We start from the raw sequence: 56169 nt of genomic DNA, 5'->3' as shown, positions 1-56169 counted from the left end.
AAGGGGCTGATCGAGGCGGTCGTCGGCGGCGAGCAACGCTGGCAAAACACGCTCCTGGTCGACAGGAAGACCAAGCTTGCCATCCTGCCGACGGTGATCCGCGGGCGGTTTCCGCACAGTGGCGAACTCATCTCGGGGCCGGGCATGCGCGAACTGATCGAGTCGGCGCGGCAATCCTTCGACTATATCGTCGTCGACCTGCCGCCGCTGGGGCCGGTCGTCGACGCCAAGGCGTTCGCGCCGCTGGCCGACGGGTTCGTGCTGGTGGCCGAGTGGGGCTCCACGCCGCGCGCGCTGGTACGCTCGGCCTTGCAGGCCGAACCGCGGATCGCCGCCAAGGTGCTCGGCCTCGTCCTCAACAAGACCGACGTCAAGCAACTGCCGCGCTACGGCCTGTTCGGCAGCGCCGAACAGTATCTGGATCGCTATTCCTCCTATTATGTCGAGCCGACCCAGACGACCGGCCAGCGAGCCGGCAGGAAGGAGCCGGCATAATGGCGCGGTCAGTTCGTCAGGTAGCGGCCCTTGTTTTGCCAGATGCGCAGCGCCGTCAGCCGGCCGCTGAAGAACGCGCCGGTGTCGATGTCGACCCGCATGCCTTCGCGCCTCGCTTCATCGACCGGCGTGTGGCCATGCACGACGTAGCGCGAAAGCAGGTGCGCGGCCTTGTAGAAATCCTCGCGGATGAACACCAGGTCCCGGTCGGACTGCCGTTCGAGCGGCAGGTCCGGGCGAATGCCGGCATGCACGAACAGGAAGCCGGGCGTTTCGACCATGATCGGCAGGGAGCGCAGGAAGGCGAGGTGCGCGGCGGGGATCGCTGCCCGGATGACGTCGTCGATGCGGCGGTCGGCGCGGTAGATGTCGCGCAGGTGTTCGGGGTCGATGCCGTAGGAAAGCAGCGTCTGCCGCCCGCCCATGGCCAGCCATCCGGCACGGCCGATACGCCCTTCCAGATAGTCGAGCATGACCATCTCGTGGTTGCCGGTGAGGCAGATCCGCTCGAAGCCGGGCGGCGGCGGCGCCAGCAGATGGTCGAGCACCTGGGCGGAAGCAGGGCCGCGATCGACATAGTCGCCGACCATGACGATGAGTTTTGCGCCGGGCAGTTCCTCGGCGTCGCGGACGATTGCGCGTTCGAGCGCCAGCAGTTCATCGAGACAGCCATGGACGTCGCCGATCGCGTAGACGGCGGTGTCCTTGATGTCGAGGCGCAGGCGCGGGCGCTTTTTCCCCGTGCCGCGCCGGGCCATGCCCAGCAGATCGGTCCACGCTTTCAATGGCAGGCCCTTTTCGTCATCGCCATGGTCGAGGGGCATGCGGTGAGAGGCGGGCTGGAATGAAACCGATCGAGGAGACGACCGTGTCCATCCGCAGCTTCTTCGAGGTGCCGGCCGCGTCGCTGGACCCGGTCCGCAAGACGATGTCCGAGCGTATAAGGATCGCGCGCGGCCTTTGCATCTTCTTCATGACCTTCGTCCATATACCGCCCGGCATCGCGGACAACGTCTATGATCGCGACGCCGGCTTCTTCGATCTCGTTTACTTCGCCCTTTCGCGCATGGTGGGGCTGAGTTCGGTTTCGCTGCTCAGCGTCGTCTCCGGCTATTTCATCGTCTCGAGCCTTGCCAAGATCGGGACAGGCTCCCTTTTCCTGTCGAAATTGAAGACGCTGGTAGTGCCGCTGGCGGCCTGGAATCTCCTCATGCTGGCCTTGCTTACGGTTTATGGGCTGTTGCGCGGCAAGTGGCAGGACATGCCGGACTTCACCGTGCCGGGCATGGCCGACGCGCTGTTTGCGCTCACCCAATGGCCGCTTGACGTGCCTTTGTGGTTTCTTCGCGACCTTTTCGTCTGCTGCTTGTTTTCCCCGCTCCTCTTTGTCGCGCTGAAACGGGTTCCCATCGCTACGATCCTGCTGCTGTTCGCCTATACGCTGTTCGGCGAGGACCTTTATGTGCTGCAACGGCCGCAACTCATGCTGTTCTTCGCGCTCGGCATGTGGCTGCGCATTTCCCGCACGGCCGAGTCCTCCGTCGACGCCATGGCGCGTCGGCTCGTCCCCGGCCTGATCGTTATGGTTGGCCTGTACCTGGCGCTCAGGCTGGCGAACGTGCTGTTCGGGGAAATGGACGACACGCTCCGGCTGACGCTGGACACCCTGCTGCGCATCACCATGGCGGCGGGGTTCTGGCTGCTGACCGGCCTGATCCGCCGCTCGCGCCTGGCCGCCGGGTTTGTCTGGTTCGAGCCTTACGCCTTCTTCCTGTTCTGCAGCCACGCGATCCTGTTTCACTTCGCCGCCATCGTCTTCCGCCGCTTCTTCGGCGATTACGGCAGCGACCTGTTTGCGGTCACGTTCTTCGTGCTGCCCTGCCTCGCCGTGATCTGTGCCGTGATCGGGTTGCAGGTCATCAGCCGGTCGAGGACGTTGCTTTTCCTGTTCAACGCCGGCCACGGCATCGAGCCCTTGCGCAAGCCCGCCGGGCGCGATGCGCAAGCCGCCCGGACACGGGTGGGCTAGGCCATGGCGAGCGTCACCACACGGCTGATCAAGGGAAGCCTGTGGCTCACCCTTGCGCGCGCCATCGTCAACGCGCTGGCGGCACTCAGCACCTTCGTGCTGGCGTGGAACCTGACGCCGTCCGACTTCGGCGTGGTGGCGCTGGGCATGACCATCCTTGTGATCGTTTCCACCGTGACGGAACTTTCATTGGCGGAGGCGCTCATCCGCCACGAGGCGCCCACCGAATCGCATTTCAGCGCCGCCTGGACGCTCAACGCCACGCGGGGATTGCTGCTTGCCCTGTTGTTCGCCGCAGTCGCCTGGCCTGTCGCGCGCCTGTTCGACGAACCAAGGCTGGTCGGCATCATGCTGGCGCTCGGCCTTGGCGTGCTGATGAGCGGGCTCACCAATCCGCGCCGCATCATGCTCCAGCGCGACCTGGTCTTCTGGCAGGAATTCGTGCTCGCCGTGTCGCAGAAGCTCACCGGCTTCATCGCCGCCGTTGCGATCGCCGTCATCTATCACAGCTACTGGGCGCTGGTGGTCGGCACGTTGGTCTCGCAGGCCACCAACGTCGTCGTTTCCTACCTCGTGCTGCCGTTCCGGCCGAGAATCACCTTCCGCCACATGCGAGAGTTCTTCTCCTTCTCCGCCTGGCTGACGGCCGGCCAGATCGTCAACACGCTGAACTGGCGCTTCGACTATCTGCTGGTCGGCAAGATGCTCGGCGGCACGGCCTTGGGCTATTATTCGGTCGGCTCCAATCTCGCCATGATGCCGACGCGCGAGGCGACGATGCCGCTCACGCAGACGATCTATCCCGGCTTCGCCAGCATCCAGCACGATCCCGCGCGGCTTGCCGCGGCCTACCAGCGGGCGCAGGCGCTGCTCACCGCCGTGGCGCTGCCGGCCGGCATCGGCGTGGCCGTCATCGCCGATCCGCTGGTGCGGCTGGCGCTCGGCGAAAAATGGGCGCCGATCATCTTCATCATCCAGGCGTTGGCCTCGGTGTTCGCGCTGCAGACCCTGGGTTCGCTGGTGCAGCCGCTCGGCATGGCCAAGGGCGAAACGCGGCTCCTGTTCATGCGCGACACGCAGATGCTGCTTGTCCGCGTGCCGATCATGATCGCCGGCCTGATGCTTGCCGGCCTTCCGGGCGTCGTCATCGGCCGGGTGTTCACGGGGCTGTGCAGCGCCTTCGTCAATATGGTGCTGGTGCGGCGTCTCATCGGCGTCACGGTGCGCAAGCAGCTCGCGGCCAACCTGCGCGCGCTGGCGAGCGCCGCCGTGATGGCCGCCGGTGTCGCTGTCGCCTCCACTTATCTCGCCCACACCGCCGACAAGCCGATGCTGGCGCTGCAACTGGCGACGCTGGTGGCGCTCGGCGGCTTCCTCTACTGCGCCGCGTCCTTTCTTCTTTGGGAAGCGATGGGACGACCGCAAGGGCCGGAGACGGACGTCCAGACCATACTTGGAAAAATGCTCGCAAAGCTGCGGCCGGCCTGAGGATCGCTCGAACAATGGAGAGAAAAATGGCATTGGAATCCCGCTTGGCGCTGATCGCAAGATTGCAGGCCACTATCCACGGCTGCCTGAAAACCCATATTTCGTCGGACGAGCCGGTGGCCATCCTCGACTTTCCGGACATCCGCAATTGCGGCGATTCCGCCATCTGGCTGGGCGAGATGGCCTACCTCAAGGCCCACTACGGCAAGCGGCCGGCCTATGTGTCGCGCATGGACGACTTTTCCGCCGAAGACCTCGAACGGGCGATGCCGGCGGGGCCGATCTTCATTCATGGCGGCGGCAATTTCGGCGATATCTGGGGCGCGCACCAGGATTTTCGCGAGCGCGTGCTGGAACGGTTCCCGGATCGCGCCGTCATCCAGTTTCCGCAATCGATCCATTACCAATCCGCTCGGCGGATCGAGGAAAGTGCGCGCGCCATCGGGCGGCATCGAAATTTCACGCTTCTGGTGCGCGACGAGGAATCGAAGGCTTTCGCCGAAAAACATTTCGACTGCGCGGTCGATCTCTGCCCCGACATGGCGTTCGCGATCGGACCGGTCGCGCCTACGCCTGCCGAATTTCCGGTGCTGGCGATGCTGCGGGCCGACCGCGAGAAGGCGGGCGATGCCGATCTGTCGGCCTGGCCCGACCTGCCGGTCGAGGACTGGATCTCCGAATCGGCTGGCCGCGTGCGGGCTGCCAAGGCACTCGGTGCGGCATCGGCGCTGCTTGCGCTAAAACCGGCGGAACGGCGGCTGGCCAAGCTCGACGCGGCCGCGCATAACCGCTTCCGACGCGGCATCCGCCAGATCTCACGCGGACAGGCCATCGTCACCGACCGCCTGCATGTCCATATCTGCTCGCTGCTCATCGGCCGGCCGCACGCCGTGCTCGACAACAGCTACGGCAAGGTGCGGCGCTTCATGGCCGCGTTCTCCGGCGGAACCGACCTGTCCCATCTGGCCGCGTCGCTCGACGACGGCATTTCCTGGGCGCGTCAGCGGGCCGATGTGAAGGCGGCGGCATGATGACGGAGGATCGGATGAGCCTGCTGACCTTCATCATTCCTGTCCGCCACCAGGACAATGCGCGCGACTGGGGCCTGCTCAAGGAGAACCTCGCCCAGACCGTCGCCTCGATCTCGGGCCAGACGCATGACGACTGGCGCGGCATTATCGTGGCGAACGAGGGCGCCGACCTGCCGGACCTGCCTGCGCGTTTCGGCGTCGTGCGCGTCACCTTTCCGCCCAACGACCTGCATGAGATAGACAGGGCCGACGTCGAGGCCGTGTATGAGGCTTTCCGTGCCGACAAGGGCCGCCGCGTGCTCGCCGGCATGCTCGCCGCCCGCGACAGCCGTTTCTTCATGATCGTCGACGACGACGATTTCGTCAGCGCCCGCATCGCCGGTCATGTGGCGCAAAACCCCGATGCCAACGGCTGGACCATCGAGCGCGGCTATATCTGGGACGACGGCGGCAGGCTGCTGCTGGGCTATGACGGGTTCAACCATCTGTGCGGCACTTCGCTGATCGTGCGTCGCGACCTCTACGGCCTGCCGATGCGGTTCGAGGACGCCTCGCTCGACTGGATCAAGTCGATGCTCGGCAGCCATGTCCGCATCGCCGACATTCTTGCCGGGCGCGGCGCGCCGCTTCGCCCGCTGCCGTTTCGCGGCGCTGTCTATCGCGTCGCCCATCGCGGTTCGCATAGCAAGGCGCCCAGCCTGGTGAAAAAGTATTTTCTCAGCCGCGAGGCGCTGCGGCGGCCACGGCGCCTGCTGCGCCATCTGGCTCGCCTGCGGCTGGTCGGCGACGATGCCCGACGTGAGTTCTTCGGCACGCCGGCGAGGAGCCCGGTGCACTCGATCCGCGCAAAGCCCTGAACCGGCGTGCCGACGCGGGTGAGAAAAACGCTCCTGACAAAACCGGGTTGACCGCCAACCTTGATCGCCCAGATTGTGAAGGCGGGCGGGTCAGGCAGGAGAAACACCATGCCCAAAACCACCATCGCCCTATTGGCTCTCTTTGCCGCAGCGTTCGTAGGCATCGACCGCCCATTGGCCGAAGAGCCTACAGCCGCCCAGCGCATGTCGGAACCAGGCCCTTTGGAACAGATGCTCGCAAAGCAGACCGGCACGTGGGATGTCGTCGCGAGCCTTTGGACAGCACCAGGAGCCCAGCCGATCGTCGCTCGCGGGCTGGTTGCCGAACGCACCATGATCGGGCCGATCCTGCAGGAAATCATGAAGCCGGCGCCAGGCGGCACTACGCCCGATTTTACCCGGATCGACTATCTCAATTTCGACAGGGTCGAGGGCCGCTGGAAATATGTCTCCATGGATACCCGCTTTCCCGTCAGCATCATGCCTGCGCGCAGCTTCGGCCCTGCGATAGACGGCAAGATTGATGTCCAGTTCGAACCGCAGGGATTTGTCGGTTTCGGCCCTGAAGTCGAAGGGCGCTTCATGGTTTCCGACATGGCGATCTCCAGTTCCGACGTCGACCACATGCTGAAGGAACAGCACGTGATGATGGCCAACGGCACGGGGAAAAGCTGGCTGTTCGTCCGGTATGAATACACGCGCCGCCCTTGATTGTTGAAGGCCCGCCTTGCGCGTACCTGCAGCGACGCAAACGGTCAGCGAGATCTGCTCCCGCCGGGGATGGGGCCGAAGGTACTCGACGGGGGGCTGAACAGGCGCCGCATGTACGTGTCGAGTGTCGCGGATGTCGTAGCTACGAGGATTGAGGCACCGACCACGGCGGGCAAAAGAAGCGGATAGGGGATCAGGTCCACGACGCCGGCGCTGACCAGAACCATGACGATCAGCCCGTGCAGGAGATAGATCGACAGCGAACGCTCGCCGAACCAAGCGAGCACCGTCGAACGGCTTGGCACCAGGGCGCAAAAGCCCAGCACCGCGGCCAGGCTCAACGACAGCACCAGTAGCCTGCCAAGCCCCGGATAGGCCGGAAAGGGCGGCGCACTGTCGTAGTCACGGCTTCCCGTCAGCACCGAGCCGTCCAAACCGTTCAGCCACCATACCGTCACCATCAGCATGGAAAGCCCGAACAGGCAGGAAAAGGCGAGGCGGTAACGCCCGGCCAACGCCACCAATTGCGCGCCGTAGAGATGACCGAGCACGAAGAAAGGCAGGAAATAGATGGTGCGAGCCGCGCTCAGAGCATAGCCGACCGCATCGTCGTAACCGACGAAGATGGCGCCCAGAAGCGCCACCGACAGCCCAATGGGAGAGGCGAACAGCGGCAGCAGGATGCGCCAGCCAATCAAGCTGGCGATAAACCACAGCAGCCAGTAGGGCGTCAGCGGCGAATAGCTGTACCAGCCGGTGAGTTGGCCCGCGCCGAGATAAATGATCTGGAAGACCACCAGCGGGAAGAACAGCGTCCATGCGATGTTCTGGTAGTCGCGGCTTTTCAATGTCTCGCGCGCGAAGATGCCGGACAGGAAGACGAACAGGGGCATATGGAAGGCGTAGATGTCGGTATAGAGCGTCTGGAGCAAGGCTGACTGCCCGGACGGTCTTTCGATCAGATGGCCAAAGACCACGAGCAGGATACCTGCTCCCTTCAGCGCATCGATATGGCCGTTACGGCCACTTCCGGCTGTATTCATTCCATAACCGCTCCATGGGTCGACCTGTTCGAGGTAATGCACCGAACGGCAATGCACACCCCTGCGCCGGCCCGCGATCGGCCATCGGGCTGGCTGATCCAGCCGGCACCGGAGGCGGCAACCCTTGCTGCCCAAGCGTTGCGTCGCCATACCGTGCCCCGCGAACGGTGCGATCAAAAAGGATGAAAGCGTGGTCCCGAACGTGACCAACCGGGGGTTGACTCGCTTGCTGCGATCAAGCGGCATGGATGCAATGCCAGGTCCTAAAAGAACTTACTTTTTGGAGAAGACGCGATGGCTCAGAAGAAAGCGATCTTGTGTTTCGGCGATTCACTCACCTGGGGCTGGGTTCCGGTGATGGAGGGATCGCCGGCCTCTCGCTATCCGTATGAACAGCGCTGGACGGGTGTGATGGCGTCCCATCTCGGTGGCGCTTATGATGTCATCGAGGAGGGCGTCAGCGCACGTACCACGAGCGTTGACGATCCCGACGACCCTCGGCTGAATGGCAGCGCCTGTTTGCCGGCTTCGATCGCCAGCCACCTGCCGCTCGATCTGGTTATCCTTCTGCTGGGGACGAACGACATCAAGTCATTTTACAATCGAACGCTCCATGACATCACCTGTGGGATGGCCAGACTGGTCGAACAGGTGCTCACAAGCGGCATCGGTACACCCTATCCGGCTCCGAAGTGCCTTGTGGTTGCTCCCCCACTGCTGACGCCGACGCAGCAACCCTATTTCCAGCGCTTGTTCGGCAGCGGGTATGAAAAGTCGGCAGTGCTTGGCAAGCAGTACAGGGACATGGCAGAGTCTATGAACGTGGATTTCCTGAATGCCGGTGATTTCATCACCACCGATGGCTGCGACGGCATCCATTTTACCGTCCAGAACAATCTGGATCTCGGCAAGGCCATCGCCGACAAGGTCGCAGGCATCTTTGAGGGCCATCCGGCGCGGAAGGCCGGTACGCCCCTGTAGAATTGGTAAGAAGTGCAGCCGTTACACGCTGACCACCAGGGATGTTGGTTTTCGAGCGACGTCATTGTGGTGTTCTCGCCCAATCTCGCCTATCAAACACGGGGCATTTTCTCTCAGGATCATCATGGTAAATCCGACACGTCGACCGACAAATCCAATCACTGCTGCTGAAGCAGTCTTCAAGCCGATCAAAAAGCCGGTCCCACAGGCGCGCGAATCCCCGGCTGTCCCAAATGTGAGAGAGCTTGTCTCAATCCGGATCGATAGAGCTGTGCTGGATCATTTCCAGGAGGACGGCCCGGGCTGGCAGGATCGGATCAACGATGCTTTGCGGGATGCCGTGGCCAAGTGATCTTGCCTAAGGCAAGCGATCCTACGGCGTATTCGAGATTGGTGCGCGGCTTATGGCGCCTGGCTTAAGGCAGCCTTAAGGTTGACCGGATTTGTGCGCTGAACTCCAGCCTTGCCCAGGTAACGCACCGAGAGTTTTTTGCCTTCGTGAAGAAAACAGCCCGCTCGGCCGAGCCGCATAATCGGCATGGAAATAACTTCTTAACCAAGATGCTATTCATCCTCATGGTGCGGGCGGGGTGATCGCCGGGTCCCCGATAAACGCCAGAACACCGGCAACCTGAGCAAGGTGTAAACTTGTTTGAGAGCGAACAAAACGCGCAAAGCCGCTTCCATGGCTGGACACTATTTCCGGCCATCCTGGTTGCGCTTCTATGCCTGGGCGTTACCAGTGCGGCCGCGGAAACGCGCGCCCTGAAGATCCATCACCTGCATACGGGCGAGAAGGCCGAGATCGTTTTCAAGCGCAATGGGCGCTACGATCAGGCGGGCCTGAAGAAGATCAATGTCATCCTGCGCGATTGGCGTCGCAACGAGCCGATCAGGATGGACCCGCGCCTGATCGACCTGGTCTGGCAGGCCTATCGCGCCAGCGGTTCGAGAGGCTACATCAAGGTGGTCAGCGGCTACCGCGCGCCTGCGACGAACGCGATGCTGCGCAGCCGCTCGAAGGGTGTCGCCAAGACGAGCCAGCACATGGTGGGCAAGGCGATGGACTTTTTCCTGCCCGACGTGCCGCTGAAGAAGTTGCGCGACATCGGCTTGAAGATGCAGGCCGGCGGGGTCGGCTACTACCCGAGGTCCGGTTCGCCTTTCATCCATCTCGATGTCGGCAATGTGCGCCATTGGCCGGGTATGAGCCGCAAGGAACTGGCCGGTCTGTTCCCCAACGGCAAGACGCTGCATGTGCCCAGCGACGGCAAGCCGCTGCCGGGCTACAATCAGGCGCTTGTCGCCTACAATTCAAGACAGGCGAGCGGTGCTCCCGCCATCGCGCTGGCAAGCGTCGGCGGTAATCAGGGCAAAAAGCGCGGTCTGCTGGCGGCGCTGTTTGGCGGTGGCGGCGAAGACGAGGCGGATGATGTCGCCGATGTCGCCAGCGCTGCGCCCGTGCTGAGCAAGACGGTCAAGGCGGCCCCTGCGCCGAAGGTGGTGGAGCCGACGCTTCAGCCGGGCATCGCCATCGTTTCGCCGGACAAGGCGCAGCGCACTGAAATCCCTGCGATGGTGGAACAGGCGCCCGAGACTAAGCCGGAAGCGCCCGAAACCATCGTTGCCGCGCTGACCGGGCACTCCGTTCCGCTGCCGGAATTCGCGCCGCGCCGGACTGCCGAGGCGACAGCCGCGACACCTGCGCCGACCCCTCAAAACATGCCGTTCGGCATTGCCGAGCCTTCGCCGGCCCCGGTTGAAATGGCGCTTGCCGGTCCGGTCCCGACCGTCGTGCCGTTCGACCAGGCGGATGCAGCGCCGGCTCCTGCCGCATTGGACAGGGTGGCCATCAACATTCCGCTGCCGACGAAGCGACCCGACTATCGGGCAACCTCGGTCGGTGCACCGGAAGCGCTCAAATCTCCCGATGCGGTCGGTGCGTTGCTGGCGATGAACCAATCCGACGATGAACTGGCCGGCGACGAACTGGACCGCCTGTCCGGCCATCTGGTTTCAGCGCCCGCTTCAGTGCCGGTGCCGACTTCGGCCGATCGCATCAAGACCAGCCCGAAGACGGGTCGTGTCGAGCAGCGGGGCCAACAGCTTGCCGCTGCGCCGATCGTCGTGCCGGCACCGCAGTTGCAGGCGAGCTATTGGCCGCTTGAGGTCGATCGCGGCGTGACCGGCGCTATCGCGTCGGCCTATGCACCGCGCTTGTCCGCCAACTTCATTCGCACCGCACCGCTTCAGGCCTATGTCGAAGGCTTCACCCCGGACCGCACAGCGGTCGACCACAAGCGTTTCACCGGCACGGCGGTCAATTTCCTGCCCATTGCCCGATTCAATTAAAGCCAGTCGCGCGCGGAGCTGAACGCGCGCAACTGGTAGAAGTGGGCTTACCCGGCGCGAGCCCCGGCAATCGCTTCCGTCAGCGCCTTTTCGTCCATGACGCCGTGGAACAGCTTGGTGCCGACGATGAAGGAAGGCGTGCCGCCAAAGCCGAAGGCGTTGGCCTGGTCCATGTTGCGCGCCAGAATTCCGTCGATGCGGGTCTGGTCCTTCTTGAACGCCGCCTGCATGGCGGTCGGATCGAAGCCCGCGCCCTTCAGCGCTGCGTCTATCTGCTTGTCGGTCAGCCGTGCCTTGGTCGCCACCAGGGCATCCATGGCTTTTTCATAATCGCCGCCGGTTTGCGCCAGGACGAGGCTTGCGGCGTGGACCGAAGGCGCGCCGAAGATCGGCCAATCCTTCATCACCAGCCGCACGTTGCCGTCCTTCTTGACCACCTTCATCAGGTCGGCATGGCCCCGCTTGCAGTAAGGGCACTGGTAGTCGAAATATTCGACGATGGTGACATCGCCCTTCGGATTGCCGAGCGCGGGAATTTCCGCATCGAACAGCACTTCTTCCACGGATGGATAGTTCTGCGCATTGGCGAAGGCGGCGGGCAGCGCAAGGGCTGCTGCGCCGGCGGCGGATGCGGTCAATAGCTGGCGTCGGTTCAGCATGTCAGACTTCTCCCTTTCCGGATTGCTCGGGACTAAGCACCACCACGCGCGAACCCTTCGGCACGCGCTTGTGCAGGTCGACGATGTCCTGGTTGAGCAGGCGGATGCAGCCCGACGACACCGACTTGCCGATCGACCATGGCTCGTTGGTGCCGTGGATGCGGTAGAGCGTGTCCTGGCCGTTCTTGAAGAGATAGAGGGCGCGGGCGCCGAGCGGGTTCTTCAGTCCGCCCTCCATGCCGCCGGCCAGTTTTTCGTACCGCTTGGGATCGCGCTTGATCATGTTGGGCGTCGGCGTCCAGCGCGGCCACGATGCCTTGCGCAATATGTCGGCGTCGCCTTCATATTCGAGACCGGACTTGGCGACGCCGACGCCGTAGCGCATCGCCTTGCCGCCCTCCATCACCAGGTAGAGGTAGCGCGCATGCGGATCGACGACGATGGTGCCAACCGGCTCTCGCGTCGAATAGTCGACGACCTGCCGCAGATTGCTCTTCTTCATCTTGGACACGTCAATGGCCGGAATGAGCGTGCCGTTGTCGTCGATGGCGCCATACATGCTGACATAGCCGGGGTCGGGCGCCAGCGCCGCCTTCAGCTTGGCGGTACTGACCGGAGACGTTGTCGAACACGCCGTCATCAGAAGCGGGGCTGCCGCCACCAGGAGGATGCGCGCCAGAAGGGCGCGGCGATTGGGGTGGGTTTCAAGGGTTGGCAAGCGTGTCTCCTGAATGGCCGCTGTTCAAGCGGGTTATGTTGGATTGAAGGATTTCGCGGGATATTTCGCCGTGATGGGCGTGTTTCAGAACCCCGTCGGCACCGATGAAAAGGGTCATCGGCAGGCCGATGGCGCCGTAGTGACGGGACAGTTCGGAAAACGGGTCGAGGATTGCCGCTGGCAGGTCGAGTTTTTGCGCGGCGAGATAACCGGCTACCCGGCCGCGTCCTTCGCCCTGGTTGGCGAAGAAGAATGCGGCACTGGTCGTCGTTGCCGCAACATCGGCCATCATTGGCATTTCACGGCGGCAGGGCGGGCACCAGCTAGCCCACAGGTTGACCACCATCGGCTTGCCGGAGCTGCTTTCCAGCGAGACCGGCGCGCCCGTCAAGGACTGGTAGGTGCCGGCGGGAAGCGGCAGGGCACTTGTACCGCCCGTCAATTGCCACGTGACGTTCCAGACGACCAGCGACAGGGCCAGCGGCAGCAGCGCCCACAGGCGCTGGCGCGCGTCGGTCAGGACCAGCACTAGCGTCAGCGCGACAGCGCCGGCACCCGCAGGCCAGAAGAACCCGCCCTGCCAGAAGACCAAGATGCGCCACGGCTCCTGGATAAAACTTTGCCAATGGAGGGCGACATGGCCAAGGCGCGCCGCCACGATGCCGCCGATCACCACCCACCACGACCAGCGATGGAAGGCGGGATCGACCCGGCGCGCCAATATGCCGGTGACGATGGAAAACAGGAAGATCGCGAGCACGACCGCGAAACGGTCGGCGGCCAGAACCAGCGGGCCTATCGACACGGCACCCATCAGATATCGCCCGTGATGGCGGCCGAGCGCGTCAGGTTTTGGACTGTCACGTCGCCGATAAGGCGGGTTCCGGCCGCCTCGCGGCTGGCGCGGTCGAAGAAGACCATCGTCGGCGGACCGGCTACATCGAGTTCTTGCATCAGTTCGGCGTTCTGCTTGGTCAGGTAGGAAAGATCGGCCTTGATCAGGGTGAAATCGCCGAGGCCCGCGCGCACCGTGGTGTCGGTCAGTACCGAGCGCTCGATGCTGCGGCAGGTGACGCACCAGTCCGCCGTGAAATAGACCAGCGTCGGCTTGGTGCCCTTTGAATTATCGAGCTTCCCCTGCAGGTCACGCGTCGAGTTGGTATCGGAGAATACGAGTGCGCTACCGGCTGCGGTCGACCCGCCGGTGAAGGCCGCTAGCGGTTTGAGCGGATTGGTGCCGCCCGAAGCCGCGCCGACCATCAGGATGACGCCGTAGATCAGGCTGGTCGCACCAAGCGCGCGGGCCGTGACACGTGCGCCTGCCCATTCGGCGCTGAAGAAGAAGCTGGCGACGCCGATCAACAAGGCTGCCCACAGCGCAAGGTCGAGCCCGGCCGGCATCAGCGGTGTTGCCATCCAGATGGCCGAACCCAGGAACCCGAAACCGAACAAGCGCTTGGCGTTCTCCATCCAGGCGCCGGCACGCGGCAATGCGCCGCCGCCCATGGTGGCAAGCACGATCAGCGGAATGCCCTTGCCGATGCCGAGCGCAAACAGCGCAGCAGCACCCAGTGCGACATTGGCGCTTTGGCCGATATAGAGCAGCGCACCGGCCAAGGGCGCGGTGACGCAGGGGCCGACGATGAGCGCGGAAGAGAAGCCGAGTACGGCAGCTGAGCGCTTCGAGCCACCGCCGCCGCCCGTCCGGGCGACGATGGCGTTGGTCCATGCGCTTGGCAATTGCAGCTCGAACAGGCCGAACATCGACAGGGCAAGCACGGCGAAGATGACGGCGACGACGCCGGCGGTGATGGGCGATTGCAGCGCCATCTGCAGGTTCTGGCCCGACCATCCGGCAACCGCGCCTAGAAGGGCGAAGGCGATAGCCAGAAACACCACATAGATGGCTGAGAGCAGGAAGCCGCGTCGTGGCGTCAGCCGGTCGCCCTCGCGCGCCAAAGTGGCCGCGAGGATCGGATACATCGGAAACACGCAAGGCGTGAAGGCCAGCGCCAGCCCGAACAGCAGGAACGAGGCGATCACCAAGGTTGCGCCGCCACGCTCCAGCAGCGACGGCACCAGACCCTGCTCCTGCGCGATATTGAATGCAGGCGGGGTCGAGGAAGATTCATCATTTTCCGTTGGTGCCGGCGGCGGTGCGGCAGCGTCTTCGACGGCCCATTGCAGCATTGGCGCGCCGCCATCGGCATAGGGGTCGCTCACCGCTAGCGTCGCGGCATCGATGATGCGCGTTTCCGGCCGGTAGCAGATGCCGTCCACCTGGCAGCCCTGATAGACGAGTTCGACCGTGCCCGCATTCTGCGCCACCACGGAGGCTGCCGCGCGGCCGTAATAGACTTCCATCGGCCCGAAATTGGGATCGTCCTGCTGCGTGCCGGTCGGTGTTTCGACCTTCACATCCTGGCCGTTTGCACCCTTTGCCTTGATATGGTCCCGGTAGAGGTAGTACCCATCGGCGATAGTCCAGTCGAGCTGGACTGTTCCGTCCGGCGCGCCGGACACCTGCAACCGGAAGGCTTCGTTTGCGGGAAGCGGCTCGGCCAGTGCGGCGGTGCAACATCCAACAAATACCAGAATTGCAAGTAAAGCTCTCATACCTGTCCTTGGTGCCCATTTTGGGTCGGGGCGGCGCGCGTCGAGGGGCGCTTGCCGGCCGGGGCGATCTCCCTGCATCAGCTTAAGGCAGCCTTAAGCCTCGGCTGTAGATTGGCGCGAAAAGGCGGCGAAGGCGGACAATGCGTATCCTTGTAGTCGAAGACGATCCGATGTTGCTGGACGGGCTGACCGTTGGCCTGGGGCTGGCAGGTTTCACCATCGATCCGGTTTCAAGCTGCGCCGACGCGTCCGCCGCCATCGCCGCTCAACGCTACGACGCCATCGTGCTCGACCTGATGCTGCCGGACGGTTCGGGGCTGGATGTGCTGGCATCGCTGCGCGGCAAGAAGGACTTGACGCCGGTGCTACTGCTGACGGCGCGCGACCAAATTCCCGACCGCATCGCCGGCCTGGACGCCGGGGCCGACGACTATGTCGGCAAGCCGTTCGATCTCGATGAACTGGCGGCCCGGCTTCGGGCGGCGGTGCGCCGTGGCACGGGTCGCGCCACGGCCTCGCTGGAATGGCGTGGCGTCGTGCTCGACCCTGCCGACAAGACCGCCGTGAAAGGCGATGTTCCCGTCAAGCTGACGCGGCGCGAATTCGCGGTGCTGCAAGCGCTGATGGAGCGGCCAAGTGCGACCGTCTCCAAAGCCGCGCTCGAAGACACGCTTTATGGCTGGCAGGAGGAGGTGGAGAGCAACGCCGTCGAGGTGCACATCCACCATTTGCGCAACAAGCTGGGGTCCGACTTCATCAAGACGGTACGCGGCTTCGGCTACCGGTTGTCGGAGGGAGGTGCATGACTTCCATCCGAAGCCGGCTGATCACCATCCTGATAGGCACGACCGGGCTCGTCTGGCTGCTGGCCGCGATCTGGATTTACCAGGGCACCCGCTCGGAGGTTGAGCATGTGCTCGACGCGCGCCTGACGGAAGCCGCCCGCATGGTGAATTCGCTGCTGACCGACCAGCGCATCGAACTGGCGATGACGCAGGGCGAGGGCGGCGCCTCTACTGTGCCCGGCTTTGTCGAGCATCCCTATGAGCGCCAGCTTTCCTGCCAGATCTGGTCGCTCAACGGCCAGCTTGTCGGCCGCTCGGAGAATGCACCCGAGGGGAAGCTCAGTTCGGCCGGCGAAGGCTTTTCCGAGACCAACATCGATGGCGAAACCTGGCGCGTCTATACGGTCGAAAATGCCGGGCTTGGCGTCCGGGTCATGGTCGGCGACAGCGTTCGCATTCGTGACCGCCTCGTCGGCGATGTCGTCAAGGGGCTGGTGCTGCCGGGCGTTCTCATCTTGCCGATCCTCGCCGGCATGATCTGGCTCAGCGTCAGGCGCGGCCTCTCGCCGCTCAACATGATGGCGGATACGCTCTCGAAGCGCGCGGCCAACGATCTGCGCGAATTGCCCGCGACGGGCCTGCCGAAGGAGATCGCGCCCGCCGTCAATGCGCTCAACGGTCTATTCAAGCGGGTCGAGGAGGCGCGCGAGCGCGAGCGCAGTTTTACCGCCTTTGCCGCGCACGAATTGAAGACCCCGCTCGCCGGCCTGAAGACGCAGGCGCAGATCGCGCTGGGCAGCAGCGACCGCCAGGTTCACGCCAACGCCTTGCGCCAGATTTCCGCCGGCGTCGACCGGACCGCCCGGTTGGTCAAGCAGTTGCTCGACCTCACCTCGCTCGAGGCGAGCGACGCCGAACCCGTTCTCGTGCCGGTCGACGTGAAAGCGCTGGTCGACGCCGCCGTTGCGGAATTGAACTCTCTGCGATCCGTGAAGGTTGAGGTGGTAGGGGGAGACGATGAGAAGATGACGGCCGAGCCGCATTTCCTAACGCTGGCCGTACGCAACCTGCTGGAAAACGCCATCAACCATTCACCGGAAGGCGGCGTCGTTACCTGCCGCATCGTGCAGTCGGATGCAAAGTTGACGGTGTGCATCGAGGATGACGGCCCCGGCGTGCCGGAGGCGGAACTGTCGCGCGTAACGGAAAAATTCTTCCGTGGCCGCAACAAGTCATCCACCGGAAGCGGGCTGGGACTGGCCATCGCCGAGATCGCCATGGCGCGGATCGGCGGCGAGATGCGCTTTCGAAACCGCCAGCCGCACGGTTTTAGCGCCACGCTGATCATGCCGTTCGAGAAAGCCTCGACATGATCAGCCGCCGTATTTTCCTGGCGGGTGTTTTTGCCCTTACCGCACCCGCCACGGCGCAAGCTGCGCGCCCACCCAGCTTGCAAGAGATCCTGTTCGACCCGGCACTTCCCGTGCTTGGAAACCCTAATGGCGATGTCAGCATCGCCGAGTTCTTCGATTATATGTGCCCATCCTGCAAGGCGCTGCATCCGCATCTAAAGCGGCTGGTCGCGGAGGATGGCGGCATTCGCCTGGTCATGAAGGATTGGCCGATCAACGGCGATCTCGCCGAATACGCGTCGCGCATGACGCTGGCGTCGGTTCATATGGGCGTCTACGCCAAGACCCATGCGGCACTCATGGCGCTGGAGGGCGGTCTGTCGGCGAAGCGTATCGACGATGCGATGCGCGCTCAAGGCGTCGATGTCGGCAAGGTCCGCGACATGCTGGACATCCACCTTGGCCCGATCGACGCCTTGCTTGCGCGCAACCGGGCACATGCAAGGGCACTGAAATTGCCTGGAACGCCGGGCTTTATCGTGGGCAACAGGCTATTCCGACGGGTAATCAGCCTCGAAGAGCTGAAGACGGTAGTTGCGCAGGTTCGCGGCTCCAGTCGATCATGAGGCTGCCCGGTCTACGCCTTGTCGTGCCTTGATCGCAGGCCGTCGACAAAGACGTCCACGAGGCGGATGACGGTGTGTTGCCAGCCGGGCTGCTCTCGCGTGTAGCACATGCCGATCACCGCTCGCATCACGTCCTCCGGCACGATGTCGTCGCGGATCTGGCCGGCGGCGACGGCTGCCGCCATCAGGTCGCTCGCGGAGCGGACCAGCCGCGCAAGGGAATCGGCGTAAAGCTCGGTCGAACTGCCTGCGGCCGGCGCCAGCGCGGCCAGCATGCCCTTCTTGGTGGCAACCATGCCGATACTGGCGTGGAGCCAGTGGCGCAGCGCTTCCAGCGGCGTTTTCTCGGCGGCGAGCGTCACGGCGAGATCGACAAGCTGATCGACTTCGCGCTGGTAAACGGCCTGAAACAGCGCCTCGCGCGTCGGGAAATGGCGATAGAGCGTACCGATGCCGACCCCGGCCGTGCGTGCGACAGCCTCGAGGCTGGCATCCGCGCCGCCGGCGCTGAACACCTCACGCGCCGCGCCAAGCAGCCGTTCCCGGTTCCGCAGCGAATCCGCGCGCGGTTTTCGATTTGCCTTTTGCGGCTGCTGTCCCATCTTTCCTGCAATCCCCATTTTAATCTTGCAAAACGGAGGGACCCTCCGTATAAAGCATTTGGAAGACCGATGCGACCCTCCATCTCGCGGTGTGGCTCTCTGCCCTTCAAAGGGCACCCCGCCTGCCTCGCACAGCCGGCCCCATTGCGTCGATACATATCTGAGACATAGCCGATCGGAGCAACCATGACTCTGTCCATCAGCCTTACTGTCAATGGCGTGCACAAGCACGTCATGCTCGAAGATCCAAGGGTGACGCTACTCGACCTGCTGCGCGAACGGCTCGACCTGATCGGAACCAAGAAAGGCTGCGACCGCGGCCAATGCGGTGCCTGCACGGTGCTGGTCGACGGGCGGCGGATCAATGCGTGCCTTGCACTGGCCGTCAGCTTTGACGGCGCGGATGTACTGACCATCGAAGGGCTGGCCGTCGATGGCCGGCTCGATCCGGTCCAGGCCGCGTTCATCGCCCATGACGGTTTCCAGTGCGGATACTGCACGCCTGGCCAGATCATGAGCGCGGTGGGTCTTATCCGCGAGGGCGAGGCCGGCAACGACCCGGAGCGCATTCGTGAAGGCATGAGCGGCAATCTGTGCCGCTGCGGTGCCTATGCGGGAATCGTCGAGGCCGTGCTCGATGCGCATCTGTCCAGCGAAAAACAACGGAGCGTCGCATGAACCTGTTCGACTATATCAGGCCGGCCTCGGTGGCTGAGGCCATAGCTGCGGCCTCCGAACCCGGAGCCGCCTATCTCGGCGCCGGCACCAATCTGCTCGACCTGATGAAGATCGGCGTGCAGCGCCCCGGCCGCCTCGTCGATGTCACCCGGCTGCCGGGGCTTGACCGGATCGAGTGGCTTGCCGATGGCGGCCTGCGCATCGGCGCGATGGTGCGCAATTCCGACCTGGCCCGCGATCCGGCCTTCGCTACGGCATATCCCGTCGTGGCCGAGGCGCTGCTTTCGGGAGCCTCGCCGCAATTGCGCAACATGGCGACCGTCGGCGGTAATCTGATGCAGCGCACGCGCTGCGCCTATTTTCAGGACACCGCCAGCGCCTGCAACCGGCGCGAGCCTGGCTCCGGCTGCGATGCGCGCCACGGCGAAAACCGCACCCATGCCGTTCTTGGCTGGTCCGACGCCTGCATTGCCACGCACCCGTCCGATTTCTGCGTGCCGCTGGTCGCTCTCGATGCGGTGGTCGAGATCGAAGGGCGGTACGGGCTTCGCGAGGTGCCGCTGGAACAGTTCCACCCGCTTCCCGGCTCGACGCCGGAGCGCATCAGCGTGCTGGAGGCCGGCGAATTGATCGTCGCGCTGCGCCTGCCGCCGGAGGCTGCCGGTTTCCGCAGCCATGCCCGCTATCTGAAGCTGCGGGAACGCACGTCCTTTGCCTTCGCGCTGGTGTCCGCAGCCGCCGCCCTGCAGATCGAGGGCGGCACGATCCGAGCCGCCCGGCTTGCCCTGGGCGGTGTCGCCGCCAAGCCCTGGCGCGCCCGCAATGCCGAGGCGCTGCTTGAAGGGGCAGCACCGACGCCCGAGATTTTCGCCCAGGCGGCAGAAGCGGCACTCGCCGACGCGGTGCCTTCGGGCGACAACGCCTACAAAATCGAGCTTGCGAAACGGGTGGTGAAACGCGTCCTGCTGCTGGCGGCGACTGGCACGCCGGATCGTATGCCAGCCCTGCCCGCATCCGCCTTCAGTTCCGACACCGGAGCCCACGCCCATGCCTGATACCATTCCCTTTCCCGCCCCGCATGTCCGTCTTGGTTCGTCCAGCGGCCAGCCGCTGAACCGGCGTGACGGCATTCTCAAGGTCACGGGGGCGGCGACCTATGCGGCCGACAATCATCCCGTAGGCATGCTGTATGCGGTTGTCGCGACCAGCACCATTGCACGCGGCCGCGTTGCCTCGCTCGACGTGTCTGCGGCAAAGGCCCATCCAGACGTCGTCGAGGTCATCACGCCCGCCAACCGACCTCCGCTGGCGCTCGACCCGGACGCAAAGCAAGGCCTGTTCAGCTTCCGCATCGAAGTCTTGCAGAACGACCGCGTGCGCTACGCCAAGCAGCCCATCGCCGTTGTTATTGCCAACACGCTGGAGGCCGCCACCGAGGGCGCGCGCCTGCTGGCCCCGACCTATGAGGCGGAGCCGGCGCGGATGGGCTTCGATGACGGAGAACATTATGACCCGCCTGCGGTGGGAATTGGCGCTCCGCCCAGTTTCGATCTTGGCGACCTGGCCGCCGGGCTCGGCGCGGCTACCCACCAGACTGTTACGGAGTACGAGACCCCGACGCAGTACCACAACGCGATGGAGCCGCATTCCATCGTTGCCGAATGGGACGGCGACCGGCTGACCATCGACACGCCGAACCAGGCGATCGTCATGGCGCGGGGGGCATTCGCCGCGTATTTCGGCATTCCGGCCGAGAACGTGCTGTTGCGCAGTCCGTTTCTTGGCGGCGGCTTTGGATCGAAGGCGATCCTGGCCGGCCCGCAGGTGCTCTGCATCCTCGCGGCGCGGATGCTTGGCCGGCCGGTCAAGCTGGCTCTGTCGCGCGACCAGATGTTCGGACCGGTCGGCCATCGCGGCGCGACGCGCCAGACGCTTCGGCTCGGCACGGATGCCGAGGGTCGGCTGACGGCGCTGGAGCACAGCGCGATGGCGATGACCAGCAGTTTCGACGACTTTGTCGAATCCGCCGCCAACGCCTCGCACAATCTCTATGCTAGCCCCGCGATCTCGACCCGGCATTCGGCGGTCCGGGTCGATACCGGAACACCGGGGCCGATGCGGGCGCCCGGCGAAGCCTCCGGCTCGGCGGCGCTCGAATGCGCCATGGACGAGGCGGCGCTGGCCTGCGGGCTCGACCCGCTGGAGTTTCGCCTGCGCAACTATGCCGAGACCAACCCGGCGACGGGACGGCCATTTTCGGCCAAGGCGTTGCGCGCGTGCTATGCGCAAGGCGCCGAACGGTTCGGCTGGGCAGGGCGCCCCCTATTGCCGCGACAGATGCGCGACGAAGCCGGCCGCCTTGTCGGCTGGGGCATGGGCACCGCCCAGTTCCCCGCGCCGATGTTCCAGGCCGAGGCGCGCGCCACCTTGCGCAGCGACGGCACAGCACTGGTCGAAACCTCCGGCGCCGACATGGGGCAGGGCGCATGGACCGTGCTCGCCCAGATTGCCGCCGACGGGCTGGGTCTGGATATCGACAGGATAGAATTCCGGTCCGGCTCGTCGGATCTTCCCGATGGCGGGGTCGCGGGTGGCTCGGGCCATACCGCCACGGCCGGAAGCGCGCTTCACAATGCCGGGGGAGACGTCATCGCCAAACTGGCGGAGATTGCCACCAAGGACCCGGCCTCGCCCCTGTACGGAGCCGGCAACGCCGGGGTCGAGGCACGCGACGGGCGGCTCTACCATGGCGGCGACAAGGGCCGGAGCGAAAGCTATGCCGATATCCTCGCACGCGCAGGCATCGCCTCTCTCGAGGGGCGCGGCACGGGCGGTCGCGATCCAGCCGACGCGGAAGCGCGCGCGATGTTTTCGCATGGCGCGGTCTTCGCCGAGGTCAAGGTCGATCCCGACCTTGGCCAGACACGGGTCACGCGGCTTGTCGGTGCGTTCGCGGCCGGGCGGATCATCAACCCCAAGCTGGCGCGCAGCCAGCTATATGGCGGTATGATCTGGGGCCTGTCCTTCGCGCTGCATGAAGAAGCGCACCACGACCGCCGTACGGGCCGGCCGATGAATGCCGATCTGGCGGGCTATCATGTCCCCGTCCATGCCGACATTCCCGAACTTGAAGCGCTGCTCATCGACGAGGACGATCCTTACGTCAATGTGTTGGGCGTGAAGGGCGTGGGCGAGATCGGCATCACCGGGACCGTCGGCGCGATCGCCAACGCCATCTGGCACGCCACCGGGGTGAGAGCGCACCGCTTTCCCATCCGCATCGAGGACATCATTCGGTAAGGCAGAGGCGAGTGGCGGGCCGCGAAGGCATGTATCCGCGAACGAAAGCAAGGCGATAAAAGCAGGAATCGGGTGGCTGTCCTCCCGGCCCCGTCGCTAGATCCATGGCGTAACGGTCAGGAAACACGTCATGGAACTGGAAAACAAGTCGATCATCGTCACCGGAGCCAGCAGTGGCATCGGCGCGGCGGCTGCTTTGCTGTTTGCGGAAGAAGGGGCCAATGTGGTCCTCGGCGCGCGCCGGCCGGCCGAACTCGAAACCCTGGTGGGAACGATCAACCGCGGCAATGGCAGGGCCGTCTGTCTGGCCGGCGACGTGAAGGACGAAGCCTATGCCGACGCCCTTGTCGATCTCGCCACAAGGGAGTTCGGCGGGCTGGACGGCGCGTTCAACAATGCCGGCATCGTGGGAGAAATGGGTCCGGTTCCCGATATGGGGATCGGCAACTGGAACGATGTCATCTCGGTCAACCTGACGGCCGCTTTCCTGGCCGCCAGTGCGCAGATACCGGCCATGAGGAAGCAGGGAGGCGGCTCGATCGTCTTCACCTCGTCTTTCGTCGGCTTCAGCAATGGCGGCATGCCCGGAATGGCGGCCTATGCGGCATCCAAGGCCGGGTTGATCGGACTGGCGCAGTCGCTGGCATCCGACCACGCCGCCGAAGGCATTCGCGTCAACGCGCTGCTGCCCGGAGGCACGGTCACGCCGGCCGGAGGAGAAGGGAACCCGGGCGTCATGGAATTCATCGCCAACCTGCATCCGATGAAGCGGATGGCAAGCGCCAGGGAGATCGCGCAGGCAGCACTTTTCCTTCTGTCCGATAGGTCGAGCTTCATGACGGGAAGTCCGATGATCGTCGATGGCGGCATGTCGGTTCGGCTGACATAGCCGACCAGGCGGGCAGCTGTCCGGAGGCGGCAAGCCGGCTGACGCGTGATCTTGCAATTTGCGTGTCGTGAGCTGTCAGGAGAGACATTTCCGGAAGCTGTCGGCGGGTCGCAAAAATGATATATGCGTCGGCTCGCCGCTGCTTGGCGAGCGAGCAAAAACCTCGTCGCGACCGCCGGATGATGCCATGAACGACGCTGTTGCTCTCGCAGGGAAAGTGTTCGCCTTTCCCGATCGTTCCCCCGCCGCCATTTCGGCACGGGGCCTGGTGAAGACGTTCGGCAAACTGCGCGCGGTCGACGGCATCGACCTGGAAGTGCCGCGCGGCATGATCTTCGCCATCCTCGGGCCGAACGGCGCCGGCAAGACCACGCTGATGCGGATGCTGGCCACGCTTTCGCGTCCCGACGCCGGATCGGCCACCGTCATGGGGCACGACCTGGTGCAGGCCCCGCACGAGGTGCGCGCGGCCATCGCCATGACCGGGCAGTTCGCTTCGCTGGACGAGGATCTGACCGGCCGGGAAAATCTCATCCTGCTCGCCCGGCTTTGGGGTTTTCGCGGCCGTGCCGCCAAAGGCCGGGCCGATGATCTGCTGGCGGTTTTCGGCCTGTCCGATGCGGCGGCCAAGCAGGTGAAGGCCTATTCGGGCGGCATGCGGCGGCGGCTCGATATCGCCGCGTCGCTAGTCGTCACGCCGGGCGTGCTGTTTCTCGACGAGCCCACCACCGGCCTCGATCCGCAGGCGAGAAAGGATGTCTGGGGCATGATCCGGGAGCTTGCCGCTTCGGGCGTGACGATCCTGCTGACCACGCAATATCTGGAAGAGGCCGACCAGCTTGCGGCGCGCATCGCCGTCATCGACCATGGCCGCAAGATTGCCGAGGGCACCAGCCGCGAACTGAAAGCGGCCACCGGCTCCGGCTTCCTGCATGTGGCGCTTGCCGATCCAGCGCGGATCGAAGAGGCGGCGGCCATCCTCGAGCAGCGGCTGGCGCATACCGTTCAGCGCAGCACCGAGGGGGCGGAACTTTCCATTCTGGCGGGAACGGCGAAGGCGGCCAATGAGGCGGTCGCCGCCCTTGTCGCCGGCGGCATCGACCTGTCTGATTTTTCCATGGGCCAGCCGAGCCTGGACGAGGTTTTCTTCGCCTTGACGGGCAAGCCGGGCAAGGGCGAAAGCCAAGGCGGGGGCGAAAGCCAGGGGGAGGAGAGGGGATGAACGAGACCACTTCCCTGATGCGGCTTGAACGGGTGGCGCGGCCCCCGCGGCCATCGGCGCTTTCCAACGCGCTCGTCTTCGGCTGGCGCGCCGTATTGAAATTCAAGCATGTGCCGGAGCAACTCTTCGATCTCGTCATGACGCCGATCATGTTCACGCTGCTCTTCACCTTCGTCTTCGGCGGCGCGCTTGCCGGGTCGCCGGGCGAATATCTGCAGTTTTTCCTGCCCGGCATTCTCGTTCAGACCGTGGTGTTCAACGCCGTCTATTCGGGCATGGGCCTGTCGACCGATCTCGGAAAAGGACTGTTCGACCGGTTCCGGTCGCTGCCGATCTGGTCGCTTTCGCCGTTTGCGGGCCTGATGGTGGGCGATATCCTGCGCCATCTGATTGCCGCCTCCATCATCCTCACCATCGGCCTGATCCTCGGCTACCGGCCGGAGACCGGCATAGCAGGCGTGCTTGCCGCCTTCGTCATGCTGGTCGCCATCGGTTTCGGCATGGGCTGGGTGTTCATCGTGCTTGGGCTGTTGATCCGCACGCCGACCACGGTGATGACGTTCGGCTTCATGTTCCTGTTTCCGCTGGTGTTCGCCTCCAACATCATGGTCGACCCCGGCACCATGCCCGATTGGCTGCGCGCTTTCGTTGCGGTCAATCCGGTGTCGCTGATGACCACCGCGTTGCGCGGGCTTTTGGGCGGCACCGCGACTTTCGAGCAGGTCGCGCTGGCTCTGATCGCGCCGGTGGTGCTGACCGCGATCCTCGCGCCGACGACGCTTTGGCTGTATCTCAGAGGCGATAGGTGAACGGTGACGTCACCGGACCTGCTCCTCTTCCTCGCTGATGCGACACGGCTCGAACGGTAGATCTGCGAGCTGTGTCATCGACATTTCCCTGAGCGCCGGATGCGAGAGTGGGTCTCGTCGCCACTCTTCCGGGTCCCCATCGGACGATCCAGCCGCCGCCCACTCGCGCAGCGCGCGTGCCCAGCCTAAGATCATAACTCGTCGCTCGTGTTCCATCCGGACCTCCTTTCGGGGCGTGCGAGACACGGAAGGCAATTTGCTGTAGGCAGCATCATACAAAGGAATGAACTGGAGTTCAATACTTAATGGCCTATCGTCGAACACCCAAGATGCAGACCCGCATCGACACCGCGCGCGATCAGATCGTTGCGGCAGCGCGCCGTCTGGTCGCCAGGTCCGGCTATGGCGGAACCGGCATACCGGACATCGCAACGGAGGCGGGAATTTCGACGGGCAGCGTCTACAGGCATTTCCCGTCAAAAACGGTCCTCTTCGCGGAAGTCTATCAGCAGGCTTCCCGCCATGAGATCGAAGCTTTCAGCCAAGCCGCCGAAACGAAGGGGACGACGCCCGAGCGCCTGGCAAGAATGGTGGAAACCTTCGCCCGGCGCGCCTTGGCGGGTCGCAAGCTGGCATGGGCTTTGCTGGTCGAATCCGTCGGCCCGGAAATTGACGCCGAACGGCTCAGGTTTCGCGAACCTTACCGCGCCATCATCGAAGACGTGATCAACGAAGGCATCGAGGCCGGGGAATTCCTGCCACAGGATGCTCGCATCACGTCGATGTGCATCGTGGGCGCGATTATCGAAACGTTGCTCGGGCCTTTGAGCGAGGCCCCACAGGCAGGCCACGAGGACAACCTCGTCCAAAACCTGGCTCATACCTGTCTAAGGGCGGCCGGCCCGCTCAAAGCGCCCCCGGCCGGAGGCGCCGCACACGCAAATTGATTGATCGCGGCTGGGGCGCCGAACGGAGACCGGATGCTCGAAGGCCAGTGCCCTGCCGATCGCGCCCGCTCCGAAAGGGTTTTCGGAGCGGGGCATGAATTCACGCGAACAGACGTTCCGGCTTCGCGTCGCGTTCCCGGACATGGCTTGGAAGGCCGATGCGGCCGAGCGTTTCCAGGAAGGGTCGCGCTGGCAGGTCTTCGACATTCGCCATCTTCTTCACGTCCCACTCGCCGGTCGCGATCAGCATGGCGGCGGCGACGGCTGGTACCCCCGCCGTATAGGAGATGCCCTGGCTGCCCACCTCGTCGTATGCCTCCTTGTGGTCGGCGACGTTGTAGATGAAGATCTCCCGTTCCTTGCCGTCCTTCATGCCCTTGACGAGATCGCCAATGCAGGTCTTGCCGGTGTAGTCGGGCGCCAGCGACGAGGGGTCGGGCAGCAACGCCTTCACCACCTTCAGCGGCACGACTTCCAGGCCTTCCCCGGTCTTGATCGGCTGCTCGGAGAGCAGTCCGAGGTTGTTCAGCACCGTGAAGACGTTGATGTAGTGGTCGCCGAACCCCATCCAGAAGCGCACGTTGGGCACGCCGAGGCGCTGCGATAGCGAATGAACCTCGTCGTGGCCGGTCAGGTAGGCCTTCTGCTTGCCGACGACCGGCAGATCCCATTCGCGGCCAATTTCGAACATCTTGTTGGACGTCCATTCACTGTCCTGCCAGGACCAGACCTGCCCCGTGAACTCGCGGAAATTGATCTCCGGGTCGAAGTTGGTGGCGAAGTAGCGGCCGTGGCTCCCCGCATTGATGTCGATGATGTCGATGGAATCGATCCGATCGAAATACTCGTCCCTGGCGAGCCGCGCATAGGCGTTGACCACGCCTGGATCGAACCCCGCGCCGAGGATCGCGGTTACGCCCGCTTGCTCGCATTCTTCCCGACGCTTCCACTCGTAGTTGGCGTACCAGGGCGGAGCCTCGCATATCTTCAGCGGGTCCTCGTGGATGGCGGTGTCGATATAGGCGGCCCCGGTGTCTATGCAGGCCGAAAGAACAGACATGTTCAGGAATGGCGAACCGACATTGATGACGATGCGCGCGCCGGTCCGTTCGATCAGCGCCTTCGTTGCCTCAACGTCCATGGCGTCGAGCCGGTGCGGTACAATCCGGCCATCGCCCTTCAGCGCGTTCTTCTCATGGACGGAAGCGACGATCGCCTCGCATTTGGCCAGCGTGCGCGAGGCGATGTGGATGTCGCCGAGCAGGTCGTTGTTCTGCGCGCATTTGTGAGCGGCCACTTGCGCCACGCCGCCGGCGCCGATGATGAGGACATGCTTCTTCATTTCGGGGGAAATATTCCTTCTTTCAGCTATTCTCTGGGGCCTTCAGGAAAGGCTTGCTTCGTAGTCCGCATAGCCGAACTCGCGAACCGTCCTGACCGTTCCATCGAGTTCGCGGATCGCGATGGCGGGCATATGCACGCCGTTGAACCAGTTCTTCTTCACCATCGTGTAGCCGGCGGCGTCCTGGACCGAGATCCTGTCGCCGACCTTCAGAGGCTCCTCGAAGCGGAAGGTGCCGAACACGTCGCCGGCCAGGCACGACTTGCCGCACACCATGTACTCATGCGGTCCGGCATCGGGCTCGATCTTTGCCTGTTCGCGGTAGATCAGCAGGTCGAGCATGTGGGCCTCTATCGAGGAATCGACGATCGCGAGGTGCTTTCCATTGAACAGCGTGTCGAGCACGGTGGTCTCGAGCGTGGCGCAGCCGGTGATGGCCGCCTCGCCCGGCTCAAGATAGACCTGCACCCTGAAACGCTCGGAAAAGGCACGCAGACGCTGGCAAAGCGCATCGATCGGATAGTCTTCGCCCGTGAAATGGATGCCGCCGCCGAGGCTCACCCAGTCGGCATGGTGGAGGAGATCTCCAAAGGCTGCTTCCACCTGGTCCAGCATTCTGGAAAACAGGCCGAAATCGCCATTCTCGCAATTGTTGTGGATCATGAAGCCGTTGATGCGGTTCAGGACGGCCTCGATCCTGCCTGTCTCCCGCTCGCCTAGCCGGCTGAAGGGGCGCGCCGGGTCGGCCAGGTCGAAGCTCGACGAACTGATCCCGGGGTTGAGCCGCAGCCCGCAGGCAATTCCGCCCACGCGCGCGCTGAAGCGTTCGAGCTGGCCAATGGAATTGAAGATGATCTTGTCGGCATGCGTGACAGCCTCGTCGATCTCATGGTCCGCCCATGCCACGCTGTAGGCATGGGTTTCTCCGCCGAACCGGGTTCGCCCCAGCCTGACCTCGTTGAGGGAGGAGGAGGTGGTGCCGTCCATGTAGGGCCGCATGAAATCGAAGGCCGACCACGTGGCGAAGCATTTCAGGGCGAGCAGGGCCTTGGCGCCGGATTTCTCACGCAAATAGGCAATTCGCTCGAGATTGCGTAGGAGCTTGGCCTTGTCGATCAGGTAATAGGGCGTCTGCATCAGGTTCTTGGCATCCATTTTGCTGAGGGGTTCGGGTGACGGCCTAAGGGCTGCGCCTTGAATGGGAAATTCTCATGTCACGTTCCATCGATGCGGCACTGTCAGTTTCGCAGGAATCAACCGCAATCTTATGAAATGTCCCGGAGCAGGGTTACGTGCGGATCAGATGTTGAAGAGCCTGCTCCGGGAAGGGACGCGCCCTTCTCCGGCAAGCCTCGAAACCCTGATGAAAGTCTCCATGCACATGATGGTGTTTATAGAGACTGGTGTCGGTCTATTCAAGGCGACCCGCCGGAAGCGGCGCGCTATCGGACACATCCGCCTGCCACAACGGCGACGAGGCGAGCAATCGTTCGGTAATGCCGATTAGAATGATCTTCTATTCCAGTTGGATAATTTGGAACAGATTTTGCTAGAAGGGCGCAGATTTCGCTTTGAAGTTGCAAGAGTACGTAAATGACTGCCGCTGCCGCCATATCCGAGCTACGCCTTAAAAATTCGATCGCCCAGTACATGCCGGGTCTGGTGCTGGTCGGTGTCATCACCGCATCGGCCTATGGATTGAGGCACATTCCGTCCGTGTCGCAATTGAGCCCGATGATCTCGGCGATCTTCGTGGGAATGCTGTTTGCCAACGTGGTCGGCGTCAACACATCGGCGGCAGCCGGCATTTCGCTCTCGGGCAAGCGGCTGTTGCGCCTGGCGGTTGCCTTGCTGGGACTTCAGATCTCTTTTGCGCAACTCGCCGAGATCGGCGTCACGGGAATAGGCTTTGCCGCATTCGGATTGCTCTCTACATTCCTGTTCACGGTCTGGATGGGCCGGCTGCTGGGCGTCGACCGCGACCTGACCCAACTGCTGGCTGCGGGCACGTCCATCTGTGGTGCGTCGGCAATCGCCGCGGCAAATGCGGTGACGGGCGCCGATGATGAAGATGTGTCCTACGCCGTCGCCTGCATCACGCTGTTCGGCACCATCGCGATGTTCCTGTTTCCCTTCGTCGGCCTGCTCGCCGGGCTCTCGACGCAACAATACGGCCTGTGGATCGGCCTGTCCGTGCATGAGGTCGCGCAGGTCGTTGGCGCGGCATTCCAGGGCGGGGCCGAGGCCGGCGAAATCGCGGTCGTGACCAAGCTGGCGCGCGTCATGATGCTGGCGCCGCTGATCATCGGCCTGTCTTGCTTCCTCGCCCGTCCGTCGGGGCACGCCGAGGCCACGCGTGGCCGCACGCCGCTCGTGCCTTTCTTCGTGATCGGCTTCCTGATATTGGCGGCGCTCAACAGCTTCGGCCTTGCGCCGGAGATCGTTCGCGCGCCAATCGTTGCCTCCACTCCGGTCCTGCTGACGGCCGCCATGGCCGCGCTGGGGCTTGGAACCAACATATCCAAGCTGAAAAAGCATGGCTTGCCGCCTTTGTTGCTCGCAGCCATGGGATCGGTGTTTATTGCCGGCGTCAGCTTTTTTATGGTGACGTTTGTGCTGTAATGAGGATACGCCATAAGGCCTGCAAAGTCGTCCCAGGGAAACGCATTTCGTGACATTTGACCAGCTCAGGATTTTTCTGGCGGTGGCCGAGCGCGAGCATGTGACCCGGGCGGCGGAAGCCCTCAATCTCACCCAGTCCACCGTCAGCGGCGCGATTGCGGCACTCGAATCCCGGCACAATGTGAAGCTTTTTCACCGCGTCGGGCGGCGTATCGAATTGACGGGCGAGGGCAGGATATTCGCCAGCGAGGCGAAAGCGATACTTGCCACGGTCCGCTCGGCCGAAGCCACGCTGGCCGATCTCGGCGGCGCGCCGCATGGCACGCTTTCCATTTTCGCCAGCCAGACAATTGCCAGCTACTGGCTGCCGAAGCATCTGGTCCAGTTCCGCAAGGCCTATCCCAAAATAGACTTGCGCCTGGAAGCCGGCAACACGGCCCAGTGCGTGCGCGCCGTAAATGCCGGAATTGCCGATCTCGGCTTCATCGAAGGCGTCATCACGGAGCCGGGTGTGTCGGTCAGGTTGGTCGCGCGCGACCGCCTCGTCATAGTGGTCGGTAGCGACCACCCCTGGGCGAAAGACGGGCCGCCGTCGCCCCAGGAATTGGGTCAGCAACAATGGGTGCTGCGCGAGAGAGGTTCTGGCACGCGCTCCAGCTTCGAGGCAGCCATTCATGCGCATGGCCTGCGGCCGACGGAACTGCATGTCGCGATGGAACTGCCTTCGAATGAGGGCATTTGCACCGCTGTGGCGACAGGCCAGTACGCGGCGGCCGTTTCCGAGACCGTCGCGCAAGCGGGGGTGAGCGCAGGGCGGCTGGTGGTGGTGCCGTTCGAACTCCCGTCACGGGCGTTCAGTCTCATCGTGCAACGAGAGCGCCACCGGAGCCGTGCCAGCAAAGTGTTCCAGGACATGATAAATCTCGCCTCCCAAGGCGACGATTAAGGCCCTCCCGGCTTGCGGCCCGGCAACGCCCGGATACACAGTCTTAAAGCAGCTGTTCCTCATAGGCCGATGCCGTGCGCGATGCAGCCATTTTGCCGCTCGACATAGCGCGACGGCAACACATTTGCGCGGTCGGCGATCTCGAAGAAGGTCGCGCCGGGCCGGAACAGTTCGATATTGCTATGCACCTGCCTGTGGGCTGCCTCATAGAGGCGGCGCTGGTCGTCCGTGGGCTTGCGATCGCCGGCGATCCAACTGCGCGAAATGTCCGCCGAATAGCCATGCGGCCCGATCAAATCCGAATCGAAGGCGATCATGTCGCCATTCTCGATGACGCGCGCGCTTGCCTCCTGGTACCAGGTTGGTCCTGGGGCCTGAATTGAGCAGGCGCGTTTCGATCCATTCGCCACCAAGCTCGATGTTCGCCTGGTGCAGGTGCGCCCAAAGCGCCATCTCGGTGATGCCGGGTTCCCGCGCCATGTCCATGCGGCGCATGCCTTCCTCGCAGACCTGGACGGCCTCGCATATCGCCACGACTTCGTCGACGGTCTTGATGACCCTTGCCATGTTCACGGGCTCCTGGCCGTCGATGACGCGCACGCCGCGCGCCTCCAGCGCGCGCAGGCCGGCGGGTCGAGCCGGTCGACCCGTGTTGCAGGGATCGTAACGAAGCGCTGGCTCGCGCCAACCCGGAAAAGCGCAGCCGCACCCATGCGGACGAGAAGGAAGGCGTCATCGGCCCTGGAACCCCGCGCGGGTTCTGTTGGCGTCTCGCTTATTAATCTTCGTAATGCGGGGTTTGGCCCCTGTTTAGCCGAGCACGAAGCCTATCTCTTCGAGGGGATTTGCGGGTTGGCTCGCGGATTACCGCATTATCCGACATCGGATCACGACGTCGTTGGTGAGGCCACTTGGCGATGCGCAGGCAAATCACGATCTCTGTCGTTGCAGCCCTATGTCTCGTCGCGGGCGGACTTTATTTTTCACCATCGACCGTGGAAAAAATCCGGCAGATGGTGTCCGCGCCCGCGCCGCGAGCCGCCGACAGTTCCGGTTCCACCGGTGGCCGGGCGAAGGGCGCAGCCGTGGTTTCCGCCACCGCGTCGACCGCTGATTTCCCGATCCGGCGCTATGCCATCGGCTTCGTCGCTTCGCCGGCCGTGGTCGCCATCAGTGCGCGGATATCCAGCCAGATCGACAGGATCGCGGTCAAGGACGGCCAGACGGTCAAGGCCGGCGACCTCCTTTTCACGCTCGACGACCGCGCCTTGAGGGCGCAGGTGGAGCGCGACAAGGCGACGATCGGCAAGGACCAGGCCATGCTGGTGAGTGCGCAAGCTGACCTCGGACGCGCCAGGGACCTTGCCACCAAGCAGGCGGGAACCGAGCAAGCCTACGATCAGGCGCTGGCCGCGCAGAAATCGGCCGAGGCGACGCTCGACGCCGACCAGGCCCAGCTCGATGCCGACATGGTGCAACTGGGCTTCACAACGATCACGGCGCCGATAAGCGGAAGGCTCGGCGCGGTCAGCGTGACGGTGGGCGATCTCGTCACGACATCGAGCGGCAACGCGACAGTGACGCCTTTGGTCACCATCACCCAGATGGACCCGTTGCAGGCCGATTTCAGTCTTCCCGAGACCGATCTTGCGCTGCTGCACAAGGCGCTCGCTTCGCCGCAGACCGCCTCGGTCACGCTGCACAGCGACGACGACCCGAAGCCGATCGGCAAGGGAACGCTGGATTTCGTCGATTCCAGCGTCGACACCGCATCCGGCACCATAGCGACAAGGGCCAGCGTGCCGAACCCCGATCTTTCGCTGTGGCCCGGCCAATATGTGAATGTCATCCTCGATGCCGGGGTCATGCCGCAAATGGTTTCGGTGCCCACAGTCGCCGTGCAGCCGAGCCAGAAGGGACCGTTCGTCTATGTCATCAAGCCGGACAATACGGTCGAGCAGCGCCCGGTCACGGTCACGCTGACCGAGGGCGACAACAGCGCCATCGCCAGCGGATTGAAAAGCGGTGAGCGCGTCGTCACCGATGGGCAGGCGCGTCTCAAGGCGGGTGCGATGGTGCACGACGACACACCGCCGGCTGCCGGCAGCGCGAAAGCCGCTTCCAAAACGGCCAAGGGCGACAAGGCGGGCGGGCAGCGCCCATGATCTCCGAATTCTGCATCCGCAGGCCTGTCGCCACGCTGTTGATGTCGCTGGCATTGGTGCTGGGCGGCCTGTTCGCCTACAAGTTCCTGCCGGTAGCGGCCTTGCCGAGCGCCGAATTTCCGGTGGTCAATGTTTCGGCGTCGCTGCCCGGCGCTTCGCCGGAAACCATGGCGACAGCGGTGGCCACCCCGCTGATCAAGCAATTCTCGACGATTGCCGGCATCGATTCCATGTCGACGACCAACTCGCTCGGCTCGACCTCCATCGCCATCCAGTTCGTGCTCAACCGCGACATCGACGCGGCTGCCGCCGACGTGCAAGCGGCCATCGCGCGCACGCTGCGGCAATTGCCGCCGCAGATGACCGCCCCGCCAAGCTATCGCAAGGTGAACCCCGCCGACGCGCCGATCCTGATCCTGTCGCTGGTCAGCGACACCATCCCGCTCACCGATCTCGACGCCTTTGCCGAAAATGTCATTTCGCCGTCGCTGTCGACCATCGACGGCGTGGCGCAGGTCTCGATCTTCGGGCAGCAGAAATACGCCGTCCGCATCCAGATCGACCCGACGGCGCTCGCCGCGCGCGGCATCTCCATCGACGAGTTGCAGACGGCCATCGCCTCGGCCAATTCGAACACGCCGCTCGGTGTACTCCAGAACGACACGCAGCAACTGACGATCACCGCCGATACGCAGCTTAGCAACGCGGCCGGGTTCTCCAACCTCATCATCGCCACCAGGAACGGCCATCCGATACGGCTGGGCGAGGTGACGCGCGTCATCGATTCGGTCGAGACCACCACGACCGCCAGCCGCTATGACGGCACGCGCGCCGTGCTGCTTGCCGTGCAGCGCCAGCCCGACGCCAATACCGTCGACGTGGTCGACCGCGTCAAGGCGATGCTGCCCGCCTTCCAGGACCAGATGCCGGCGGCGGCCTCGATCAAGCTGCTCAACGACCGCTCGACCTCGATCCGCGCCGCCGTCAACGACGTGCAGTTCACGCTGCTGCTCACCATCGTGCTGGTGATCCTGGTGATCTTCCTGTTCCTGCGCCGCGTCACCGCAACGATCATTCCCGCCGTCGCGGTGCCGATCTCGCTGATCGCGACGCTCGGCGTCATGTATCTGTTCGGCTTTTCCATCGACAATATTTCGCTGATGGGGCTGACGCTGGCGGTCGGCCTTGTCGTCGACGACGCCATCGTCATGCTGGAAAATATCTTTCGCCACATGGAGGAGGATGGGCTGTCGGCGTTCGACGCGGCGCTGAAAGGCTCGCGCGAAATCGGCTTCACCATCATCTCGATCTCGATCTCGCTGGTCGCGGTGTTCATCCCGGTGCTTCTGATGGGCGGCGTCATCGGCCGCATCTTCAACGAATTCGCGGTGGTGGTAACGGTCGCCATTCTGGCGTCGATGTTCGTGTCGCTGACGCTGACGCCGATGCTGTGCGCGCGGCTCTTGAGCGTACCTTCCAAGGAGGAAGCGAGAAAGCATGACGAGGCGCACAAGCACGGCATCTTCATGCGAAACTATGATGTGACGCTGTCGTTTTGCCTGCGTCACACTTTCCTGATCTTCCTCGTCTTCGCGGTGACCGCCGGCATGTCGGTCTGGCTGTTGGAAATCTCGCCGAAGGGCTTCTTCCCGCAGGAAGATATCGGCCAGCTTTCGGTGACCACGCTGGCGCGCCAGGATATTTCCTTCGATGCGATGACCAAGCTGCAAGGCGAGGTCGCGACCGTCTTTTCCAAGTCGCCCTACGTCGCCCATGTCGCCTATTCCGTCGGTAGCGGTTCGCGGGCGCTCAACCAGGGCCAGCTTTTCGTCGAGTTGAAGGCGAAGGACAAGCGGCCGGACATCGAGACGGTACTGGCGAACCTGCGGCGTCAGCTTGCCGACGTGCCCGGCATCGCCACCTACATGCAGCCGGTGCAGAATTTGCGCCTCGGCTCGCGCTCCTCGGCCAGCGCCTACCAGCTTGTCGTGCAGGGGCTCGATACCGGCCAGACCGACATCTGGGCGCAAAAGCTGTCCGATGCGATGGCGGCCGATCACACCGCCTTCACCGACGTCACCAACGACTTGCAGAACAACGCGCTACAGGCGTCGCTGGTGGTGGACCGCGACAAGGCGGCGACGCTCGGCATCGACACCGATACGCTGCGCGCCAGCCTCTATGACGGCTTCGGCACGCAGCAGGTTTCGACCATCTTCGGTTCGGCCGACAGCTACGAGGTGATCGTGGAACTCGATCCGAAGATCGAGTGGTCGCCGGAACGGATGCTGGCCATCCAGATCAAGACCACGAGCGGAAGCCTCGTGCCGCTCGGCGCTTTCGCCCATGTCGACCGGACCGCCGGCGCATTGACCGTGAACCAGCTCGGCCAGCTTCCGGCGGTCACGATCTCCTACAATCTGCCGCAGGGCGTGGCGCTCGGCGACAGCGTCACCCGCATCAATGCCCTCAAGGTCGAGATCGGTCTGCCGAAAACGATCTCGACCACCTTTGCCGGCACGGCCAAGACGTTCGAGGATTCGCTGGCCAATCAGGGCCTGCTGATCGGCGGCGCGATCCTGACCATCTATATCGTGCTCGGCATCTTGTACGAAAGCTTCATCCATCCGCTGACGATCCTGACCGGCCTGCCCTCGGCGGTGATGGGTGCGTTGGTGGCGCTCAGGCTGGCGGGCATGGACCTGTCGGTCATCGCCATCATCGGCATCCTGATGCTGATCGGCATCGTCAAGAAGAACGGCATCATGATGATCGATGTCGCGATCCAGTTGCGGCGCGAAGGCAGGACGCCGGTCGAAGCCATTCATCAAGCCTGCCTGATGCGCGCCAGGCCGATCATGATGACGACGCTGCAGCGTTGATGGGCACCATCCCGATCGCGCTCGGCACCGGGGCGAGCGCCGAACTGCGCCAGCCGCTCGGCGTTGCAGTGGTCGGCGGTTTGGTCGTTTCGCAGGCGCTGACCCTGTTCGTCACGCCGGTGCTTTACCTCTACATGGAAAGCTTTTCCGGCTGGCTGCTCAGCTTCGGGTGGAGTGCGCGCTGGCAGCGATGAGTTCATCCAGAACCACAGCAGCCCCACGGCTGCCGGGCGTCATGACCGGGTCTCTTCGTTTGGACACAGCGATCAACGCATTGCGGCAACACCCGTTCCGTCTAATGGAGGGATGGGCTATGGATGCAGCGCAAGCTGCCAAGAGGACCAACAATTGCCAGACATGTTTTTTCGAGCCTGCCCGCATTTTCCGGAGCAGCCTGTGCGATGAGCGCCTTACTGTCCTATCAACGCTACGCTGCTTTCGTCATCATAGGGCTGGTTCTGGTCGGCTCGGTCGTCGGCGCTGCATTCTACAGCAAATGGATGCTTCTGCTCGTGCTGAGCGCAGGTTGGCTTTTCCTGCTTGGTGTCCGCGACTTGCGCCAACACAAGCATTCCATCCTGCGCAACTATCCGGTCGTGGGGCATTTGCGCTTCCTGCTGGAGAGTTTTAGGCCGGAAATCCGCCAGTATATCATCGAAAGCGACCACGACGAGGTTCCGTTCAGTCGTGAGGATCGCGGGCTGGTCTATCAGCGCGCCAAGGGCGCGGAGGACAAGCGGCCCTTCGGTACAATCGAAAACGTCTACAGTTCGGGCTATGCATGGTTGACCCATTCGGCCTTGCCGGTCACCATTGGCGAAACCGACTTCCGGGTCCGTGTCGGTGGCTCGGCTTGCAGGCAACCCTATAGCGCCAGCCTCTACAACATCTCGGCCATGAGCTTTGGCTCGCTGTCGGCCAACGCCATCCTGGCCCTCAATTCCGGTGCGAGAATGGGCGGGTTCGCCCACGACACCGGCGAGGGCAGCATCAGCCAGTATCACCGCAAGGGTGGCGGTGACCTGATCTATCAGGTCGCATCCGGCTATTTCGGTTGCCGCAACGACGATGGCAGTTTCTCGCCGGAGCGGTTCGAGCAACTGTCGTCGGACCCGCAGATCAAGATGATCGAGATCAAGCTGAGCCAGGGGGCAAAGCCCGGCCATGGCGGCATGCTGCCGGCCTCGAAGATTTCAGCTGAGATCGCGCAGGCGCGCGGAATCCCGATGGGGATGGACTGCCTGTCGCCAGCCGCGCACGGCACGTTCTCCACGCCGGTCGGCCTCATGGAGTTCGTCGGCCGCCTGCGTGAACTGTCGGGCGGCAAGCCGGTCGGTTTCAAGCTGTGTATCGGCCACCGCCGCGAGTTCATGAGCATGGTCAAGGCGATGTTGAAGACCGGCATCGTTCCCGACTTTATCGTGGTCGACGGCGCGGAAGGCGGGACCGGCGCCGCGCCGGTCGAGTTTGTAAACCGCGTCGGAATGCCGATGCTCGAGGGTCTCACCTTCGTGCACAACACCCTGCGCGGCGCGGGGCTGCGCGACCAGGTGAAGATCGGCGCGGCGGGCAAGATCGTCAGCGCCTTCGACATCGCCCGCACGCTGGCGCTTGGCGCGGACTGGTGCAACGCCGCGCGCGGCTTCATGTTCGCGATCGGCTGCATCCAGGCGCAGGCCTGCCACACCAATCGCTGCCCGGTGGGCATCGCCACGCAGGACCCGATGCGCCAGCGCGCCATTAATGTCGGCGACAAGAGCGAGCGCGTCGCCCGCTTCCACCGCAATACGATGAAGGCGCTGGGCGAGATCGCGGGCGCGGCCGGCCTCAGCCATCCCAGCGACTTCATGCCCTACCACTTCATGTTCCGGCAGAAGGATAATGAGTTTCTCGACGGCAACGAAGCTTACCCTTACCTGCCGGAGGGGTTTCTCGTCTGCGACGAGGAGTTCCCCGAACTGTCCGACTGGTACAGCCGCTGGGGCCGTGCCCATGCCGACAGCTTCGCGCCACCCGAAATCCCGCACGGGCCATTCCAGAAACGCAGGAAGGTAAAAGACGCCGAAACGCCAGGTCTGGTTTCGCTATCATAGGCTTTTCAGCGAGCGATGGCACAGAAGACGCGCAGAGGGCCTCCGGCGAATAGGGAATGTCATGCGCCATGCGGTATTGTCGAAGCGGCGGCTCCCTGCCTGATGTGTGAATAAACCGACCCCTCTTGTCGCTACACAAGAGGCCCCAAACGACGCGGTGGCTATCTTTGGCAGACGACCAGTTTGCTTAAGGACCTACCGCATGCATAATTTGGAAGTCGCTCAGGCGCGTGACCTCATCTGGTCCGCCCTTACCGGGAGCGGCCTGTCACCCGCCAATGCCGGATACTTCACCGACGCCATCCTCGATACGGAGTTGTCGGGACTGGAGGGCCACGGGTTTTACTGGCTGCAATTCTACTGCCAGCATCTACGCAGCGGCAAGGTAAACGGCAGCGCGGTTCCGGGTGTCGAGGCCGTTACCAGCACCAGCTTCCGCGTCGATGCCAGGCATGGTTTTGCCCATCCGGCGATCGAGGCCGGCTTTGAAAAGCTCATCCCTGCCGCAAAGACACATGGCATCGCGGCCATGGGCATCTACAATTCCTATAATGCCGCCACGCTCGGCTATCACACAGGGGTACTGGCCCGCGCCGGATTGCTGGGTATCGGTGCCACCAATGCGGTCCCGACAGTCGCACCGGTCGGTGGCCGCACGCCGATCATCGGCACCAATCCTATCTCCTACGCCGTGCCCGCGCCAAACGGTGAGATCGCGTTTCTCGTCGATCAGTCGGCAACGGCCGTGGCGTGGACTGCCGTCAAGCGCGCGGCGGAAGCCGGTGAAGCTATTCCTCTCGGCTGGGCCTTGGATGCGAACGGGACCCCGACCACCGATGCCGAAGCGGGCCTGGCGGGCTCGATGGCGCCGGCAGGCGGGGTCAAGGGTTTCAGCATCGGCCTGCTCGTCGAAATCCTCTGTGCCGCTCTGGGTGGGGGAAAGCTTGGCTCGGATCAGGGCTCGTTTACGGATGATGACGGGCGCCCCATCGACAACGGACAGTTCTTCATTGCGATCAACCCGGACACGTTCTCGGGCGGGGGGTTCGCAGGGACCGTCGAAGCGCTGAAACAATCGATTACCGCGCAAGAGGGCGCCAGGCTTCCAAACTCTCGGCGGGAGGCCAACAAGGTCAGGCTTGCGCGCGACGGGCTACCGATCGAGGACGATCTCCTGGCGCGCCTGAAGAGCCTTGCATGAATGAAACGGGCATCGCCGAGTTCCTCAAGCCCGAGGGCCTCTGGCGGGGTACGCTGAAGGTCAAGACACTCAAGGGCGGCTATCTGAATGACGTCCTGCGCGTAACGACGGGTGGAAACGACCTACGTATTCAAGCGCTTCAGCGCCGCCATGACCGGCACGCTGTTTCCCAACCTTCCTACAGACGAAGATGCCGGGCGAGGCCGGCACCTATGAGGTACGTTACCTCGACGTCAGCGGCCGCAAGGTCTTGGGCCGCGCCATCGTGGAGGTGAAGTGAGCATGACACCGACCAGACACGCTATCAAGACGGCGTTCGCCGCCTTCGCTCTGGCCATCTTGGCCTCGTCGGCGAGGGCTGAAATCGACGGCCACGGCCCGGACGCCTGGCGCGTGACGGGCGTGTCGTCCAACGACAAGCTCAATGCGCGCATGGGGCCGGGCACCAATTTTCCGGTGATCGAGGCCTTCGCCCACAATGAACGCGGCATGCAGCAGATCACCTGCGTGCCGTTCTATACGGCCGCCCATTATACGGCGATGAGTGAAGCGCAGATCAAGGCCCTGCCGCCGCGCTGGTGCCTGATGCGCAACAGGTCGATGAGCAAGGCCGGCTGGGTGGCGCAGCGCTTCATCACGCCGGACGACGCGGTCGCCGCCCCACGCGCCCAGGCCAAGCCGGCACCTGCGGCGCATGAGCCCTACGCAGCAAACCCCGATATCGATCCGGTTGCCCAGGCGCAGGATCTGGTGCGTGAAATCTACGAGCGTCAGTTTCTGTCCGAAAGCGGCGGGACGCCAAGCCCGTTCGATCCGTCGGTGGCGCGCAACTACTTCACCGACGATATCGTCGCCTGGCTTGCCTCCGGCAATGTCGACGCGCACCCGCTCTATGGCGCGCAGGATTTCGATGGCTCGATAGGGGAACCGACCCCTGACCCCGACCGGCCGATGCTGCGCGGCATGATCACCATCAATGTCGACTTCACCAATTTTGGCCGGAAGCAGCGCGTCGTCTATTTTTTGCGCGCCGATACGACCAGAAGGGGCGCGCCGCTGCGCATTTTCAGGGTCGAGCACGACGGCTGGTCCTACCCCTGAACGCTGCGGCCGAGGGGTTGCTTGGTGCGCCCGCCTAATTCTTGTCGACGGGCTTTGAGCGCATGCGCGAGACGGTCTCGCGTTCGGCGCGCTTGCCGCGCAGCGGCGGCAGGCCACGGTCGACAAGGTCCATGTCCTCGAGAACCATGTCGCCCATGCGCTTGAAGGCGATGTCCAAGGCACCCGCGCGATGGGCCGAGCGAATGAAGCCCGGAAGCGTGCGTACGGGATGGTCTTTTACTAGCGGTTCCTGCGGAAAGACGTCGCTGGCGGCAACGATGTGGCCACTCTTCACGGCGTCCATCAGGGCTGGAAAATCCACGACATCGGCGCGAGACAACAGGATGAACGCGGCGCCCTTGCGCATTCTGGCAAAGGCGTCGGCTCCGAGGAACCCCTTGTTTTCGCTCGTTACGGAAGCGACGACGAAGACGAAGTCGCTTGTCGTCAATACATCGTCGAGCGTGGCCGGGTGAACGTCGTTTTCGATCAGGATCGACGGCGGCAGCCATGGGTCGAACACTTTGGTGCGCGTGCGAAAGCCCGATAGCAGGCGGTTGAGCGCGCGGCCGAGATCCCCAAACCCGACGATGCCTACATCCGCGCCGGAGAGAAGTCGCGCGGTCTTGTTGCCGTCGCCGCCCCATAATTCGTGCCCCTGCCGGAAAGCGAGATCGGCGTCGATGATACCCCGGGCGAGATTGAGCGCCATGGCAAGCCCCAACTCGGCCACCGGCTCCGCGAACACCAGCCCGGTGGTAACGACATGGATGCCGCGCGCAAACAGCGTCTCGTAAGGCATGTTGTTGATCAGGTTGGTTTCGACATTGAAGATGCAGCGCAAGGACCGCATCCGCTCCAGCGTTTCCGGATTTATCGGTGGCTGGCCGACGATGTAGCGCGCCTCGGAAAGCACGTCGGTGGGCAGATCCGCCACGCCTTCGGCCGATGTCTCCACGATGCGGTATTTCGACCGCAACAGCGCCAGCGCGGCCGGTTCGAAGATGAGATCGAGCGTGCGCGGCTCGGGTGCGCTGATGACAAGCGGCAAGGCTTTGTCGGCCATGGCATTTTCTCCCCGGCGAGCATCCGCCTCGCCAACTTTTGAAATTCTAAAAAGGGTGGCGCAGGATGAAACGATTTACAATCACAAAAAATCGATTTATCGATAGAGATATCAGCTTGGCATCGTCCAAGCCCCTCTGGGAGGAGGTCCATGGCAGTGCGGCAAGCTCAGCAACGGCGTGCGTCCATCCACGACGTGGCAAGTCGCGCCGGCGTGTCGGCTGCAACCGTTTCCAAGGTCATGCACGGCGTTGCCACGGTAAAACCGGAAAACGCCAAGCGCGTGTCCGATGCCGTGGAGGCGCTCGGCTACCGTGTCGACCCGCTGGCCTCGGACCTCAGGCGCGCCAAGCGCCGCATCATCGGTGCGGTGGTGCCGGAATTCGAAAGCGAATTCTTCGGCTCGATCATCACCCAGTTGGAAAGGCTTGCGGAGCAGCGTGGCTATGCGCTGGTGGCGGCATCGAGCCGTGAATCCGAGACGCGCGAAAGGGAAATCATCGCCCGCATGCACGACTGGAAGGTTTCCGGCGTCGTGTTGGCGCCGGTACGCAACGAACGGGGAAGCGCCGCCGAATTCATGAAGGCGAACGGCATGACCGGCGTGCTGATCGATCGCGTTCTGGCCGACGGCGGTTTTGACACGGTGTCCGCCGACAGTGCCGCTGCCAGCGCCGAAGTGGCGCGCGAACTCATTGACAAAGGGCACCGCCACGTCCTCGTCATCGGCCTTGGCGAGCAGGCGGCGACGGTGCGGGCGCGTCTGGATGGTTTCCGTGCCAGGGCGCTGGAACTGGCGCCCGGCATCCGTATCGACGTGATCCTCTCGGAAAGCGACGTCGAGCCGCTGCGCGCCTCGTTGCGGGACTATTTTGGCAAAGGCGAGCGCCCAACAGCCGTCTATTCGCTTTTTCTGAAAGGCACGCTGGTGGCGCTTTCGGAATTCCGCCGGCTTGGCTGGCACTGCCCCAACGACATTTCCCTGGTGGGTTTCGATGACGCCGAGTGGATGCAGGTGACATGGCCGGCCATTGCGACCGTCGTGCAGCCGGTCAGGCAGATCGCCATCCATGCGATGAGCGCGCTGTTTCGCAGGATAGACGGCGAGGAGGGCCCGCCCAGGGCGCGGCTGGAACCGTGCAAGGTCTTGATGCGTGAATCCGTCGGGGTGCCAGGTGGCGGGTCGCATTTGGGGAGAGCGGTCGGACAATAACCCAATTGTCGAAAGCAAAAAGGCAGGTGCCGGATCTGGCTGGAACCCAAGGCGCTGAACACACTAGATTAATGGAGGAAACGATGACACGATTTTCGCTGAAGATGAACAAATTGACCCTGGGTTTGGGCATTGCCCTTGCCTTTGCCGTCGCACCGATGGCCCACGCCGAAGACGGTGAATATGGCGTGTTGATGAAGACGTTGGCCAACCCGTTCTGGGGGGCGATGAGCAAGGGCGTCGAGGATGGCGCCAAGGAAGCCGGCGTCAAATACTTCCTCCAGGCAGCCGAAAGCGATCAGGCGGCGGAGCCGCAGCTCAATCTGTGCAACACGATGCTGGAACGCAAGCCGGTGGCCATGATCACCGCTGCCATCAATTCCACCAACCTGCTGCCCTGTCTCAAGGCGGCGCAGGATGCCGGCATCAAGGTCGTCGACCTCGATGGCAATCTCGACCCTGCGGTTCTCGACAAGGAAGGCATAAAGATCACCTTCCGCATCGGTTCCGACAACATAGCGGCGGGCGGCCAGGCGGCGGAGTATCTGGCTTCAAAGCTCGGCAAGGATGCCAAGGGCCCGGTTCTGGTCATCGAGGGTCTGTCGGGCAATGTCACCGGCCAGAAGCGGGTTGAGGGTTTCGATGCCAAGCTGAAGGAACTGGCCCCCGGCCTCGAAGTCGTCGCATCGCTGCCCGGCGATTGGGATCGCGGCAAGGCGGCCTCGATCACCAACGACATCCTGACCCGCAACCCTGATCTTGTCGCCATCTTCGCCGCCAATGACGGCATGGCGCTTGGCGCGGTCGAGGCCGCTTATGCCGCCGGCAAAGGCGAGCAGGTGACGATCATCGGCGTCGACGGAAACTCCGACGCAGTCAAGTCGATCAAGGATGGCAGGCTGAACGCTTCGGTCGCCCAGCTTCCCTATCTGGTAGGCAAGCAGGCGGTCGAGAACGTCAAGAAGTCGCTGGCGGGTGAAGAGGTTCCGGCCGACGTCGCCGTTCCGACGCTGGTGCTGACCAAGGAACTGCTTGAGGCCGGCACGGAGCCGATGCTGCAATATGTGAAATAAGCCTCTCAAGGCCTGGCTGGCGCGGTCTTCTGCGCCAGCCTTTCTCATCAGCGAGCAGGATCGACCATTTCGTAGGCGCAATTGGAGACGGCACCGACAATGACGAGTGAAACGTCAAAGCCCGGCTTTTGGGCCAATGCTCAACGCAATTCCGTCGAACGGCTGCATATAAGGCTGGAATCCTTCGTCGTTCTGATCGTGCTTTGTGCGGCCATGGCGTTGCTGTCGCCGTTCTTCCTGTCGCTCAGCAACTTCCTCAACATCCTGCTCGCCACGTCGACCATCGGCGTGCTGGCGATCGCCGCCACCTTCGTTATCGGAGCCGGCGGTCTCGACCTCTCGCTGGGTTCAGTGATGGGGCTTTCGGGCGTGGCTGGCGCCTATGTCGCCGTCAATCTCGGCGCGCCATCCCTGCTTGGCCTTGCCGCATGCGTCGTTGCCGGCGGCATTGCCGGCTATATCAACGGCCAGCTGGTGACCCGCGCATTCGTGCCGGCTTTCATCGTAACGCTGGGCATGCTGGGCCTGGCCCGCGGCCTCGCGCTCGTCATTTCCGACGGCCGTGTCATCTACGGCCTGCCTTCCATGATGGTCTATGTAGGCCAGGGCCGCCCGCTCGGCATCCCGATGCCGGTCATCATCTTCCTGGTCACGGCAATCGTCGCGCATTGCGTGCTGGCCTACTCCAAGTTCGGTCGCCACACGCTGGCCCTTGGCGATTCCGAGGGTGCTGCCCGCGCCGCCGGCATTCGCGTCGACTGGCATCGGCGTGTCCTCTACACGCTGTCGGGCGCGCTTGCCGGCCTGGCCGGAATGCTGTTCATGGCCCGCATCAATTCGGGCGACCCGACCGCCGGCCTGAACTACGAACTGACCGCCATCACCGCCGCCATCATCGGCGGCACCAATTTGTTCGGCGGGCGTGGCTCCATCCTCGGCACCATGATCGGCGCGCTGATCATGGGCGTGTTGCAAAACGGGCTGACGCTTCTGGCCGTTCAGTCCTACTACCAGCAGATGGCGATCGGCGCCGTTCTGATCCTTGCCGTCTTCATCGACCAGTATCAGGTACGCAAGGAGAGCCGCGTATGACGCTCCTCCAACTCTCCGGCATCCGCAAGAGTTTCGGCTCGGTCGACGTGCTGCACGGTGTCGACCTGGCCGTCGAAAAAGGCGAGGTGGTCGGCCTCGTCGGCGACAATGGTGCTGGCAAATCCACCCTGATGAAAGCCATCACCGGCATTTATCGCGCCGATGCGGGATCGATCGATTTCGATGGGAAAAATATCCTTCCGCTCGATCCGGGCGAGCGTCGCGAACTCGGCATCGAGATGATCTACCAGGACCTGTCGCTGGCCAAGCAGCAGGACGTGGCCAGCAATATCTTCCTTGGCCGGGAGCCGACGAAGACGCTGTTTGGCCTGTTTCCCGGCTTTGTCGACAAGGCCCGGATGGACCGGGAAGCGGCGAAGATGATCGAGCGGCTCGGCGCGCATCTGCCGTCGATCAATCGATCCGTCGGATCCTTTTCCGGTGGCCAGCAGCAGACCGTGGCCATTGCCCGCGCGCTGACTTTCAACCCGAAGCTCGTCATCATGGACGAGCCGACGGCGGCGCTCGCCGTGCGCGAGGTGCAGAGCGTGCTCGATCTGATTCGCCGGCTCAAGTCGGAAGGCATCGCCGTCATTCTCATCTCGCACCGGCTCAACGACGTGCTGTCGGTCACCGATCGCATCGTCGTCCTGCGCCATGGCCGCGCTGAGGCCGATCTCGTGACCGCTAATACCAATATGACCGAAGTCGTCAGCCGCATCGTCGGCGGCGGCGATGTCGGCACCGCTGCCGCACATGAACAACGAGGCTGATTTGACCAACACTTTCGGACTGCACACCTTCGCCATCGCGCCGGTCTGGGACCTGGCCCGCATCGAGCCGCAGATGGAGCGCCTGAAGGAGCTTGGGGTCGGCCTGCTCGAAATCCCGCTGCTGCGGCCGGAAGAAATCGACACCGCGCGTACAAGCGCTTTCGCCAGCCGCTACGGTGTCGAGCTTGTCCCGTCGCTTGGCCTGCCCGCCAGTCTCGACATCGTCGAGCAGCCGCAGGAGGGGCTTGATTTTCTGGAGCCGGCGTTCCGCGTCTGCGCGGAAGTCGGCAGCTTCGGCCTCGGCGGCGTCACCTACGGCACCATCGGCAAGACCACCGGGCGGGCGCCGACGCAAAGAGAGATCGACGGCATGTGCCGGTTCCTCGAGCGCGCGGCCAAGGCTGCAAAGGCGCATGGACTGAAACTGGGCATCGAGCCGTGCAACCGCTACGAGACGCACCTCATCAACCGGGGCAGCGACGCGGCGAAAATCATAAGGCAGGTCGGCGCCGACAATATCTTCATCCACCTCGACACCTATCACATGCATATCGAGGAAGAGAGTTTTGCCGCGGGCTTCGAGGCGGCTGCACCCTTCCTCGGCTATGTGCATGTGTCGGAATCCAACCGGGGCGTGCCGGGGCGCGGCATGGTGAACTGGCAGGCGTGCATGAAGGCCATGGCCGATATCGGCTATCGTGGCCCGATCACGCTGGAAAGCATGAACCATGTCGACGTCGACATCGCCGGCGGATTGGCGGTCTGGCGGCCGGTGGCGGAAAACCCCGACGATGTCATCGAGGTCGGGTTGCCTTTCCTGCGCAAGGCCGCCGCCGACGCCGGGCTGACGCTCGGCTAGGTTTTCCTGGGAATCAGGAAGCAGCCTGCAGGAGAGATTGGATTTTGAGGTACAGTTTCCTGGGGACACGGACGCCGTCTTTCAGGCTGCGCTCCCTGGCCTCGTAGCGCCGCTGCGAAGGCAGCCGAGCGCCTTGATCGACAAATGCCGCAAAGAGGGCTTCGGCGCTGGCGTGGTTGTCGGTACCGGCACCGCCGCCCAGCAGTTTGGGATCGAAAGCGATGATCAGTTCGCCATGGCAGGGCGCGGCCTTTGCGCCGCCATCGAACTCCATCGATTGCATGCTGGTCATGTCGCCTATCAAGGGGCCGGCTAGCAGCTCGATCATGGTCGACAGGGCGGAGCCCTTGTGTCCGCCAAAGGTAAGCATGGCGCCAGACAATGCGGCAGCGGCGTTGGTGGTCGGATTTCCGTCCGCGTCGATCCCCCATCCCGCCGGGATCGGCTTGTCGTCAAGCTTGTGCAGGGCAATGTCGCCGCGGGCAATCGCGCTGGTGGCAAAGTCGAAGACATAAGGCGTGTGCTTGCCGCGCGGCCAGCCGAAGGCAATCGGATTGGTGCCGAGCACCGGTCGGGTCCCGCCGGCCGGCGCTACCCAGCTATGGCTGGGCGTCATGGCGATTGCCGCCAATCCCCGCTCGGTGATCGCCTCGATTTCCGGCCAAAGCGCCGAAAAATGAAAGCAGTTGTTGATGGCGAGGATGCACACGCCAACGGACTTGGCCTTTGCCTCGACAAGGGAAAGCGCCCGGTCGAAAGCCAGCAGAGAGTAGCCGAAAGCAGCATCCGCATGAACGACGGCCGCCGATGTTTCCACGATAGCGGGAACCGCGTCAGGCCTGAATTTCAGGCTGTTGATCGTTTCGACGCATCCAGGCAGCCGGTAAAGACCGTGGGAAAAGCACTCGTCCCGTTCGCCGGCGGTGATCACGCGCGCTACGGGTTCGGCCTGCTCGGGCGACAGGCCCGCTCCCAGCAACACCTGCAAGGCGATGTCGAATACATCGTCGACGCCAACGGTGACATGGTCCGTGTCATCGGGCCTGATGGTCATATCTACCTCATATCGATAAGCGCGATCTCTTCCTGGGCTCACCAGCTAGCCGCTTGTATCCACCATGTCGAGGCTACCGCCATCGTCGCTCGGGATGTCGAGCAGGCAGACAGACTGGCGAGCGACCATGCCGGGCAGATCATGCGCCAGATCCAGGCTTGCATAACAACGGTACGCGGACCAACGCGCACGTCACGATCTGACACAGCCCTCCCGCTCGCGGGTACACCTGTGAACCCACCGCCACCGCTTCCTTCCATACGCGCAGCCACGCTGCGAATGCGTCGGCACGCTTGTTTTCTTCAGCCGTCGTCGGCTCGCCGTCGAACGATGGCGGCGGCAACGCATATGCGGTTCATATAGCAGTCGACAAATCCGACGTTTCGTATATTGTATACATCAGCGCAGGCAGAGCCTCTATCGTCGTGCCTCGACTGCGCCAACGGCAAGACAGGCACTCGCCAAGACAGGCACCCGAAGGAGAACAACATGAATTCCGCCATTTTTTCTGGCTGCATCCCGGCGCTGATGACGCCGTGCACGGCCGACCGCAGGCCTGATTTCGACGCGCTGGTGCGCAAGGGCAAGGAGTTGATCGCAGCCGGCATGTCCGCTGTCATCTATTGCGGCTCGATGGGCGACTGGCCCCTCTTGACCGACGCGCAGCGCATGGAAGGCGTGCAGCGCCTGGCCGAAGCCGGCGTGCCGGTCATTGTCGGCACCGGGGCCGTCAATTCCGCCTCGGCCGCAGCCCATGCCGCCCATGCGCAAAAGGTCGGCGCCAGAGGCCTCATGGTAATCCCGCGCGTCCTCTCGCGTGGCTCGTCGCCCACCGCGCAGCGCAACCATTTCAAGGCAATCCTGGCGGCGGCGCCCGATCTTCCGGCGGTGATCTACAACAGCCCCCATTATGGCTTTGAAACACGCGCCGACCTGTTCTTCAGCCTACGCGCCGAACATCAAAACCTCGTTGGCTTCAAGGAGTTCGGGGGCGTGGACTCGCTGACTTACGCGGCCGAGCACATCACCAGCCAGGACGACGGGGTGGCGCTGATGGTCGGTGTCGACACCACCGTGTTCCACGGCATCGTCAATTGTGGAGCCACCGGCGCGATCACCGGCATCGGCAACGTGCTTCCGCGTGAAGTGCTGCATCTGTGCGCGCTTTCGCACGCGGCCGCCAAGGGCGATCCGGATGCCAGGCAGCGCGCATGCGAACTGGAGCAGGCGCTGGCCGTGCTGTCCTACTTCGACGAGGGCACGGATCTGGTCCTCTACTACAAGCATATGATGGTCCTGAAGGGATACCCGGAATATACGCTTCACTTCAACGAGACGGATGCCCTTTCGGGCAGCCAGCGCGGCTTTACCGAAGCGCAACTCAAGCTCTTCGACACCTGGTATGCGCAGTGGAGCAAGTTGCCCGGCGCAGTGCAGAAATACGCCGCCTGATATCGCGGTTGGGGAAAGGCCTGCCTGGAGCGGCCTTTCCCTTTTCGACGTTTTTCGCCCCTTTAATAGCCGAGGGCGCAACCGTCCTTGCGTGGGTCCGAGCCCCCAAGCAGGGTGCCATTTTCCCAGTCGATCCAGATGGCCTGCGCGCCACCGATCGGCCGGGCGGTTGGCTGCATCTCGAATCCGCGGCGTACAAGATCTTCTATGACGGACGGGCTACACGTCAGTTCCGACTCGACATGATCCGTGCCCGGCACGGGCGCGACGCGCGGCAAGTCGATCGCCGTCTGCAAGTCGAGGCCGTCGTCGATGACACGCGTGAGAAATGCAGCATGGCCCATGGCCTGATACTGGCCACCCATGACACCGAATGGCATGACGGCCCGGCCGCCTTTTGTAACCATCCCGGGAATGATCGTGTTGAGAGGCCGCTTGCGGCCTGCGATGCAGTTGGGGTGCCCTGCCTCGGTGACGAAACCTTCGCCCCGGCTGTTCAGCAGCACGCCTGATCGCGGCGTCACGATGGTGCTGCCAAAGACCTCGAACAGCGAGTTGATGAAGCTGACGGCGTTACGGTCACGATCGACGACGGCGATGTAGACCGTATCCTTGTGCGGCGGCAGCGGCGCGGCGGGAATGCCGGTCAGTGCCTTGTCCGGGTCTATGTGCGCCCGAAGCGCATCGGTGATCGGCTTGGAAAGCATCCAGTCCGTCGGAACATCGCTGCTCGCCGGATCGGCAACCAGGGCATCGCGCATGGAGTAGGCAAGCCTGCCCGCTTCAATCTCGAGATGTAAGCGTTCTGGCGAGAGCGGATCGTTGGGCAGATCGTAACCTGAAAGAATGTTCAGCACGATCAGGGCCGCCACGCCTTGGCCATTCGGGGGGCACTCATGCACGTCGAACCCGCGATAGTTCGTCGAGATCGGCTTGACATACTCACCGGCAGCTTCGGCGAAGTCTTCACGCGTATGCAGGCCGCCGAGTTCCTGGAGGCGCTCGATCATGTCCTTCATGATCCGCCCTTTGTAGAATTCGTTCGGCCCGTGTTCACCGATCGCCTCGAGCGTATCGGCCAATTCCAACTGGCGATGCACCTCTCCAACCTGGAGCGGACGTCCCCCGGGCAGGAATATTCGCGCCGCGTGCGGGTCATTCATCAGCGCAGCAGCCTGATTGGCCCAGTCAAAGGCGACGCGCGGCGTGATGGCATAGCCGTTGCGGGCAAGAGACACAGCCGGTCTCAGCAATTGCGCCAACGAAAGGCGGCCATGGTCGGCCGACAGGCGCGCCCAGGCTTCGACCGAGCCGGGAACCGTCACCGCGTGGGGCGTCTGCCGCTCGATTTGCGTGATTGCGTGCCGGCGATACCAATCCGCCTCTGCCTTGGCTGGAGCGCGGCCGGAACCGTTGTAGCCCAAAACGTTCGACTGGCCTTCGCGCGCGAATAGGGTGAAGCAATCGCCGCCAATGCCTGTCGAACCGGGTTCCACGACACCCTGGACCGCACAAGCCGCGATCGCCGCATCGATGGCATTGCCGCCGGCTTTCAATATATCCAGCCCTGCCAAGGTTGCAGCGGGATGGGATGTCGCGACCATTCCGTCGCGTGAAACGGCGAGGGATCGTCCAGGAACCTGAAAATTGCGCACGAGAACACCCTTTGGAAAAATTGACATATTAGCTGTGTAAAATATGCAGAAAGAAATTCGGAACGGAGTTCGTTCATGAACCAAGCAATTGGTACGCTCGTCAATTCCCAAATCACCCGGAGCGCGACGAACTGGTACGCGTTCGCGGGCGGGCCGTCGTCGTCGGCCGCAGCAAGCGAGGCTCCGGATCATCGAGATAGACGGCAAGGCGCCCTCGATCATTTTTGAGGGGGCATGCCATAGGCATCGTGGAACTTATATAATATGGACTAAGGATATAAGTACGGGGCGCATGCCGCAGTAGCATGGTCCCTACATTGGATATCGGCTTTTGACACCTATGCCCATGCACCGGGACTTTGTCGGCAAAGATCTCAAGCACAAGACAATGTCGGCGGCGGCTGCAGAGCAACTTCGCCAACGTATCCTCGGGGGTGCGTATCCTGCGGGAACGGCCCTGCGCCAGGATGCCCTGGCGGCGGAGTTTGGAATAAGCCGAATTCCCGTCCGTGAAGCCTTGATGCAGCTCGAGGCGGAAGGTCTTGTAAAGATCGTGCCGCACAAGGGCGCCATCGTCTTCGAACTGTCTTTGGCCGAGGTCGAGGAATTGTTCGAATTGCGCGCCCTGATCGAGCCGATCCTGCTTGAGCGTTCGGCACCGCATCTGACGGAAGCCGATTTCGTGGAATTACGCGAGATCATAGCCGCGTTCACCACGGCAGGGACGGCCCGTCACGTAAACCGCTGGGGCGAGTTGAACGCCGAATTCCATATGGTGCTCTACAGGCACGCGAACCGGCCTCGATCCCTGTCACTCGTCATGAACCTGCTGCAGGAATGCGATCGCCACACCCGTATTCAACTCTCGCTTGAGGGCGCGATGGCCCGTGCTCAACAAGAGCATGCTGAAATGGTCAATCTATGCGAAGCGGGTCGGTTTGACGAAGCCAGTTCCCTCATGCGCCGGCACATCTTGCATGTCGGGGAAAGCCTTCGGCATCGGCGGGTAGGACCTGGACCTGAAGCTTCCGGCTGATCGGCAAGCCGTATGGCCAGACGGAGTGAGGTTTCAAGCTTCGAGCAGCGGTTCGGGAATACCGATGCACCCCGTATCATGAATCGCGAAAACGGACCCTGCCAAAAGTTCGTCGGGTGCCGCTAGGTAGGCCCGGCTTCCACTTTTCTGACACGCGTTAGTTGCGAACGGGCAGGCCAAGGCGTGCCCATTCGTCGGGCGGGATCGTGGTTCCGACACGGAAGGCGAAGGACAGGACCTTCGTCGCATCGGTGTCGACCTCGCATCGGAAGCTCAGGCCGTACCATGCGGCTTCCGCGTGGAAGGCGGTCTCCGGGACGTCAAGGACGTTGCCCGCCTTCAGTGGAACCATCGGCACAAGGTCGGGAAAATAAGAGGCGCCCTGCAGTTGCTGCTGCAATTCGCTGGCGCAAAGTGTGGCGGCCCGCTTGCCGCGCGGCATGCCGGCCATCGAGGTCATGGCCAGCGCATTGCCGGTGGCGCCTTGCGAGTAGAGCCTGCGGACACCCGGAAGGCCCGAATAGCGCTGCGACGTGGCGGCAGCCACGTCTTTGGACCTTGGCTTCGGGGCGTTGCCGCTACCGGACGTCGAGACCTTTGCCGAGTTTCGCTTCGGCACGTTCGTGGGCCTGGGCTGGGGTGCTTCGACCGACGCGGGAAGCGCGATCTCGCTATCGCCGCTGGGTGCGGCCGGCATTGCTGGCGTCGCCATTGCCTGCTTCTCCGCGCCCTCTGAAGCGGCGTCATCCTTCGCCTCGGTCGTCGGCTTCTTGGCTTCCTGCGCAGGGGCGGGCGGCTTTGGCGCATTGTCCTTGGCCGGTGACGGCGAGCCATCCTGTGTGCTGCCCCCGTCCAGGGATTTCCTCGGGCCGGTATCCTTGTCGCCGAACTGGAAAACCGGCTTCAGGACCTCGATTGACGCAGGCTTGGACGGTTGCTTTTCCGGCGCAGGCGGCTGCTCAGCCTTTGGTTCTGGTGGCTTTTCGGCCTTGGCCTCCTCTGGCGGCGGCACGGGAGCAGGTTTCGGCTTCGGCTGGTCGGGTGGAGGCACAAGCGCGACATTGACCGCCTGCTCCTGTTCAGGCTGTTGAGGAGATCTCGGCAGGCCGTTGACCAGCAGCGCGATAAGGAGCGCGTGAAACAGCAGCGATGCGGGCATGGCCCACAGCAAATCTCGACGCTTGTCCCGTGTCTCGTCCTTCATCGTGACCGATGTGGAACGAAATAGCGGCGGCATCAAGCAGGAGCGCCGGAGCGGCGCGATTTAACCGCCCATCAACGCCCTCGGGAGCGTTGCCTTGCTGCCTGCACCCTGTTCCGCACCGGAACTCATCTCGGATATTCGGACGATGAGACGTACTGGACAGCCAGCTTGATGAGTTCGGGAAGGTTGCGGGCCCCGAGCTTCGACTTGAGTTGCGCGCTGGTGTTCACGACCGTCTTGTAGCTGACACCGAGATCGGTGGCGATCTGCGCATAGGGCTTGCCCTCGGCAAGCAGCGCAAGCGTCTGCAACTCGCGCGACGTGACCTCGGCCATCGGATTGTGGTTTCCCGTACTCGCCAGCATGGCGACCTGCATCGCCATCTCATGCCCCAGATAGGGCTTGTTTCGACGGACGGCTTCGAATGCATCGAGAAAATCACGTGGGCCGGAATCTTTCAGCACATATCCGGTCGCACCCGCCTTAAGCACGCGGCTGACGACAAGCGGGTCGCTGTGCATGCTGAATGCGAGGATGGGCGTGCGCTTGTCGTAAAGCCGCATGCGCCGGATCAGTTCGAGGCCGCCAAGCCCCCCGCTCTTCAACGCCAGGTCGACGACAACGATATCAGGCTTGTTGCGCATGAACAGGCGGTAGCCGGCGGTTATCGTGTCCGCCTCCAGCACATCCTGGATGCCGACGTCCTGCAAGACACGCCTGCATCCCTGCAACACGATGGGGTGGTCATCAATGAGGAGAACCGTCGTCACCGCTGCAAAACCTCCAGCTTGCCGAAGCCTTCATGCCCGGTGGTGTCGAGCGGTATTTTTACCCTGAGACAGGTGCCACGGCCGGACGGGTTCGGGGCTATCTCGATGCTGCCGCCCAGCGCGCGCACCCGCTCTTCCATGCCGGTCAGGCCGAGGCCGGGTGCATCGCTTGACGACGTGCCGATGCCGTCATCCGTGACCGACAGATAAAGCACCGCACCACTGTCCCTGCTGCTGCCGGCTTGGGGTTTGCCCTCTCGCAGATCCACGTCCAGCCTTTGCGCCTGGGCGTGGCGCAATGCGTTGGTCACCCCTTCCTGGACGCAGCGGTAGACTGTGATGTTGACGGCATCGTCGTACCGCGAAGCCGGCATATCGATCGCCAGCGTGATTTTCGGCGACGGCCCGTGCCGCTGGAACTCCGATATCAAGCCGCCAAGGACCTCGCCAAGCGGCAGGTGGTCCAGCGCGATCGGGCGTAGCCTGTCGAGGAGCCGGCGGTTCATGTGCTGGATCTTGTCGGTGATCTCATCGATCGTGGCGATGCGCTCGCATACGCCCTTGCCGATTTCGGCGGGGAGACGCCGCGCCAGCGCTTCCAGGGAAGTGACGTCGGCCCTGATGCCGAAGAGGCAGGGACCAAGCTCGTCATGCAGTTCGGAGGCGAGGCGGCGGCGCTCGTCGTCCTGGGCGGTCAACAGGCGGCGGTTCAGGTTCCGGTTCTCCGACCGCGCCAGGTCCAGCCGAAGGGCGAGTGCGTTGAAGCGGTCGGTGATTTCTGCGAGCGCCCGGATGTTCGGGCGGGAAAGGCGATGGCGGAACTCTCCCCGCTCCAGTTCGCGCAGGCCCGCCGCCACGCCCTCCAGCGGGCGCAACAAGCCGCCGAAAGCGAAGTGCAGCAACACGAGAACGGTGATGCCAAGCATCAGCGCGACCAGGAAGAGGTCCCTCGTCTCCCGCCATACCTCCGCGATCTCGTCGGCGGCATAGCCGACAATGACGATGGAACCTATATGACGGCCTTCCGATACGATCTGCATCTCCCGGCGCACGTCCTCGACATTCACGATGGACGCAAACCAGCTTGGAACGTCGTCCTGCGCGTCGATCGAGGGGAGCGGCATGAGTGCCGCCCGGCCTCTGTCGGCCGCTGGGATCGCAAGGACGCGGACGTGGCGCAACTGTCCGATTCTGGCGGGCAGTTGTTCGAGCTGCGCCGCAGCCTGGAACTGTGGCTGCGCAACCAGTTCGCGAACAAGCTGTTCCGCGGCCGCCATGGCTGCGGCAACCTCGACCTCGGACGATTTCTTTGCGTTGTAGACGACGATGACCATGGCGGCGGCGCTTGCCAGCAGGCCGACCAGCGTGATCGTCGCCACGATCTGCCCCCGCAACGATACCGCGCGCCAGCGCGAAACCAGCCAGGACCGCCAAGGTGCGTGCACCGTCGGCGCCGTGAATGGCTGGTGAGAAATACCGTCGACCATCGACTTGTTCCTGGCTCGGCTTTTGCGTCGGGTTTTGACCGTTGACGGCCCCGACTTTGACCATTGACGATGCAGCGTCGCATCGCCGACCCTTTGTGGCACGAGCGCCTTGACGCTGGCAATCTTGCCGCCGCGCCCGCGTGGAAATGGAAGCGTATCGGGAACTTCTGGCAACGACATTGGGAGCAAGTCCCATAGGCGCTTGAGACGAAGCCCGATAGGCTGCCTTCACCTGCGAGCAGGTACACGCGTTACCATCAGTGGTGTCTGGAGAGCGGTCCCTAAACCGCGATGATCCGGACACCCCTGGAGGCGCGCTACGAGAGGCTGGGCACCTCCTTGAATGCGTTAAGATGGCTACCGCGTAGCCATCGCGACGACGGAGCGGTTCATGCGCCATCTGAGGATCCTGGCCCTGTCGGCATCGCTGGTGGTCCTCCCGGCAAGCATTGCTTTGTCCGAGACAACCAAGCCTGAGCCCAGCGAGGTTTTCATCTTCTACCTGCGGGCCTGCGCGCCGCAATCGACGCTGTCCCTCATCGACCTGCCGCCGCGCGACGAAGGCATTGCGGGTGCGAAAAGCGGAAACGAACTGCGTCCTTAACTAAAGCAAACCGGGAGGAATTTTGGTGCATAGACGAACTTACGCATTCGCCATTCTGGCAAGCGGCCTGATGGCCAGTCCGGCGGCGGCCTATACGGCCTATGTCTCCAACGAGAAGGACAATACGATAACCGTCGTCGATACGGCGACGATGAAGGTGGTGAAGACCGTCGAGGTCGGCCAGCGTCCGCGCGGCATCACCATCTCGCATGATGGCAAGTTCGTCTATCTGTGCGCCAGCGACGACGACACGATCGAGGTCATCGACACGGCGACGCTGGAGATCGTCG

51 protein-coding genes and 1 pseudogene (1 of these 52 only partly in view) are annotated in these 56169 nt (G+C 63.4%); 36 read left to right on the top strand and 16 right to left on the bottom strand.

Annotated features, from left to right (window positions below):
- On the top strand, positions 1–495 hold the 3' portion of the coding sequence (locus ACX3P0_RS14060; protein WP_459089360.1) for a Wzz/FepE/Etk N-terminal domain-containing protein. Its footprint begins 1839 nt before the window's first position; only the last 495 of its 2334 coding nucleotides appear in the window; its start codon lies beyond the left edge, outside the window; its stop codon occupies positions 493–495.
- An 8-nt stretch (positions 496–503) separates the two neighbouring features.
- Here ACX3P0_RS14060 and ACX3P0_RS14055 read toward each other — a convergent pair whose 3' ends face one another.
- Complete coding sequence (locus tag ACX3P0_RS14055; protein ID WP_459089358.1) at positions 504–1319, bottom strand: metallophosphoesterase; 816 nt, start codon at positions 1317–1319, stop codon at positions 504–506.
- Positions 1320–1339: 20 nt separating this feature from the next.
- Between ACX3P0_RS14055 and ACX3P0_RS14050 the strand changes: the two genes are divergently transcribed.
- From ACX3P0_RS14050 to ACX3P0_RS14030, 5 genes are all read left to right on the top strand, one after another.
- Entirely contained in the window at positions 1340–2524 is a 1185-nt protein-coding gene (locus tag ACX3P0_RS14050; RefSeq protein ID WP_459089356.1) for an acyltransferase family protein, read from the top strand.
- Between the two features lie 3 nt (positions 2525–2527).
- Positions 2528–4012: a lipopolysaccharide biosynthesis protein gene (locus tag ACX3P0_RS14045; protein ID WP_459089354.1), complete on the top strand. Its 1485-nt coding sequence runs from the start codon at positions 2528–2530 to the stop codon at positions 4010–4012.
- Between the two features lie 26 nt (positions 4013–4038).
- Positions 4039–5043, top strand: a complete 1005-nt coding sequence (locus tag ACX3P0_RS14040; protein ID WP_459089352.1) for a polysaccharide pyruvyl transferase family protein — start codon at positions 4039–4041, stop codon at positions 5041–5043.
- 14 nt (positions 5044–5057) lie between these two features.
- Complete coding sequence (locus ACX3P0_RS14035; RefSeq protein WP_459089350.1) at positions 5058–5900, top strand: galactosyl transferase; 843 nt, start codon at positions 5058–5060, stop codon at positions 5898–5900.
- 108 nt (positions 5901–6008) lie between these two features.
- The gene (locus ACX3P0_RS14030) at positions 6009–6611 is read left to right on the top strand and encodes a hypothetical protein (protein ID WP_459079894.1); all 603 of its coding nucleotides are present in this window, start codon (positions 6009–6011) and stop codon (positions 6609–6611) included.
- Positions 6612–6655: 44 nt separating this feature from the next.
- On the opposite strand, the gene ACX3P0_RS14025 is transcribed toward ACX3P0_RS14030, so the two are convergent.
- Positions 6656–7654, bottom strand: a complete 999-nt coding sequence (locus tag ACX3P0_RS14025) for an acyltransferase family protein (RefSeq protein WP_459089348.1) — start codon at positions 7652–7654, stop codon at positions 6656–6658.
- A 294-nt stretch (positions 7655–7948) separates the two neighbouring features.
- Here ACX3P0_RS14025 and ACX3P0_RS14020 point away from each other — a divergent pair, with 294 nt between their 5' ends.
- The 3 genes from ACX3P0_RS14020 (at position 7949) to ACX3P0_RS14010 (ending at position 10987) form a co-directional block, all read left to right on the top strand.
- Positions 7949–8635 (top strand): SGNH/GDSL hydrolase family protein, encoded by a 687-nt coding sequence (locus tag ACX3P0_RS14020; protein WP_459089346.1) that lies wholly within the window; start codon positions 7949–7951, stop codon positions 8633–8635.
- 124 nt (positions 8636–8759) lie between these two features.
- The gene (locus ACX3P0_RS14015; protein WP_459089345.1) at positions 8760–8987 is read left to right on the top strand and encodes a BrnA antitoxin family protein; all 228 of its coding nucleotides are present in this window, start codon (positions 8760–8762) and stop codon (positions 8985–8987) included.
- Between the two features lie 296 nt (positions 8988–9283).
- Positions 9284–10987, top strand: coding sequence for a DUF882 domain-containing protein (locus ACX3P0_RS14010; RefSeq protein WP_459089343.1), 1704 nt, complete (start codon positions 9284–9286; stop codon positions 10985–10987).
- 47 nt (positions 10988–11034) lie between these two features.
- Here ACX3P0_RS14010 and ACX3P0_RS14005 read toward each other — a convergent pair whose 3' ends face one another.
- Genes ACX3P0_RS14005 through dsbD form a run of 4 tightly spaced genes read right to left on the bottom strand, consistent with a single transcriptional unit; the run spans position 11035 to position 14980 of the window.
- Entirely contained in the window at positions 11035–11646 is a 612-nt protein-coding gene (locus ACX3P0_RS14005; protein WP_459089341.1) for a DsbA family protein, read from the bottom strand.
- A 1-nt stretch (position 11647) separates the two neighbouring features.
- Positions 11648–12364: a L,D-transpeptidase gene (locus ACX3P0_RS14000; protein ID WP_459089339.1), complete on the bottom strand. Its 717-nt coding sequence runs from the start codon at positions 12362–12364 to the stop codon at positions 11648–11650.
- Complete coding sequence (locus tag ACX3P0_RS13995; protein ID WP_459089337.1) at positions 12351–13178, bottom strand: prolipoprotein diacylglyceryl transferase family protein; 828 nt, start codon at positions 13176–13178, stop codon at positions 12351–12353. Before ACX3P0_RS13995 ends, ACX3P0_RS14000 begins: the two co-directional genes overlap by 14 nt.
- The gene (gene dsbD, locus ACX3P0_RS13990; protein ID WP_459089335.1) at positions 13178–14980 is read right to left on the bottom strand and encodes a protein-disulfide reductase DsbD; all 1803 of its coding nucleotides are present in this window, start codon (positions 14978–14980) and stop codon (positions 13178–13180) included. The genes ACX3P0_RS13995 and dsbD overlap by 1 nt, the downstream gene beginning before the upstream one ends.
- Before the next feature lie 140 nt (positions 14981–15120).
- Here dsbD and ACX3P0_RS13985 point away from each other — a divergent pair, with 140 nt between their 5' ends.
- The 3 genes from ACX3P0_RS13985 to ACX3P0_RS13975 are packed head-to-tail and all read left to right on the top strand — an operon-like array spanning position 15121 to position 17743.
- Positions 15121–15786, top strand: coding sequence for a response regulator (locus tag ACX3P0_RS13985; protein ID WP_459089333.1), 666 nt, complete (start codon positions 15121–15123; stop codon positions 15784–15786).
- On the top strand, positions 15783–17138 hold the full coding sequence (locus ACX3P0_RS13980; RefSeq protein WP_459089331.1) for an ATP-binding protein: 1356 nt from the start codon (positions 15783–15785) through the stop codon (positions 17136–17138). The genes ACX3P0_RS13985 and ACX3P0_RS13980 overlap by 4 nt, the downstream gene beginning before the upstream one ends.
- Positions 17135–17743, top strand: coding sequence for a DsbA family protein (locus tag ACX3P0_RS13975; RefSeq protein WP_459089329.1), 609 nt, complete (start codon positions 17135–17137; stop codon positions 17741–17743). Before ACX3P0_RS13980 ends, ACX3P0_RS13975 begins: the two co-directional genes overlap by 4 nt.
- Before the next feature lie 11 nt (positions 17744–17754).
- Here ACX3P0_RS13975 and ACX3P0_RS13970 read toward each other — a convergent pair whose 3' ends face one another.
- Positions 17755–18345: a TetR/AcrR family transcriptional regulator gene (locus ACX3P0_RS13970; protein WP_459080015.1), complete on the bottom strand. Its 591-nt coding sequence runs from the start codon at positions 18343–18345 to the stop codon at positions 17755–17757.
- A gap of 186 nt (positions 18346–18531) precedes the next feature.
- On the opposite strand from ACX3P0_RS13970, the gene ACX3P0_RS13965 reads away from it, so the two are divergent.
- The 7 genes from ACX3P0_RS13965 to ACX3P0_RS13935 all read left to right on the top strand — a co-directional run bounded on the left by ACX3P0_RS13965 (position 18532) and on the right by ACX3P0_RS13935 (position 26190).
- Complete coding sequence (locus tag ACX3P0_RS13965) at positions 18532–19023, top strand: (2Fe-2S)-binding protein (RefSeq protein WP_459089327.1); 492 nt, start codon at positions 18532–18534, stop codon at positions 19021–19023.
- Positions 19020–20078 (top strand): FAD binding domain-containing protein, encoded by a 1059-nt coding sequence (locus ACX3P0_RS13960; RefSeq protein WP_459089325.1) that lies wholly within the window; start codon positions 19020–19022, stop codon positions 20076–20078. Before ACX3P0_RS13965 ends, ACX3P0_RS13960 begins: the two co-directional genes overlap by 4 nt.
- Positions 20071–22323 carry a xanthine dehydrogenase family protein molybdopterin-binding subunit gene (locus tag ACX3P0_RS13955; protein WP_459089323.1) on the top strand — a complete coding sequence of 751 codons (2253 nt, stop codon included), beginning with the start codon at positions 20071–20073 and terminating at the stop codon, positions 22321–22323. The genes ACX3P0_RS13960 and ACX3P0_RS13955 overlap by 8 nt, the downstream gene beginning before the upstream one ends.
- A 130-nt stretch (positions 22324–22453) precedes the next feature.
- Positions 22454–23212, top strand: a complete 759-nt coding sequence (locus ACX3P0_RS13950) for an SDR family oxidoreductase (protein WP_459089321.1) — start codon at positions 22454–22456, stop codon at positions 23210–23212.
- A 187-nt stretch (positions 23213–23399) separates the two neighbouring features.
- Positions 23400–24434, top strand: coding sequence for an ATP-binding cassette domain-containing protein (locus tag ACX3P0_RS13945; RefSeq protein WP_459089319.1), 1035 nt, complete (start codon positions 23400–23402; stop codon positions 24432–24434).
- Complete coding sequence (locus ACX3P0_RS13940; RefSeq protein ID WP_459089317.1) at positions 24431–25243, top strand: ABC transporter permease; 813 nt, start codon at positions 24431–24433, stop codon at positions 25241–25243. The genes ACX3P0_RS13945 and ACX3P0_RS13940 overlap by 4 nt, the downstream gene beginning before the upstream one ends.
- A 305-nt stretch (positions 25244–25548) precedes the next feature.
- On the top strand, positions 25549–26190 hold the full coding sequence (locus tag ACX3P0_RS13935) for a TetR/AcrR family transcriptional regulator (RefSeq protein ID WP_459089315.1): 642 nt from the start codon (positions 25549–25551) through the stop codon (positions 26188–26190).
- 100 nt (positions 26191–26290) lie between these two features.
- Here ACX3P0_RS13935 and ACX3P0_RS13930 read toward each other — a convergent pair whose 3' ends face one another.
- Both ACX3P0_RS13930 and ACX3P0_RS13925 read right to left on the bottom strand, forming a co-directional pair.
- On the bottom strand, positions 26291–27532 hold the full coding sequence (locus ACX3P0_RS13930) for a saccharopine dehydrogenase family protein (protein WP_459089313.1): 1242 nt from the start codon (positions 27530–27532) through the stop codon (positions 26291–26293).
- A 42-nt stretch (positions 27533–27574) separates the two neighbouring features.
- Positions 27575–28672, bottom strand: a complete 1098-nt coding sequence (locus ACX3P0_RS13925) for a carboxynorspermidine decarboxylase (RefSeq protein ID WP_459089627.1) — start codon at positions 28670–28672, stop codon at positions 27575–27577.
- A 453-nt stretch (positions 28673–29125) separates the two neighbouring features.
- Here ACX3P0_RS13925 and ACX3P0_RS13920 point away from each other — a divergent pair, with 453 nt between their 5' ends.
- Both ACX3P0_RS13920 and ACX3P0_RS13915 read left to right on the top strand, forming a co-directional pair.
- Complete coding sequence (locus ACX3P0_RS13920; RefSeq protein ID WP_459089311.1) at positions 29126–30154, top strand: YeiH family protein; 1029 nt, start codon at positions 29126–29128, stop codon at positions 30152–30154.
- Positions 30155–30203: 49 nt separating this feature from the next.
- Complete coding sequence (locus tag ACX3P0_RS13915) at positions 30204–31100, top strand: LysR family transcriptional regulator (protein ID WP_459089309.1); 897 nt, start codon at positions 30204–30206, stop codon at positions 31098–31100.
- 59 nt (positions 31101–31159) lie between these two features.
- Here the strand turns inward: ACX3P0_RS13915 and ACX3P0_RS13910 are convergent, their stop codons facing one another.
- Positions 31160–31510, bottom strand: coding sequence for a M24 family metallopeptidase (locus tag ACX3P0_RS13910; RefSeq protein ID WP_459089307.1), 351 nt, complete (start codon positions 31508–31510; stop codon positions 31160–31162).
- Here ACX3P0_RS13910 and ACX3P0_RS13905 point away from each other — a divergent pair.
- The 6 genes and pseudogenes from ACX3P0_RS13905 (at position 31480) to ACX3P0_RS13880 (ending at position 40542) form a co-directional block, all read left to right on the top strand.
- The gene (locus tag ACX3P0_RS13905) at positions 31480–31767 is read left to right on the top strand and encodes a hypothetical protein (RefSeq protein ID WP_459089641.1); all 288 of its coding nucleotides are present in this window, start codon (positions 31480–31482) and stop codon (positions 31765–31767) included. The genes ACX3P0_RS13910 and ACX3P0_RS13905 overlap by 31 nt on opposite strands.
- 250 nt (positions 31768–32017) lie before the next feature.
- On the top strand, positions 32018–33265 hold the full coding sequence (locus tag ACX3P0_RS13900; RefSeq protein ID WP_459089305.1) for an efflux RND transporter periplasmic adaptor subunit: 1248 nt from the start codon (positions 32018–32020) through the stop codon (positions 33263–33265).
- Positions 33262–36341 (top strand): annotated as a pseudogene (locus tag ACX3P0_RS13895) (efflux RND transporter permease subunit). Before ACX3P0_RS13900 ends, ACX3P0_RS13895 begins: the two are co-directional and overlap by 4 nt.
- A gap of 207 nt (positions 36342–36548) precedes the next feature.
- Positions 36549–38240 (top strand): FMN-binding glutamate synthase family protein, encoded by a 1692-nt coding sequence (locus tag ACX3P0_RS13890; protein WP_459089303.1) that lies wholly within the window; start codon positions 36549–36551, stop codon positions 38238–38240.
- Positions 38241–38442: 202 nt separating this feature from the next.
- Entirely contained in the window at positions 38443–39441 is a 999-nt protein-coding gene (locus ACX3P0_RS13885; RefSeq protein WP_459089301.1) for an Ldh family oxidoreductase, read from the top strand.
- Positions 39442–39723: 282 nt separating this feature from the next.
- Entirely contained in the window at positions 39724–40542 is an 819-nt protein-coding gene (locus tag ACX3P0_RS13880; RefSeq protein WP_459089299.1) for a hypothetical protein, read from the top strand.
- Between the two features lie 34 nt (positions 40543–40576).
- Here the strand turns inward: ACX3P0_RS13880 and ACX3P0_RS13875 are convergent, their stop codons facing one another.
- Positions 40577–41608, bottom strand: a complete 1032-nt coding sequence (locus tag ACX3P0_RS13875; RefSeq protein WP_459089297.1) for a hydroxyacid dehydrogenase — start codon at positions 41606–41608, stop codon at positions 40577–40579.
- A gap of 150 nt (positions 41609–41758) precedes the next feature.
- Here ACX3P0_RS13875 and ACX3P0_RS13870 point away from each other — a divergent pair, with 150 nt between their 5' ends.
- From ACX3P0_RS13870 to ACX3P0_RS13850, 5 genes are all read left to right on the top strand, one after another.
- Complete coding sequence (locus tag ACX3P0_RS13870; RefSeq protein WP_459089295.1) at positions 41759–42820, top strand: LacI family DNA-binding transcriptional regulator; 1062 nt, start codon at positions 41759–41761, stop codon at positions 42818–42820.
- Between the two features lie 83 nt (positions 42821–42903).
- Entirely contained in the window at positions 42904–43893 is a 990-nt protein-coding gene (locus ACX3P0_RS13865; protein ID WP_459089293.1) for a sugar ABC transporter substrate-binding protein, read from the top strand.
- A gap of 99 nt (positions 43894–43992) precedes the next feature.
- A complete protein-coding gene (locus tag ACX3P0_RS13860) occupies positions 43993–44985 on the top strand; it encodes an ABC transporter permease (protein ID WP_459079867.1) in 993 nt (330 codons plus the stop codon).
- Positions 44982–45758: an ATP-binding cassette domain-containing protein gene (locus ACX3P0_RS13855; RefSeq protein WP_459089291.1), complete on the top strand. Its 777-nt coding sequence runs from the start codon at positions 44982–44984 to the stop codon at positions 45756–45758. The genes ACX3P0_RS13860 and ACX3P0_RS13855 overlap by 4 nt, the downstream gene beginning before the upstream one ends.
- On the top strand, positions 45721–46617 hold the full coding sequence (locus tag ACX3P0_RS13850; RefSeq protein WP_459089289.1) for a sugar phosphate isomerase/epimerase family protein: 897 nt from the start codon (positions 45721–45723) through the stop codon (positions 46615–46617). Before ACX3P0_RS13855 ends, ACX3P0_RS13850 begins: the two co-directional genes overlap by 38 nt.
- Before the next feature lie 13 nt (positions 46618–46630).
- Here ACX3P0_RS13850 and ACX3P0_RS13845 read toward each other — a convergent pair whose 3' ends face one another.
- Positions 46631–47671 (bottom strand): Ldh family oxidoreductase, encoded by a 1041-nt coding sequence (locus ACX3P0_RS13845; protein ID WP_459089287.1) that lies wholly within the window; start codon positions 47669–47671, stop codon positions 46631–46633.
- A gap of 489 nt (positions 47672–48160) precedes the next feature.
- On the opposite strand from ACX3P0_RS13845, the gene ACX3P0_RS13840 reads away from it, so the two are divergent.
- Positions 48161–49123: a dihydrodipicolinate synthase family protein gene (locus ACX3P0_RS13840; RefSeq protein ID WP_459089285.1), complete on the top strand. Its 963-nt coding sequence runs from the start codon at positions 48161–48163 to the stop codon at positions 49121–49123.
- Between the two features lie 62 nt (positions 49124–49185).
- Here ACX3P0_RS13840 and ACX3P0_RS13835 read toward each other — a convergent pair whose 3' ends face one another.
- A complete protein-coding gene (locus tag ACX3P0_RS13835) occupies positions 49186–50778 on the bottom strand; it encodes a gamma-glutamyltransferase family protein (protein WP_459089626.1) in 1593 nt (530 codons plus the stop codon).
- A gap of 388 nt (positions 50779–51166) precedes the next feature.
- Here ACX3P0_RS13835 and ACX3P0_RS13830 point away from each other — a divergent pair, with 388 nt between their 5' ends.
- Entirely contained in the window at positions 51167–51814 is a 648-nt protein-coding gene (locus ACX3P0_RS13830; RefSeq protein WP_459089283.1) for a GntR family transcriptional regulator, read from the top strand.
- Positions 51815–51971: 157 nt separating this feature from the next.
- Here the strand turns inward: ACX3P0_RS13830 and ACX3P0_RS13825 are convergent, their stop codons facing one another.
- The 3 genes from ACX3P0_RS13825 to ACX3P0_RS13815 all read right to left on the bottom strand — a co-directional run bounded on the left by ACX3P0_RS13825 (position 51972) and on the right by ACX3P0_RS13815 (position 55455).
- Positions 51972–53018, bottom strand: coding sequence for a DUF930 domain-containing protein (locus ACX3P0_RS13825; protein WP_459089281.1), 1047 nt, complete (start codon positions 53016–53018; stop codon positions 51972–51974).
- Positions 53019–53143: 125 nt separating this feature from the next.
- Entirely contained in the window at positions 53144–53788 is a 645-nt protein-coding gene (locus tag ACX3P0_RS13820) for a response regulator transcription factor (RefSeq protein ID WP_459079859.1), read from the bottom strand.
- Positions 53785–55455 (bottom strand): ATP-binding protein, encoded by a 1671-nt coding sequence (locus ACX3P0_RS13815; protein WP_459089279.1) that lies wholly within the window; start codon positions 55453–55455, stop codon positions 53785–53787. The genes ACX3P0_RS13820 and ACX3P0_RS13815 overlap by 4 nt, the downstream gene beginning before the upstream one ends.
- 211 nt (positions 55456–55666) lie before the next feature.
- Between ACX3P0_RS13815 and ACX3P0_RS13810 the strand changes: the two genes are divergently transcribed.
- Both ACX3P0_RS13810 and ACX3P0_RS13805 read left to right on the top strand, forming a co-directional pair.
- On the top strand, positions 55667–55879 hold the full coding sequence (locus ACX3P0_RS13810; RefSeq protein ID WP_459089277.1) for a hypothetical protein: 213 nt from the start codon (positions 55667–55669) through the stop codon (positions 55877–55879).
- Between the two features lie 25 nt (positions 55880–55904).
- Positions 55905–56169, top strand: a 265-nt coding sequence (locus ACX3P0_RS13805) for a cytochrome D1 domain-containing protein (RefSeq protein WP_459089275.1), incomplete at its 3' end; no start/stop codon positions are given.

The organism is Mesorhizobium sp. A556, from assembly GCF_054489545.1.
This window is presented reverse-complemented; position numbering and strand designations above follow the sequence as displayed.

What these genes read in the sequence shown, in the direction of transcription:
- ACX3P0_RS13940 (WP_459089317.1), top strand. Translation starts at nt 24,431, where the DNA reads ATGAACGAGACCACTTCCCTGATGCGGCTTGAACGGGTGGCGCGGCCC.
- ACX3P0_RS13995 (WP_459089337.1), bottom strand. Translation starts at nt 13,178, where the DNA reads ATGGGTGCCGTGTCGATAGGCCCGCTGGTTCTGGCCGCCGACCGTTTC.
- ACX3P0_RS13945 (WP_459089319.1), top strand. Translation starts at nt 23,400, where the DNA reads ATGAACGACGCTGTTGCTCTCGCAGGGAAAGTGTTCGCCTTTCCCGAT.
- ACX3P0_RS13840 (WP_459089285.1), top strand. Translation starts at nt 48,161, where the DNA reads ATGAATTCCGCCATTTTTTCTGGCTGCATCCCGGCGCTGATGACGCCG.
- ACX3P0_RS13975 (WP_459089329.1), top strand. Translation starts at nt 17,135, where the DNA reads ATGATCAGCCGCCGTATTTTCCTGGCGGGTGTTTTTGCCCTTACCGCA.
- ACX3P0_RS14035 (WP_459089350.1), top strand. Translation starts at nt 5,058, where the DNA reads ATGAGCCTGCTGACCTTCATCATTCCTGTCCGCCACCAGGACAATGCG.
- ACX3P0_RS13885 (WP_459089301.1), top strand. Translation starts at nt 38,443, where the DNA reads ATGCATAATTTGGAAGTCGCTCAGGCGCGTGACCTCATCTGGTCCGCC.
- ACX3P0_RS13985 (WP_459089333.1), top strand. Translation starts at nt 15,121, where the DNA reads ATGCGTATCCTTGTAGTCGAAGACGATCCGATGTTGCTGGACGGGCTG.
- ACX3P0_RS14055 (WP_459089358.1), bottom strand. Translation starts at nt 1,319, where the DNA reads ATGCCCCTCGACCATGGCGATGACGAAAAGGGCCTGCCATTGAAAGCG.
- ACX3P0_RS13875 (WP_459089297.1), bottom strand. Translation starts at nt 41,608, where the DNA reads ATGGCCGACAAAGCCTTGCCGCTTGTCATCAGCGCACCCGAGCCGCGC.
- ACX3P0_RS13845 (WP_459089287.1), bottom strand. Translation starts at nt 47,671, where the DNA reads ATGACCATCAGGCCCGATGACACGGACCATGTCACCGTTGGCGTCGAC.
- ACX3P0_RS13860 (WP_459079867.1), top strand. Translation starts at nt 43,993, where the DNA reads ATGACGAGTGAAACGTCAAAGCCCGGCTTTTGGGCCAATGCTCAACGC.
- ACX3P0_RS14015 (WP_459089345.1), top strand. Translation starts at nt 8,760, where the DNA reads ATGGTAAATCCGACACGTCGACCGACAAATCCAATCACTGCTGCTGAA.
- ACX3P0_RS13810 (WP_459089277.1), top strand. Translation starts at nt 55,667, where the DNA reads ATGCGCCATCTGAGGATCCTGGCCCTGTCGGCATCGCTGGTGGTCCTC.
- ACX3P0_RS14005 (WP_459089341.1), bottom strand. Translation starts at nt 11,646, where the DNA reads ATGCTGAACCGACGCCAGCTATTGACCGCATCCGCCGCCGGCGCAGCA.
- ACX3P0_RS13825 (WP_459089281.1), bottom strand. Translation starts at nt 53,018, where the DNA reads ATGAAGGACGAGACACGGGACAAGCGTCGAGATTTGCTGTGGGCCATG.
- ACX3P0_RS13830 (WP_459089283.1), top strand. Translation starts at nt 51,167, where the DNA reads ATGTCGGCGGCGGCTGCAGAGCAACTTCGCCAACGTATCCTCGGGGGT.
- ACX3P0_RS14020 (WP_459089346.1), top strand. Translation starts at nt 7,949, where the DNA reads ATGGCTCAGAAGAAAGCGATCTTGTGTTTCGGCGATTCACTCACCTGG.
- ACX3P0_RS13970 (WP_459080015.1), bottom strand. Translation starts at nt 18,345, where the DNA reads ATGGGACAGCAGCCGCAAAAGGCAAATCGAAAACCGCGCGCGGATTCG.
- ACX3P0_RS14045 (WP_459089354.1), top strand. Translation starts at nt 2,528, where the DNA reads ATGGCGAGCGTCACCACACGGCTGATCAAGGGAAGCCTGTGGCTCACC.
- ACX3P0_RS13815 (WP_459089279.1), bottom strand. Translation starts at nt 55,455, where the DNA reads ATGTCGTTGCCAGAAGTTCCCGATACGCTTCCATTTCCACGCGGGCGC.
- ACX3P0_RS13965 (WP_459089327.1), top strand. Translation starts at nt 18,532, where the DNA reads ATGACTCTGTCCATCAGCCTTACTGTCAATGGCGTGCACAAGCACGTC.
- ACX3P0_RS13955 (WP_459089323.1), top strand. Translation starts at nt 20,071, where the DNA reads ATGCCTGATACCATTCCCTTTCCCGCCCCGCATGTCCGTCTTGGTTCG.
- ACX3P0_RS14040 (WP_459089352.1), top strand. Translation starts at nt 4,039, where the DNA reads ATGGCATTGGAATCCCGCTTGGCGCTGATCGCAAGATTGCAGGCCACT.
- ACX3P0_RS13880 (WP_459089299.1), top strand. Translation starts at nt 39,724, where the DNA reads ATGACACCGACCAGACACGCTATCAAGACGGCGTTCGCCGCCTTCGCT.
- ACX3P0_RS13920 (WP_459089311.1), top strand. Translation starts at nt 29,126, where the DNA reads ATGACTGCCGCTGCCGCCATATCCGAGCTACGCCTTAAAAATTCGATC.
- ACX3P0_RS13935 (WP_459089315.1), top strand. Translation starts at nt 25,549, where the DNA reads ATGGCCTATCGTCGAACACCCAAGATGCAGACCCGCATCGACACCGCG.
- ACX3P0_RS14030 (WP_459079894.1), top strand. Translation starts at nt 6,009, where the DNA reads ATGCCCAAAACCACCATCGCCCTATTGGCTCTCTTTGCCGCAGCGTTC.
- ACX3P0_RS13980 (WP_459089331.1), top strand. Translation starts at nt 15,783, where the DNA reads ATGACTTCCATCCGAAGCCGGCTGATCACCATCCTGATAGGCACGACC.
- ACX3P0_RS13900 (WP_459089305.1), top strand. Translation starts at nt 32,018, where the DNA reads ATGCGCAGGCAAATCACGATCTCTGTCGTTGCAGCCCTATGTCTCGTC.
- ACX3P0_RS13870 (WP_459089295.1), top strand. Translation starts at nt 41,759, where the DNA reads ATGGCAGTGCGGCAAGCTCAGCAACGGCGTGCGTCCATCCACGACGTG.
- dsbD (WP_459089335.1), bottom strand. Translation starts at nt 14,980, where the DNA reads ATGAGAGCTTTACTTGCAATTCTGGTATTTGTTGGATGTTGCACCGCC.
- ACX3P0_RS14025 (WP_459089348.1), bottom strand. Translation starts at nt 7,654, where the DNA reads ATGAATACAGCCGGAAGTGGCCGTAACGGCCATATCGATGCGCTGAAG.
- ACX3P0_RS13950 (WP_459089321.1), top strand. Translation starts at nt 22,454, where the DNA reads ATGGAACTGGAAAACAAGTCGATCATCGTCACCGGAGCCAGCAGTGGC.
- ACX3P0_RS14050 (WP_459089356.1), top strand. Translation starts at nt 1,340, where the DNA reads ATGAAACCGATCGAGGAGACGACCGTGTCCATCCGCAGCTTCTTCGAG.
- ACX3P0_RS13850 (WP_459089289.1), top strand. Translation starts at nt 45,721, where the DNA reads ATGTCGGCACCGCTGCCGCACATGAACAACGAGGCTGATTTGACCAAC.
- ACX3P0_RS13865 (WP_459089293.1), top strand. Translation starts at nt 42,904, where the DNA reads ATGACACGATTTTCGCTGAAGATGAACAAATTGACCCTGGGTTTGGGC.
- ACX3P0_RS13890 (WP_459089303.1), top strand. Translation starts at nt 36,549, where the DNA reads ATGAGCGCCTTACTGTCCTATCAACGCTACGCTGCTTTCGTCATCATA.
- ACX3P0_RS13930 (WP_459089313.1), bottom strand. Translation starts at nt 27,532, where the DNA reads ATGAAGAAGCATGTCCTCATCATCGGCGCCGGCGGCGTGGCGCAAGTG.
- ACX3P0_RS13855 (WP_459089291.1), top strand. Translation starts at nt 44,982, where the DNA reads ATGACGCTCCTCCAACTCTCCGGCATCCGCAAGAGTTTCGGCTCGGTC.
- ACX3P0_RS13960 (WP_459089325.1), top strand. Translation starts at nt 19,020, where the DNA reads ATGAACCTGTTCGACTATATCAGGCCGGCCTCGGTGGCTGAGGCCATA.